This window comes from Paraliobacillus quinghaiensis (assembly GCF_003426025.1).
GTDB classification, from domain to species: Bacteria; Bacillota; Bacilli; order Bacillales; family Amphibacillaceae; genus Paraliobacillus_A; species Paraliobacillus_A quinghaiensis.
The window spans coordinates 1-57,671 of record NZ_QJSH01000016.1; the positions used below are offsets into that span (position 1 = coordinate 1).

The window sequence follows — 57,671 nt, forward strand, 5'->3', positions numbered from 1 at the left end:
CCCTCAAGATGAGACTTCTCATCATTTAGAGTAAGATCCCTCAGAGACGATGAGGTTGATAGGTTCGAGGTGGAAGCGTGGTGACACGTGTAGCTGACGAATACTAATAGATCGAGGACTTAACTATAATATTTATGTTGTCTTGTTGTACTTCTTATCTAGTTTTGAAGGTACAAACCTTCAAAAACTTGATTTAGTGACAATAGCGAAGAGGTCACACCTGTTCCCATGCCGAACACAGTAGTTAAGCTCTTCAGCGCCCATGGTAGTTGGGGCTTTGCCCCTGCGAGAGTAGGACGTCGCTAAGCAACTGCAAAACATCTATTACAATTATGTGATAGATGTTTTTTGTGTCTTATCATTTGATAACTATAGATTAGCTAAGGCAAGGAAGTTCGACTAAGATCGCCACGTCGTGTGGCAACGTCGAACTGACCTACATCCTGTAGGCCCCCAGCCGAACGAACACAGTACAGGGAAAGCTACGACAGTAAAACATCGCACGAAGAAAAAGTGTTGTTTGCTTTTTCGAGGAGTTAAGCTCTTCAGCGCCCATGGTAGTTGGGGCTTTGCCCCTGCGAGAGTAGGACGTCGCTAAGCAACTGTAAAACATCTATTACAATTATGTGATAGATGTTTTTTGTCTTATCACTTGATAACTAATAGTTAGCTAAGGCATGGAAGTTAGGCTAAGGTCGCCACGTCGCGTGGCAACGTCGAACTGACCTACATCCTGTAGGCCTCCAGCCGAACGAACACAGTACAGGGAAAGCTACGACAGTAAAACATCGCACGAAGAAAAAGTGTTGTTTGCTTTTTCGAGGAGTTAAGCTCTTCAGCGCCCATGGTAGGGATCTTTCCCCTGCGAGAGTAAAACGTAGCTAAGCAACAAAAAACATCTATCAGAATTATGTGATAGATGTTTTTTTGTTTTCTCAATTAATATAGTTTCCAACAAAACTCCAGACTTTACTCCAGTATAATTCTGGGTTAACTTTTTCAGCTTCACCATGTCCAGCACCTGGAATAATCAGTCTATCTTTTTCAACTTCCGCTGCATGGTATACTTCATCTAACATTTCAAAAGGAACAAAACTATCAGCTTCTCCGTGAATAAACAACATAGGAGTTGTACTTTTAGCGACCTGATTAATAGCAGATGCTTCATTCAAATCGTAACCTGCTCGTATCTTTGTTACAGTATTTGCTGCATTCATAACAGGAAACTTTGGCAAATTAAATAAGTCATCTAATTGATAAGTAAATACATCCATAACAGATGTATAGCCACAATCTTCAACAATTACTTTAACATTAGGTGGTAATATCTCACCTGATGTCATCATAACAGTTGCACCTCCCATAGAGATACCAAATAATACAATTTCAGCATCTGAATCTTTTTCTATAATAGAGTCAATCCAAAGAAGCATATCTTTACGATCATCCCAGCCCATTCCAATATAATCTCCTTCACTTTCACCATGTCCACGTAGGTCGGGTGCTAACACACTGTATCCTTGCTCATAAAAATTGCGAATCCAGCGGGTCATTTGTGTTTTATTAGAAGTATAACCGTGTGCAATAATTGCCCACTTCTGCTCAGAACTTTCGTTTTCGTATACATCTGCAATTAATGTTAAATTGTCTGAAGAGGTTATGCTTTTCTTTTCAGGTAAGTATATTTCGGAGAATTCAGCATCTAATAAATCATTTTTTTCTGTTACAGAAGCAGACACTGCTTCTGACTCAGCTAAGTGTGGATTATCTTGTAAGAAATCTTTCTCTTCATTTGGATTTAAAGCAAAGTTATAAAAGTAGTTACCTACTAAACCATAGGATATTACTAAAATTAGGATGATAGTAATTAAAATAAAATAACGTTTTTTCATTTGAAAGCTCCTTGTTCTTTGATAATGATTTTTTATGAGTAGCGATACATAACTAAATTATTGCAAATTTTTCACTCGAACACATTCTTTGCTTATATATTAATAATAGCATATTATTGTATTTGACATAATAGAATTGGGAGATGACATCATTGAAAGGTATATTCGAAAGAAAATCATCTGTGATTGCAATTGCGGTATTTTGTTCTGTGTTATGGGGAAGTGCATTCCCAGTACTTAAGGTAAGCTATGAGGAACTGCAAATGGCTCCGGATGATATTATTGCTAAGGTTGTATTTGCTGGCTTACGCTTTTTGCTTGCAGGTGTAATTGTTTTAGCATTCTTAATATTTATAAGTCCAAAAAAGATTTTAGTTACACGTAGGCAATTTATCGTTTTAATTATTCTTGCCGTTGTCCAAACGTCATTACAATACTTTTTCTTTTATAATGGATTAGCAAAAGTATCTGGCATGCAAGGAGCTATATTAGCATCAAGTGGAACTTTTTTTACTGTTATTCTAGCACATTACTTTTATAAAAATGATCGCCTAAATTTTAAAAAAACATTTGGACTCGTTGCAGGATTTAGTGGGATTGTAATAGCTAATTGGGGACAAGAACTTCAACTTAGTTTTGAGTTTACCGGAGAAGGATTTATGATTCTTTCTGGAATTACGAGCGCCATTGCAACAATTATGGCTAAAGAACTTGCAATTGGCATTCATCCATTTGCGGTAACTGGTTGGCAGTTAAGTATAGGGGCGACTATTATGCTAATTATAGGCATTCCCCAAATTAGTTCAAATGCTATTGTCTTCACGCCTTTTGGTTTGGGGTTATTGATTTATTCTGCCTTACTTTCAGCTATAGCTTTTGCCCTGTGGTATTCGTTACTTAAATATAATAACGCAGGCGTAATAAGTATGTATAAATTTATTGTTCCGGTTTCTGGTGCAGTATTATCATCTATCTTTATTGCTGGTGAAAACTTAAATCTATTTATTTTAGCTGCTATTGCTATGGTTGCTATAGGTATTATAGTGGTTAATTATAAAGGAAGAAAAGTGATTTTAACAGAGAAAATTAATGTGAGTAAGAAAATGAGTTAATAGAAAGATGTAAAAGTTGTAGGTCATTTCAAATAAGATATAAAGAAAACAGCTCGTCAATCAAGCTGTTTTCTTTGTCGTTTTAATGCAATTTTTTTCTTATACATTCTGGTTTCAGCTATCGTGAAAGTACGTTTAATATCATGTTTTCTATCTGTTTTAACTGCAAAACCAATTGATATACTTGGCTTTTCTGGTTTAATTTGAGATTTGCTACACATTTCGTTTATAAGCTTGATTTTTTTCTTTGCAACTTTGGCATCAGTGTTTGGTAAAATTATACCGAACTCATCGCCACCCCAACGTGAGACAATTCCTTTATCATGCACAACACTTTCAAGGATATTGGCAATTTCAATAAGTAATTCATCTCCGACATTGTGCCCAAGCGTATCATTTAATTCCTTCAGGTTATTTGCATCACAAATAATAATCGTTAATGGCAGTCGGCGCTTAATATTTAGCCTTCGTAATTCTTTTTCGAAATACCTTCTATTATATAGACCTGTTAAAGAGTCATGATAGCTTAAATAAGTTATTTCATCTTCTTTTTCTTGTATTTTCAAAAAACTCATACGCCAATTTTTAATAGATATGTACCATGACAAAATTAACACTATGAGGCTAATAAATACGCTAAATAGTAGAATAGAAGTTAATGTTTCCTCAAAAGCAATTTTCTTACTTGTATAGTTATGCATAATAGTAGTAAGTTCTTGTGTAGTTTGGCTTAATTCTAATTGTGTTTTTGTATAAGCCCATCCAGAAACAAGTTTAAATGCTTCATCTTGTTCACCATGACTAATCAGTTTAAATGTTTGCTCTTCAATAGCACTAATTTCTCCTAAGTGCATTTTAAGTTCGTTTGTTTTCGTTGTGACTTCCTTTAGGTTAATCAATTCCGATATATTATTAATAACATTATTTAAATGAGGTATTGTATCATTATAAGAGTCTTGCCATCGTAAGTCACCAGTGGCAGCAGCCATCCGTACGGCCATTTCTAATTCATTAGTATATAATAAAATTTTACCTGAGTTATTTTCAAGTACTAAGCTTTTGTTCTCAAAAAAATTTAACGTGCGAGAAGAATGGACCGTGCTCCAAACAAGGAGTAGCATAAGGAAAATAGTAACACCAACAGATATAATAAACCACTTATTAGATAAATTCTTTTTTACTACTGTGCTAGTGGTGTTTTTAATTCTAGTATTCATATTGCTTTTCAACTCCTTGCAACATCGTTTGATGTAATTACTGAAGTGTGTTTTTATAACGAAATATCACACTAGTTGGATTAATTTAACCAGCTATCGACAATATCCTTATTTTCTTTTACCCATTGCTCTGCAGCTGCTTCCGGGTTATTATCTTTCTCCGTCCACAACATGACCTTCTCCATATCATTTGCTGACCAATAGAATTGATCAAGAAAACGATAAACTTCAGGCTTATCTTGCTCTAAGCCTTTTCGAACTATTGTACTAATGTGTTCTTTTTCTCCATATATTCCTTTTGTATCTTTAAGATATTTTAAGTCCCAACGAGCAAATTTCCAATGTGGATTCCAACCTGTAACAACGATCCATCGCTTTTCTTCTATAGCATTTTTGAGTGTTTGTGTCATTGTAGAATCACTTCCACTAACAAGTACAAAATCATCTAGTCTGTATTCGTCAATTACCTGATTTGTTTTTGTCATGACACCTGCACCAGGATCAATTCCAATAATTTTTTTGTTTAATTCTTCCGTGTATTGATTTAATTCTTCAATCGATTCAATGGGTAAGTAATCGGGAACTGCAAGACCCATCACCGCGCCGTCCAAATTGGGACCAAGATTTTCTACATTTTCTTTATGTTCTTCATAGTATGCTTTATGTAAGGAGGGCATCCATGCTGCTACCATTGCATCCTGATCTCCAGATGCAACAGCTTCCCACATCGCAATTGTTGATACGGGTAGAAGTTCAGTTTGATACCCTAATCTGTCTTCAATGACTGTTTTCACTACATGAGCGCTAGCAACTTCAGAAGCCCATTCCACATATACAATTTTTACAATCTCATTCTCATGATTTGAATCATTTGAATTGTCATTCTGTGTATCATTCTCTAGTGAGCAAGCACTTAGAATTAAGAGTATAACTAAAGTAATCACTGAAATAGCTAATATGTAATTTGATGCTTTAAATGTTGAGTAATTTATAATGGTCTTCCCCCTAAATTCTGTGACTAAAGTCATAGATAGACTTTAATAGTATAGTAAAAGATAAACCTACTAGTCAAATGAAGAAGAGAGGTCTTAGATTGAGTTTTCTTTCTCATTTTGATGAAAAAGTTTTGAATTTTATGAGCTAAAGCTGTATTTAAGGATTATTCGATGGTATGTGCAGAAATACGAGGAACTCTTTGTTGTTTCTATATAAAATATCAGGAATTGCAATAGACAATCCCTGATATGTATTATCATTATTTCAATTTAGTTGATTTTTTCTTTTTTAGAGTCGCCATTTCAGTCTTTATATAAGTTAAGAACTCCTCCGCTTTTTTCTCAGGCGCTTTAGTGAGTAGGCTCACAGTAATGAATAAGAGAGTAGACACAAGGATTCCCCATATACCTGATGCAAGTCCAAGAGGCTTCGTTTGAGTAAACTCTAAAAAGATTACCATGATACCACTAACAATTACACTGATTAATACACCTAGTGCCGTACCTCTTTTCCAAAAGAATGCACCAATAATAGCAGGCACAGCTACAATTAATCCAGCAGAAGCAGAAACAGATAATACTGCAATTAAATCAAGCTGTAACTGAGCAAATAGATAAGCCAAAATCGCAATGACCGGAATTACAATTTTACCTACAATAAGCTGTTTTTGCTCATTAGATTCTTTTTTGATATTTCCATAAACATCCCTTGCAAACAAAGATGATAATGTAAGAAGAATGGAATCGATTGTTGAGACAGCTGCAGCCATAATACCAACCATTACAATTGCACCTAATACAGGTGGTACCAAATCAGAAGACAACAACTTTGGCGTTGCAAGGTCTGCATTTGCTAGGTCAGGAAACATAATCGATGCAGAAAATCCCCAAACTACTGATACGATCGTATAGATAAATCCAAAAACTAAGAATCCCATTAACATTTGTCTTAAACTTTTCAATGATGCTGGCATAAATAATCGCTGACTTACTTGTGGATTTGAAATGCTAAAGAAAAACCATGGAATCGTTAATCCTAGAAATGTTGTAAAGCTGAAGAACCCGGTTCCTGGAACTGTTAAAGATTTAGGTTGATTCGTCTCGAGAGAACCAAAAAATTCACCTAGTCCACCTAAACCATTAATGATGAAAATTACAACAAGTGTTGATGTTATCAACATAATAAGAGATTGTAACGAGTCAGTCCATGCAACAGATCTCATTCCTGCGATGTAAGAAAATACAATAGCAAGTACAGTTGCGATAATAACCCCAGTTGTAAAAGGGATAGCGTCATTAGTCACGCCTTGCAATAGATATCCAACACCAGCTAGTTGTACTGCGCTGTATGGAATTAGAAATAAACAGCTTGAAATTGCTACTACTGATGCTACTAATTTATTATTGTACCTATCTCCCAACATCTCGGAGGGTGTGACATAGCCATATTTCTTTCCTACTAACCAAAATCTTGGGCCAAAGAAAGCAACTAAAGATACACCCATAAAATAAATGATTTCAAAGCCAAGTGCTCCTACACCACCATTGTATGCTAAACCGGCCAAACCAACTAACATAAAAGCACTGTATGTAGTTGCACTATAACTTAATGCTGATACAAATCCATTTAACTTTCTGTCACCAAGAAAATAGCTTGCCATATTTGTTTGTTTGCCACTTCTTGATAAATAAGCAATAACTAATGCGATAATGACATATATCGCAATGATCCACCACACAATTTGTGTGCTCATATTTATTCTCCCCAATCCCTAGTTAAAAAATAATTAATGACAATAATGACGAGTGCAAGTAGAGACCAAAATAAAAAACTCCCATACCATGCTGCAACATTTGTAAGTAAAGTGTACGGTATAATATAGGCTAATAAAATAACAATAATAATAAACGATCCATACTTCAATTCTTTAGTTGTCAAAAGATCACCTCCATGTTTATTTTTTGTTAAGAATTAATTCATATACATAATGTCTTTGTCTGTATTCTTCTTTTGCGAAGAGCACAACTTTATTATACACAAAAACAATTACATGTAAAGACACCTGTGTATACAAAAAAGTTGATAGAAACATGTAAACGTGCAATTAAATAGTATCTATGTAGGCGGAATATATTTTTAACCAAAAAAACCGTTGTACAGTAGATACAACGGTAATGTAAAATATAAAATTGCTTTATAATTTGTCATAGAAGGTTGTCTCAAATTGAGAAACAGTGTTCTTTAGATTATTAAGTAATGGGTAATTCCCGTTCTTTAACAAAGTGCTCGGAATAGGTTTACATGCCTTAATAAAATAATATTCTTGATCAAGAATTAGTGACAATTGTAGCTGGTTCTGTAATCTTTTAGGTGTATTACCCATTGGAAACTGATTGGTTTTAAACTGTTTTTTTACTATTCTTATAGCTTTTTGTATTTCATTTGTATTTTTATTCCAGGTAATGCTCGGGATGATGTACGACAAACTAGAATTAATCAAGATGAAAAGAAGAAAAAGTACCGTAGCTGTTGTCATTGTAAGAAAAATACTAAGTATAAAAGTTGCACTAAATAGAAGTATCATAAGTTTTTTATTACATCTGAGAACTAGTGTGATTGCCCCCAAAATAGAAAACACGATCATGATCACGAATTGGACGTCACGTGTCCAAGCTTCAGTGAAAGTAAAGTAGGCTAGCAGACCTAGTGTTATTGAAATAGTGGAGAAGCTATATAGGAAATAGGGTACATAATTTCCTTTTAATCTACTTAAGGAAAACTGTTTTGTTGTAATTTCATGCCATTTCTTTATGTGATAATATTTATTAGTTTTAGACTTTTGCGATCGGTATTGAATGTTATCCGTTGAGTCTGCGATTGATTCAAGCAAAAAGAAAGAACCGAGTTTATCTTTCTCTCTAAATAGCCATCTTTTTATATAGAGTTCACTTTCACCAAGCTCAGTATGATTCTGCTTCCAAGTGAAGCGGAAGGTCTTCCCGTCATTTAACTCTGAAGGTACTTCTGTAATTACAATTAGTCCACGTTGATAAAGGGAAAAAAGACCAGAAATAATGTCCTCTTTAATAAGTTTTCCTTTATTATTCACGTAGCTTACAACAATTGGATCCGTTTTTTCTATTAATGTCAGAAGCTTTTCTCTGTCTTTAAGTTTTTGTCTGTTATTTGGATGAAAATATATAATACCGATTCCTGCGATTAATGTGACTACAATACCAATTACAATTAGTGGAATGATCTGGTTAAAATTATCCTCAACATTTTCATAACGCCATGCTAATGAGCTTTCTGAAACAAGTAGCTTTTTTTTCATGTCTTTGGCTTGATTAACTGCTTGATCGGTTAACAGGCTAGAAGGGAAAATTAATGCAAATTCATTTTTTTGTGATTTGGGAAGATTATCAAAACTATAACGGATAAAGGACTCTGTTGTTTGAATAAGTGGTTTGTTTCTAGAATGAACATAGAAATAAATGTCATCTTTCACTTGTTTTGAGGGAAGATATAGATTAATTGTTACATTATGAAGTTCTGTATTGTTTGTCTCCCCCAAAAAAGAGTGATGTAAATATGCTGTATCATTATATTTTGTTATTGCGCCTACTATATCATAACTATAAATTACATGCTGTGACTTATTGTTTGTTGAGAATTGAATGTAATATTGATCACGTAATCGTGTAAATTTCATCGGATCTAAGTTAGTAGTTTCTATATTTGCATTTTTAAGATTATAGGGTGCAACGTATGCTTTAAAGTTCTTCACTTTTGGATTTGTCGACCTTATTGTCCCTCGGTCAGTATCATTAACGCTATACTTGTAAAGTTCCTTTACGTGGATTGTTCCATCAGTGTCAATAAAAGCTTGAATATCTACTTGGTCAATATGAATAGTATTATCTGTGTTTGAGCAACTAATTAGAATAAATATGAGTGGTAATATAAAGAGAAAAATATCTATTTTCTTCAAATTCATCATCCCTTTTAGATTGATTCTAATGAAAATAAACTTGTCTAAATACATTTATCTATAAAAACTATGATGAGAATGTCTTGATCATGTGTAACAGTGCTTTAAAAGCTAATAAATTTTAAAATCATTGGTATACTAAATAAGAAAAATTTATAGGGAAGAGGTGTGAGAATGGGTAGGGATGAGCATCATCATCATAAAAATAATAAAGCAAAACTTCCACAAACACCTGAAAAACAAAAGGGTTCAGCAGGCATTGATATAGAAATGTCAAAAAATCCTAAAGTGCAATTAGGTGTTAATGAAGAAGAAAAGGAATAGTTAAGTGTAAATAAAAAGCGATTCCGCGGTAGTTAACGGAATCGCTTTTTGCATATAACTGTAACAAATAGAAAATAGAGTTTTTAGTTAAAAAACCGCCAAATTTTGGCCGTTTTTTTATAATTATTGATTGTTACGATTTTGTTTTTTGTTTGTTACATTGTCGGTTACATTCTCAACAGCATTAGCAGTCGCATCTACAGCATTCATAGCAGCATCTTCTGTTGTTTCTAGTGCACTGTGGACAGTATGGAATGCAGATCCTGCTGTATCTTTAATATTCTCTTTTGTCTTATTTCTTTTATTATTGTTTGTCATATGGTTTCCACCTCCTAAACAAGAGTAGGATATGGACAATAAAGCTATTTTATTCTTTGGAAATAGTTGAGATACCACTATTATTGTAAAATTTTTTTGGATAAAGAAATATTATATGGGAAAATTAATTGTAATCAGAATCTATAAAGGAGATATATAATGCATAAATTTATGTTTGTTTTTTTGCTATCCGCTTTATTTGTATTAGGAGGGTTTAGCTCAAGCTCAGGTGAGATTGTTAAAGAAATTGAAATAAATAATGGAGATAATTCAGTTGATTTGGTAACTTCGAACGAAAAATCCGATATGAAAATCATTGAGGGAGTAGATACTGTATTAAAGTCGGTTGGTGCTTTGCAATTTACAGTTAATAATTCACCTGAAGCAATAGAAAAGTTAAATAAACTTGGTGAAAAGTTAGATGATGATTGGGATATAATAGAAGAGAAGGTAGAGAAGCAATTTCCTAAGGATTATAAGAATATTGAGGATAGTTTATATCCATTAATTGATCAAGCTCAAAGTGATAAACCAAACATTGAAGAAATAAAGCAATTAATAAAAGATGTAAATGTGAAACTAAATAAATTTAAAGAAAAAATTAGTTCATAAATAATAATTGAGTGTATTGAATAAAAATCCATTATAAAAACAGCAGGTCATATTACCTGCTGTTTTTATAATGGATTTTTTAGGTGAAATTTTAACTAGCAACAAATCATCTTACTTTTTTGTTTGCTACATGTTTATTTTAAATTCGTTTTGTAGAAATAGCATTTCTGACTTTTTTAATAGATTCTTTTCCAAGTTCTTTTCTTGCCATTAAAACGTTCACATAAATTGCATCAATAACACAAAGTTGTGCAATCCTTGATGCAAGTGCTTCAGATCGGAAGTCTGTTTCTTCTGATAGGGTGTATAAAGGAGTGTCAACTCTTTCGCTTAGTGGAGATTTAGCAAAACTCGTAATTCCAATTGTTTTAACTCCATTTTCTTTTGTGATTTCCAAAATATCAAGAATATCTTTCGTTGTCCCAGTGTGTGAAATGAGTACAGCAACATCTTCATTTGTCATTTGAGAAGCGGACATCAATTGCATATGTGTATCAGACTGAACAAATACCGGGACACCTGTTCTAATCAATTTGTGATATGCATCTTGGGCTATAATATTGGAACCGCCACTACCAAAAAACTCTATTTTTCTAGCCTGTAGGATTGCTTCTACGGCAGATTTAAAATTATGTTCATCAATAACTTTTAATGTATCTTCGAGTGTCTTTATATTAGAATGAAACACTTTTTCAATGATGCTTTTTTCATCATCATTTTCCTGAATTTTTTCATGTATATCTTGCATAGGTGCAACAATTTCTGAGGCTAATACTATTTTCATTGCTTGATAACCTTTAAAACCTATTCGTTTACAAAAACGAAATACAGTGGAATCAGCAATACCGATATCATCAGCAACTTGGTTTATTGTACCATGAACAATATTCTGAGGTTTTTCTATAATGTAGTCAGCAATTTTTTTTTCTTTATCACTTAAAGTAGGATAGTGGGATTTTATCCGTAATAGGCAATGTTGTGTTTCTGTTGACGTCATAATGTCACCCCTCCAAATTATCTATGTCTTTTATTATAATGCTTAATTTTAAAAAAAGAAATAATTTTTAAAAAGTTAACGAAAAAATAAAAAAATATTTCATAAAAAGCTTGAAAGAAATAATATTTTTTTGTAAAATAAATTAAAGAAATAATATTCTTTCAGAGGGTGAAATAAATGAAAATTGCAATGGTAGGTTTAGGTAAAATGGGAATGAATCTAACGAGTAATCTGGTTGCTAACGGTCATGAGGTAGTAGCTTATGATATTTTTGAGGAATCTGTTAGTAAAGCAGTACAGAGAGGGGCAATACGTGGAAAGTCATTACAAGACATTGTGGCTAAGTTGGAAACTCCTAGGGTTGTTTGGATGATGGTACCAGCTGGAGATGTTACAGAAAAGTTAGTAACAGAGCTTAGTAGTTTATTAAATGCAAAGGACATATTGATTGATGGTGGTAACTCAAATTATAAGGACACAGTCCGACGAGCAAAACAATTAGAGGAACAGGGGATTCACTTTATAGATGTTGGAACAAGTGGTGGTATGGAAGGAGCAAGACAAGGTGCTTGTACTATGATTGGGGGAGATAAAGAGGCTTTTCAATATACTGAAAAAATTTTTTCTGACAGCTGCGTTGAAAACGGTTACTTATATACAGGTAGATCAGGTAGTGGTCACTTTTTAAAGATGGTTCATAATGGTATTGAATATGGTATGATGCAAGCTATTGGTGAAGGTTTTGATATTTTAGACAAGAGTGAATTTAATTATGATTATGCAGATGTAGCTCGTCTATGGAATAATGGATCTGTTATTCGCTCATGGTTAATGGAACTAATGGAGAGTGCATTTTCTGAAGACAGTAACCTAGACGATATTAAAGGTATTGTTCATTCGTCAGGAGAAGGAAAGTGGACAGTTGAAACAGCACTTGATTTACAAGTATCGGCACCGGTAATAGCTTTATCATTAATGATGAGAAACCGTTCATTAGAGTCTGATACATTTAGTGGGAAAGTAGTTGCGGCACTGAGGAATCAATTTGGAGGACACTCTGTTGAAACAAATGATATCTAGGGGTTATGGATTGTGTAAGGGACGATGTTAATTTTTGTAGCGATGACAGGTATTTTTAATTGATACTATCAAGCAGTAATGCTACCTTTAGTTGTTGCATTTACACTTGGTTTATTTATAACATAATTGTATAGTAATAAGAGAAGCGCTGTTTTTTGGCGCTTCTTGCTTTTTAAATGCTAAAATAGACAAATATGTAAAGTTTGGGAGGCATTGCGATGAAGAGGTATCTGTTAGGTGTAGATATAGGAACAACCAGTACAAAAGCTGTTTTATTTAATCGATCTGGAAAGATAGAGTGCCAGCACGCAGTTGAATACCCGTTACATACACCTGTTCCAGGGGCAGCCGAACAAGATCCAGATGAAATAGTAAAGGCTGTAAAAACATCAATTAGAGAAACTATAAAAAATAGTAAAATTAATAATGAAGAACTTATGTTTATTTCATTTAGTGCTGCGATGCATAGCTTGATTGCAGTGGATAAAGAAGCTAAACCTTTAACTAACAGTATTACATGGGCTGATCAACGTAGTGAGCCATGGGCTAAAAAATTAAAAGAAGGTAACGGCCATCAAATATATTTACGAACAGGCACACCAATTCACTCAATGTCTCCATTATCAAAAATAACTTGGCTGAAAAACGATCATACAGATCTTTTTAACAAAACGTATAAATTTATCTCGATCAAAGAATATGTTTTTAAGCATTTCTTCGGTGAATACATAGTTGATTACTCGATCGCTTCTGCAACAGGATTATTCAATTTAGAAAATTTGAAATGGGACCAGGGTGCTATAGAGGCTGCAGGGATAACAGAAAATCAGCTTTCTACTATTGTTCCAACAACACACAAGGTTCAAGGGTTAAATCAAGAATTGGCTGAGGAACTGGGAATTGAAATGGACGTCCCTTTTATTGTTGGAGCAAATGATGGTGTTCTATCCAACCTTGGGGTTAATGCAATTGAACCAGGGGTGGTTGCTCTTACAATTGGTACGAGTGGAGCAATTCGAACAGTTACTGATCAACCAGTAACTGATCCTAAAGGACGGATTTTCTGTTATGCCCTCACCGATAAACATTGGGTAATTGGCGGACCAGTTAATAATGGCGGAATGGTAATGCGCTGGCTTCGTGATGAAATGTGTCAGGATGAAGTGAAAGAAGCTAAACAGTTAGGTATTGATCCTTATGATGTGATGACAGAAAAAATGACTAAAATAGCGCCTGGTTCAGAAGGTCTACTTTTCCACCCTTACTTAGCTGGTGAACGCGCTCCGATATGGAATGCGAATGCAAGGGGATCATTTTTTGGGTTAGGAATGCATCACAAAAAAGAACACATGATGCGCGCGGTACTTGAGGGGATTAATTTAAACATATACACTGTCTTACTTGCATTAGAAGAGATTATTGGAATTCCAGAAAAGATACATGCGACTGGAGGGTTTGCCAAATCAGCAGTATGGAGGCAGATGCTTGCTGATGTCTTTAATCAAGAATTACAAATTCCAGAAAGTATCGAAAGCTCTTGTTTAGGGGCTGTTGTACTTGGTTTATATGCATTAGGAGAAGTCGAGGATTTAAGTGTAATATCGGAAATGGTTGGTACAACAGTCAGTAACAAACCTAATCAAGAACAAGTGAATGTTTACGCTGAGCTAATACCGATCTTCATTCGACTTAGTCGATTATTTGAGGAGGATTATGACACAATCGTTAGTTTACAACAAAAGTACAAATAGCCGAGGGAATAGGATTGATTAAAACCAAATATTTGTTTGTTATGCTTTTCCTTCTCTTTATGATTAATATATTTTTAGTCGTATTTTGCGGTTTCCCGGGCAATAAAATTATTATTTTTTATAAATGACATTAATAATATTAAATTTTACACATTATTTACACATTTAATAAAATTTAACATAATTTTTTATGTAAAATCCTTTTTTGGCAGCACTTATAGATTTCTCTAAGGTTACCTTAACGTTTTTTTCTCTTAAAACTATAGGTGTCTATCCAAATAGGATATGTTACAATTACTCTCAGTAGAAATTGAAAGGGGAATAATGAATAATGAATAAAAAGTGGTTTTTAAGTTTAGCTCTAATGTTTGCGGTAGTTCTACTAGCTGCATGTAATAATGGAGAAGAGTCAGTAGAGGAAAATAATGATGAACCAGAAACGCAGGAGGAAGAAACTGCTGGAGATAATGAAACAGCTACAGAAGGTGGAGAAAACACGGTACAACAACCCGAACTACCTGAACCTAACTTAGAAGGAATCCCTGAGGTTGTAGCACAGGTGAATGGAGAAGAAATAGGAAAAGAAGAATTTGAAAATGCATTTACTGGACAATTTCAGCAAATTGCAATGCAAGCGCAAATGTCTGGACAAGCATCAGATATTGATCAGGAACAATTAAAAACACAGATTGTAGAAAGTATGATAGGTCAAAAACTTCTTATTCAAGAAGCGGATAAACGTAACTTTAATGTATCAGACGACGAGATCAATAAAGTGATTGATGGAATAGTAGAACAAAATGGTATGGAATCACAAGATGCACTTATGGCTGCTTTAGAAGAGCAGGGTACAGATAAAGAAGAAGTACTATCTCAGGTTGAAAAACAAGTAAAAATCAATAAACTTATTGAAGATGAATCTGGTGATATTGCACCAACAGATGCAGAAGTACAAGAATATTACGATCAGCTTGTAGCACAGCAAGAGGAAATGGATTCGAACGCTGAAATTCCATCTTTTGATGAAGTGAAATCAACTATTGAGCAACAATTAGTAAGTCAGAAACAAAATAAAGTTGTTCAAACACTTGTAACAACACTTCGTGAAAACGCTGAAATAACAAACAATTTATAAAATAACAAAAACCAGGTCCAAATAATACTCGGACCTGGTTTTTCATTTTCTGCAAGCTTTATTCAGATTTATTTAAATTCATTTTTTAATTGTTTATAAAAGGAGAAGCACATTGCTATCATAATGATAGCAAATGGTAGTGCCGTTATAAGTGAGGCAGTTTGTAACCCCTGTAAACCACTACTTATTAATAATACAACAGCAATCCCTGCTTGAAGAAATCCCCATAAAATTTTTGTGAATTTACTTGGATTTAATCTACCTCCTGAGGTCATCATTGCTAATACAAAAGTTGCTGAGTCTGCTGAGGTAATTAAAAACGTAAAAATCAATGTAATAGCAATACCAATTAATATAGATCCTAGTGGAAATTGCTGTAATGTGACAAATAGTGCATTAGTTAGATCCTTTTGTACGGCATCCATAATTGGAGCCCCTTGTATAATTTCAAAATATATTGCTGAACCACCTAATACAGCCATCCATACCATCGCTACTAGTGCAGGTACAAATAGAACTCCTAATATGAACTCTCTTATTGTCCTTCCTTGAGAAACTCTAGCAATAAATGTACCAACAAACGGTGACCATGCAATCGCCCATGCCCAATAAAATAAAGTCCATTGGTTAATCCAATTGGTTTCATCTAATGGATTAATGTTAAAGCTCATTTGAAAGAAATTCTGTAAATAGCTTCCGACACCTGAAACAAATGTATCAATAATAAACTTACTAGGACCTGTAAGAAATGAAAATGCCATCAAAAGAAGTGCAACACTTAAATTCACCAAACTTAAAATCCGAATACCTCTATTAAGCCCTGTAAGAGAAGATATCAAGTAAAAAGTTAATAATATAAGCATTATTGCAATCTGTGATACTGTACCACCAGGGAAATTAAATAAAAATGATAACCCACCGTCGATCTGCAAAATTCCTAACCCAAGGGATGTAGCGACACCTGTTGCGGTTGCAATTACAGCTAAGGAATCGATAACTGTTTTCCAACCTTGTTTTTTTTTCATGCTTTCACTTTTAAAGAGTGGTTCTAATGTTTTACTAATCAGTGCATTTTCCTGCTTTCTAAATTTAAAATAGCCGATAATTAGCCCTATTACTGCAAAAACAGACCACTGATGAATGCCCCAGTGAAACATAGCATATTGGATCGCCTTATTAGCAGCTTGGTTGGTCTCAGGTGTAATTCCAGGTGGTGGCTCCATATAATGTGTTATTGGTTCTGAAACACCCCAAAAAACTAAACTTACACCAAATCCCGCACTAAACAACATTCCGATCCAATTAAAATAACTAAATCTGGGCTGGTCACTATCCTGTCCTAACTTAATTGTCCCATATCGACTAAAAGCTATAAATAAACAAAAACCAATGAAGAAGACGGTTGAGATTAAGTACACCCCTCCAAAATAGTTTGCTGTAAAATCGAAAAATATATTTGCATAGTGTGATAATTGGTCGGGCTTCAGTGAACCGTAAACAACGAAGACACCTACTAATATAGTAGAGATCCAAAATACCTTTGTTAACCCCATGCTCTCTTGTTTCTTCATAAAGCCACCTCTGTAAAAAATCTATATACCGAAAGTATATGAAAATAAATTGAATTAATAAATTATATATAGTTAATAATTTATTTCCTTTTAAAATTCATTTTAAACATGACATTATATAAATGTTTTAAAAAAATAAAAACGGATATAGTATTACATGAGCAAATATTATTTAATTAAGGAGGCTAACTATTTATTTCTTAGCAACCACTTTAAAAACTTTTAACATTCGCACTACAGACGGTGAGTTAGGTGAAGTAAAAGATATCTATTTTGATGAGAAATATTGGGCAGTACGCTATTTAGTAGTCGATACCATTAAATGGCTACCAGGTAAGAAAGTATTGTTATCACCAATTTCTTTTGATCATGTAGATTCTAAAAACAGTACAGTAAATATACTGGCATCAACAGATACTGTTAAAAATGCCCCAAACAAAAACGAGGATGAACCAGTCTCTAAACAAGATGAGGTGAATTTAGCTAATCATTATGGGTGGCCAAATTATTGGAGTACAGTAGGACCTTGGGGAGGCTTTGCTAATCCAAGCGTATTAGCCGTATCAAATAAAGCAGCAGAAATTCAAGATGCAACTGAAGCTGACCATATAGATGATCATCATTTAAGAAGTATTAATGAGATAAAAGGTGATTTTACTGGTTATAGTGTAGAAGGATTAGATGGAAAAATAGGACATGTATCTGATTTTGTTATTGATGACACAAAATGGGATATTAGTTATCTAGTTGTTGAAACTAGCCGCTTATTGGTTGGTAACTTTATATTAATAGCAAAAGATTGGGTCCAAGACATTGAATGGCATGATAAAAAAGTGTTTGTGGACATTACAGAAGAACAAGCGAAGGAAGCTGCTGACTTTGATACAGAAAAACCTATTACTAGGGATTATGAAGCAGAACTCTATTCAAAATTAGGAAAACCAAAGCATTGGGATTAATAATGCAGATTTTAAAAGACACGTCTTTAGAAAAGCGTGTCTTTTATTTGTTGTTTTTATGATTATCCTATTTTACACTTTTTAATTTTTTTGAAATATACTTAACGACAACAATATAGTGTTGTACGGATTATATAATACTATCTATTTGCAACAATAGATTTTCTTTTATATAACCAAGAACCTAGCAAGTATGAGACACTTCCCCACAGTAGTACTATGAGAATTCCAAACCAGAGCGATCTTGAAAAAATACTAGCTTCGTAAATCATTGTATCTCTCAATCCATCAACAAAATAGGTTAATGGTAATACATTTGACAGAGGTTGTATCCAACTTGGCATTGTTTCAATTGGGATAAACACACCACTTAAAAACATCATAATAAAGCTTCCGATGTTTGCAACCCCCATGTATGCTTCTGATGTTTTACTAAAAGAAGAGATTAGATAACCGAGCGCATTAAATGAAAGAGCACCAAATAAAAAGACAATACCCAGGCTTAGGAAATTAATATAAAGGTTAGCACCAAACACAAACACTCCTATTAGTGATAACAGAACAATCTGTATGATGCTAAACAGCAGTCGCATTGTCATATCACTTATCCCAAAAATACTCATTTTGGCTGGTGTCATTCGCAATCTTTTGATCAAACCTTTTCTACGCATTTCTACTAAGTCGACCATGCCAAATAATCCACCCTGTGCGATCGCTAGAGCAATCATACCGGTTAAAAGAAAATCGGTATAATTCAATTCAGAACTTCCAGAAGAAATTGTTTTAAATTCCAATTGATACATAGGGACTGTATTCGTTACAGATAGATTTACTTGTTGAACAAGTTTATCTAACATACCTGAAATGGCTTGAGTGGTCACACCTTGCTCGTTTTCTTTGTTTACTATTAGTAAAAGTGAAGTTTTTTCCACTGATCTAGGTAATATAATGGCGGCATCGACTTCTTGATCTTTTACCCATTTCTCTGCTTGCTCTCGATTCACTGCTTCTCCAGACTTTATATCTAGTAGTGCATTTTGATTAATTTGTGCTAAAAGAATTTCTGATGTTTGATTAGAACCCTCATTAACAAGTGCAATTTCTGCACTGAAATCCTCATTTGAACTGCCACTAAAAATAACCATAAAGATTACCATTAATATAACAGGGAAAAATATTCCCCAAAACCAAGCTTGTTTTTCACGCATGGTCAGTTTTAATTGTGCAAGGAACATTTGTTTAAATTGATTTAAGTTATTTTTCATCTTAATCTCTCCACTCCTTGCCAGTAAATGAGATAAAGACATCTTCCAAACTCATTTCGTCAATTGAAACCTGCTCCACACAATATTGTTTTTCTTTTGTAAACCGAAATAAGTTATAAAGAGTATCTTCTGTGTTTGTTGTCCATAGTTTTAATGTTTTTCCGATTTGTTCTGTACGTTCTACAGTTGAAAGTTTCTCAATGAATTGATTAGTGTGGTAAGCTGATTCTTCACCATTTAAGAATGATAGATGTACTTCCTTTTCTTTTGTTAATTTTTCAATAAGTGCAGGTGGTGTATCTAAAGTTACAATCTTACCTTGATCAATAATACAAACCCGATCACTTAATTTTTCTGCTTCTTCCATATAATGGGTTGTTAATATTGTAGTTTTCCCTAAGTTTTTCAACTGTAAAATAATGTCCCAAATGTTACGGCGTGCTTGTGGATCTAAGCCTGTGGTTGGTTCATCTAGAAAAATAATTTCAGGATCACTAATCATTGCAAGCCCGATAGCTAACCTTTGGCGCTGGCCACCTGATAATTTTTTTACGTGGTTATTTTGATGTTCAGTAAGATTGACTAATGCAAGTATTTCTTCTGTAGATTTTGCCTTATTGTAAAATGTTGCAAAAAGGTCTAAGTTTTCTTTCGGTGTCAGTAAATCGAACATTGCACCCGATTGTGGTTGGACTCCAATCTTCATCTTGATGGCATCTGCATCTTTATCCCATTTCAAGTTACCAAATTGTATTTCTCCTTGGTCTGGCTGCACTAAACCTTCAATCATTTCTAATGTAGTCGTTTTTCCTGCACCATTTGGCCCAATAATAGTGAAAATTTCCCCAGCTTTTACTGAGAAACTTATATCACGCACTGCATGAATGGTGCCAAATGACTTCTGTAAATGCTTTACTTCTAAAATCGCCATTAACTAACCTCGCCTTCCTAATAACTTCAACATTTTGATTTTAGCAGATTTCTCATGAAATATTTGGCGAATTTTAGAAACACAGACCTAAATAAAGATATTTTTATCCTTTTCGGCAAGAAGACTCCATCTGACTTGTGTTAGGGGCGAAGCCCAACAATTCAGGTGGAGATGAATTGCTGTCAGCCAATAGGCTGAAATCTTTTGTTTGATTATCATAATTATCCACTATTTAAAGAGCGAATGTTCGCTTTTTTTGTACCCAGTGATATAATTAGTCGTAGATGGGAAGTGTTTTGATATGATAACAAAATTAGACAGTAATAATCATTCAGTATTCTTACTCTACTACCACTTGGTTTTCGTGATTAAGTATCGTAGAAAAGTAGTAAACGATGAGATTTCAGACTACCTGAAAGAACATTTCATACGATTACTTGAGCCAAAAGGAATTACAGTAGAAGAATGGAACCATGATGTCGACCACGTTCATATATTGTTTCGTTCAGTTCCAAATATCGATTTGTCAAAATCTATTAACACTTACAAAAGTGTTAGTTCTCGTTTTGTAAAACGAGATTTCCCTCAGATAAAACAATACCTGTGGAAAGAGATGTTTTGGTCTCGAAGTTATTGTCTTTTGACAACGGGCGGTGCACCTATCGAGACAATTCGTAAATATATAGAGTCTCAAGGAAAATAATCCTAATTAACTCTCTGAGAAAGGTGGTGAACAAAATGACCAGGAAAAAGGCAGTTAAAGTATTGCGTAAACAAAAGAAAACCGAAAACATTCAACGGTTCACTCAAAAACAAAATATTGGACGAGCTAGCCTCACAGCAAAAGAATATCGTCTACTGCAACGCATGACTCATAGTTCAAAAGCATTGCGGAATGTTGGATTATATACAATAAAACAATGTTACTTAAACAACAATAGGATGGCGACGGTGAAGGAAGTGGATGCTGCAATGCAAGCGGATGTGAATTATTGGGGCATTCAATCAAACGCCGTTCAAGCTATTCGTAGAACGTTGTTTTCGGAAGCAAAGAGCTTTTTTAAAGCATTGGAACAATGGAAGAAAACTCCTGAAAAATTTACCGGTCGTCCTAAGTTTCCGAAGTATTCTGGCTCGACTGACAAACGGATTATTGAAATCTACCAAGTTCCGAAAATAGATAAAGATGGATTTTGGACGCTTCCCATGAACGTGGAATTCAGAAAGCGTTTTGGTTCTATCAAAATTCGAATGCCGAAGAACTTGTTAAACCGGAAAATCTCCTATATTGAAATCAAACCTAAGCAAAAAGGTCGGTTCTTTGAGGTGCATTACACGTATGAAGTGTATGTTGCTCAAATGAAAAAAAAATCTACGGCCACGATTAACGCTTTGGGTTGTGATTTAGGTGTAGACCGATTATTGAGTTGTGCAACGAATAAAGGCGACACATTCTTAATCGACGGCAAAAAACTCAAATCTATCAACCAATACTTTAATAAATCCATAAGCAATCTCCAACAGAAAAACATTGAAAACGGTATTTCTAAACGTATGATAACCAATAAAATAGCAGATCTTTGGAACAAACGTGAAGCTCAAATTAACGGATATTTTTCACAAGCCGTCGGTTTGTTGTTCAAAAAAGTGAAGGAATTGAATATCGATACTGTTGTTGTCGGTTATAACGCTGGTTGGAAACAAGCGTCCGATATGGGAAAAAAGAATAATCAACAGTTTGTCCAAATTCCATTTCAGAAACTCCTATCTGCCATTGAAAATAAATGTTTAAAAGAAGGCATTCTTTTCAAAAGACAAGAAGAAAGCTATACCTCAAAAGCTAGTTTCCTAGATAGAGACAGTGTGCCTATTTGGTCAAAAGAGGATAAAACTCACCACCGTTTCAGTGGTAAACGTGTAACGCGTGGTTTGTATCAAAGTCAAGCAGGGCATTGTATTCATGCCGACATCAACGGCGCATTGAATACGCTACAGAAATCAGAAGTTGTGGAATTTGATAAAAATCTCAAAGTGAAAGTGCCATTCTTATTGGCAGTGCAAAAACGTAAGGCTGTTGCCTCGTGCATAGCTTAGTGGGTGTGTCAACCATCCATGTGTATTCGTCACTTTTGTGCCGGAGCTTGTAGTACATAGTGCGTAAGACTATGACTTCGCCGTATTCATTCGGAGAACCTTAACTCATTGTAGGGAGGGTGCAAGTGGAAAAACGATAGTACGTCGCCAGTACCAACCAAAAACTTGCTTGGGCTGTCACCGTAAGGTGGCATGAATTCTAGAGCGTCAAACAGTCTAGTAATAGACGAGAAGACCTAGAGTTCTAACTCAAGCCCCCACTGAGAAGATTTACCTCAGTGGGGGTAGTTGACAATGAATGAAATAGTTATGCACTCTAGTCCAAACTTAAAACGTCCTTAATCATATAAAGTAATAAAGGAGGTATAATAAATGGTAAAAATCTTTATTGATCCTGGACATGGTGGAAACGATCCAGGAGCTACTGCTTATGGGTTAAACGAAAAAGATATTAATCTTAATATTGCATTGAAATTAGATAGATTATTGACGCAATCTTACAAAGAAGTATCTACACGTCTTGCACGAACGTCAGATACTACTGTTACCTTAGATGAAAGAACAAACATGGCAAATGCTTGGGGAGCAGATTACTATCTTTCCATTCACATTAATGCAGGAGGTGGAGTTGGGTTTGAAAGTTACATCTGGAATGGTAGCTTTTCAAATAAAAGGAAAACAGAAAGCTTACGCACTAACATACATGAAGAAATTGTTGAAAATGTTGGGTGGCGTGATCGTGGGAAAAAAGAAGCGAACTTTCATGTTCTAAGAGAATCAAGTATGCCTGCTGTGCTTACTGAGAATGGATTTATTGATAATAGAAATGAAGCCAATGAAATGCGAGAATCTAATTGGATAGAACACATTGCAGAGGCTCATGCTTCGGGTATAGCCAAAGCTTTCAATTTAGTGAGGAAAGCTGAAACAGAAGATCCACAGGAGACCAACACTTTCTATCGCGTCGTAACAGGTTCTTTTAAGTTAGAAAATAATGCAAGGCAACGAAGGTATGTATTAAGAGATCAGGGCTATAATAGTTTCATAGTCGAGTTTACACATGATGGAACGACATATCACCGGGTTGTAACAGGTTCATTTCAAAACAAGTCGAATGCAGAAGTCCGTCAAAAAGAACTAGAAAGAATAGGTTTTGAATCATTTCTTGCAACATTTACACTATAAATTAAAAGAGCAGTACCAATTAAAAATGGCGCTGCTCTTTTTTTGTTAATGAATATGTCGATATAAACCTATTACTTTTCCTAAGATAGATACGTTATCATAGCGTAATGGCTCCATTGTAGCATTTTCAGGTTGAAGGCGTATATGATCTTTCTCTTTAAAGAAACGTTTGACTGTTGCTTCTTCTTCATCAGTCATTGCAACAATAATTTCTCCATTTTGAGCTGTTTGTTGTTGTTTTACAATTACCATATCACCATCTAAGATACCAGCTTCTATCATACTTTCACCCTCAATGACTAAGACAAAAATAGATTGGTCATTAGCATCTCCATTGGTAATAGAATAAGGTAGAGGTACATATTCTTCAATGTTTTCTACAGCTGTAATCGGGATGCCAGCTGTAACTTTACCAATAACAGGTGCAAACGTTGCTTCTCCTTTAGGAATGCTAGTTTCATCCTCAGAATTTAACACTTCAATTGCTCTTGGTTTAGTTGGATCTCTTCTAATATACCCTTTTTTCTCAAGTTGAGAAAGATGACCATGTACAGTAGAGCTTGATGCTAACCCAACAGCTTGTCCTATCTCTCTAACAGAAGGTGGATACCCTTTAGCTTGTACTTGTGTTTTTATGTAATCTAAAATTGTTTCCTGTCGTTTAGAGATTTTTATCATAAATTGTGCACCTCCGTACATATTTTAATAATGCTAGTATAGCATGCATTACTAGAATAGACAAACATTAGTTCTTAAAAATGTTGACAAGAACAAAAGTTCTAGTATAATAAAAATAACAACGAACAGAAGTTCTGTGTTTGAGGAGGAGAACAAATTGTTTAGTGATATTACTAAAGTAGATATTTTTTATTTCATTTCATTTATTCTTACGTTAGTATTTATGTATATTGGATTAATCACAAGTTAAACAAAAGATGGAAGGTAATGAAGGATGCGAGCTATCATATACTGTCGTGTTAGTACAGAAAAAGAAGAACAGTCATCGTCTTTATATCGACAAAAGCAAGAGTTAATTGCTTTGGCAGAACGTGAATCTATGGAAGTTATTGATATAGTAGAGGAAAAACAAAGTGGCTATGAAATTGAACGTGAAGGAATACTTACAATATTAGAAAAATGTGCAAATGATGAAGTGGATTGTCTCCTTATTCAAGATGAAACTAGAATCGGTAGAGGGAATACTAAAATTGCTTTATTTCACCAGTTTTCTAAGTTGGGAGTTAAAATATATGCATTATCAAATCAAGGCGAACTACAATTATCTGAATCAGATTCAATGGTATTACAAATTGTAGGGATTGTGGAAGAATATCAAAGAAAGATTCACAATATAAAAATTAAGAGAGGGATGAAAAAGGCTATTGATAATGGTTTTGATCCCACTAGGAATCTTAGTAATCGTAATCATTCAGCTGGCCGAGAACGAATTGATTTCCCTATCGAAGAAGTTAAGAAATTAAGAGAAAATAAATTAACGTTTTCAGAAATTGCATCTACTTTACGTGGATTAGGTTACCAAGTATCAAAAGCTACTGTCCACCGCAGATACCAGGAATATGAATTACTTGAATCTGATGACGAATTTCGTATAAAATAGAAAGACAAGGATATTATATAAAAGATCCTTGTCTTTTTATTTTTAATGCAGTCTGTAAAGGAGAAAAATTATGCTATCTAAAGATAAATTAGATCGGATTAATGAACTCGCTAAAAAAGCCAAAATTGAGGAGCTAACTGAAACGGAAAAAAGGGAACAAGATGAACTTAGACAAGAGTATTTAAAAAATGTTCGAAAATCTTTTAAAAATCAGTTTAAAGGTATGAAGGTTGTTGATCCTAATGGAGAAGATGTTACACCACAAAAAGTAAAAGATCTTAAAGAAGAGAACAAAAACATTTAATAAACTTGGTTATAGTACTTGTTTATTATCCATTTTCATTATAGGATATTAAATGTACGTACATATTTTCATGAATTTAGAAGGGGGATACAAAGTATGTCAAATCAAACAGAACAACGCTCTATAAATACAATTCGAACGTTAGCTATCGATGCAATTGAAAATGCTAACTCTGGTCACCCTGGGTTACCAATGGGGGCGGCTCCAATGGCCTATACACTATGGACTGACTTTATGGAACACAACCCAAAAAACTCAAGCTGGTTTAATCGTGATAGATTTGTACTATCTGCAGGGCATGGTTCTATGCTGTTGTACTCATTGCTTCACTTATCAGGTTACAAGTTATCAATAGATGATTTAAAAGCATTTCGTCAATGGGGATCTATTACACCTGGACACCCTGAAGTGACACATACCGATGGAGTAGAAGCAACAACTGGACCATTAGGACAAGGTGTTGCAATGTCAGTAGGTATGGCAATGGCTGAGGCACATTTGGCCGCTAAATATAATAAAGATGGATTTAATGTTGTAGACCACTTTACTTATGCACTTGTAAGTGATGGCGATTTAATGGAAGGTATTTCTCATGAAACAGCTTCACTGGCTGGTCATTTAGGATTAGGTAAACTTATTGCATTATATGATTCTAATGATATTTCTTTAGATGGTGAATTAGACCAAGCATTCTCTGAAAATGTAGAAGATCGTTTCAAAGCCTATGGCTGGCAAGTGATAAGAGTAGAAGATGGTAATGATGTTTCAGCGCTTCGTAAAGCGATTAAAGAAGCACAAACAAATCTTGATCAACCAACATTAATTGAAGTGAAGACTGTAATCGGATATGGGTCACCTAACAAATCAGCTTCTTCAGCATCACATGGTGCTCCTTTAGGTGCTGACGAAATTAAATTAACGAAAGAATTCTATGGTTGGGATCATGAAGATTTCCATGTTCCTGAAGATGTATACCAAGATTTCGAGGAAAAAATTGTTAAACGAGGAAAAGAATCTGAAGAATCGTGGAATAAACTATTTGCAGAATATAAAGATGCTCACCCAGAACTTGCTGCTGAGTTTGAAACAGCTATGAAAGGTGAGTTACCAGCTGATTGGGATAAAGATCTTCCTGTGTATGAAGCAGGTGAAGATACACTCGCAACAAGAGCTTCTTCTGGTGAAGTATTAAATGGTGTAGCTAAAGCTGTACCAAACTTCTTTGGTGGAAGTGCTGACTTAGCTGGATCGAATAAAACAAAGATTAATGGCGAAGAAGATTTTTCAAGAAATAATTATGCAGGAAGAAATATATGGTTTGGTGTTCGTGAATTTGCTATGGCAGCTGCGCTAAACGGAATGGCGTTACATGGTGGTTTAAAAGTATTTGGCGGCACGTTCTTCGTATTTAGTGACTATTTACGTCCTGCTGTACGCCTATCTGCTATTCAAGAATTACCAGTAACATATGTATTGACTCATGACTCCATTGCAGTTGGAGAAGATGGTCCAACACATGAGCCAGTTGAACAATTAGCTGCATTCAGAGCTATGCCTAACCTATCAGTGTTGCGTCCTGGTGATGGTAATGAAGTTCAGGCTGCATGGAGACTTGCATTAGAATCTGAAAAAGTTCCAAGTATGCTTGTATTAACTAGACAGAACCTTCCGACTTTACCTGGTACGAAGGAAAATGCTTATGAAGGTGTGAAAAAAGGTGCTTATGTAGTAAGCCCAGCATCTAAAGAAACTGCAGATGCACTTCTACTTGCTTCTGGTTCAGAAGTTCAATTAGCAGTGAAAGCACAAGCTGCACTAAAAGAAAAAGGTTATGATGTAAGTGTTGTAAGTATGCCATCTTGGGATCGTTTCAACAAACAAGATAAAGCATATAAAGAACAAGTTATTCCTTCTACTGTTAAGAAACGTTTAGCAATCGAAATGGCATCTTCATTAGGTTGGGATCGTTACACAGGTGACGAAGGTGACATTCTAGCTATTGATACATTTGGTGCTTCTGCAAATGGTGATAAGATCATGCAAGAGTATGGCTTTACTGTTGAGAACGTAGTTAAAAGATTCGAACAAATGATAAAGGGATAATTTCCGATCTTCCTCACTTTGTTTTTACAAAGTGGGGATTTTTTTGCGTTTTTGACAAAAGAACATTTTTTTCGCTCCTTATTGTGACAAGTTATGCAACTGTATTTTTGTATACTAAATAACAAATAAGGAGGACAAACTTATGCAGAAATATTATGTATTTTTCTTAAATAAAGAAGTAGGCTATGATTTTTTTTACAAACCAGAAGTGCTCTGCAGGTTTTTTCAATCCTATCTATCCAACCAAACTAGAACTGATTTGTCATCGCAGTTCATGTACATAACTAGATTAGTTTCCGCTGATAAATTATTACGTTGCATAAATAAAAAAGGACCGAAAAATCGATATGTGCAAAATAATAGTGTCGTGTATTTTTTAAAGGAAAATGCATCTAACACGTTTGCAATAAATGATAGGTGGCTAGAGGTTAATTGTGAGTCATTAGAAGTGGCTAATACGATGCTATTTGAATGGCTTGAAAAATATGATCATTGCTGCTATATTATGGAACAAAATGGGCGAAATTACGGTTGGCTTTCCCCGATAAAAAAACAAGCCTTGCTTTCCTAGTTCAACTATTGTAATCTTTATTATTGTCTACTATACTATATGAGAGAGAACGTGAAGGAGGAAGGTTAGACATGGGCACGATTTGGGTTGTATTAATTGCTATTTTAGCTTTAATTGCTGGTGTTGCACTTGGATTTTTCATTGCTAGAAAATACATGATGAATTATTTGAAAAAGAACCCACCAATTAATGAACAAATGTTACGTACACTAATGATGCAGATGGGACAAAAACCATCTCAAAAGAAAATTAATCAAATGATGCGTTCAATGAATAATCAGAACCAAGTAAAATAAGTGCACGCAATGATTCTATCTGAATAGACATTGTATTTCATAAATCCCTTGCACCATTTGGTGACAAGGGATTTATATTTTTTATTACGGTATTATAATATAAAATAAAATTTTAAAAAGAAAAGGAAGTATACATGATGTTTTGGGCTATAGCAAGTACTGTTGTTGGTTTAATAATGGCAAGCCTAATGATTTTTATTCGAGCTCGCGCATCCAAACGACCGACAAATGGAGCAAGAATATTACTTCCACCTTTATTTATGAGTACAGGGGCTTTTATGTTTATTATTCCTATGTTTCGCGTTTCATTTCCCCAAGTGATAGAAGCATTAGTAATTGGTATAATATTTTCGGTATTTTTAATTAAATCTACTTCCTTTCAAATAGAAGGGAAGAACATCTATTTAAAACCATCAAAGTACTTTATTATTATTTTGGTGGGTTTATTAATTGCACGAATTATCTTAAAAGTAATGATAAGCTCAACTATCTCAGTGGGTGAGACAAGTGGTATGTTTTTTTTATTAGCATTCGGTATGATTGTGACATGGCGATTAGTAATGTTTTTTAACTATCAGAAATTGAAAAAAGAACTCTAGATCTTTGTTTTTCTGTCTAAAAAAGCTTAAATTTTTTAGATAAATTTAAATTATTTGTTAATTCGATCATATTTCAAAAAAACTGCTAATATATTTAAAAAGACTATGTTATAATTGCCAAGTAATGGCATGGTGGGTTAGGTAATGTAAAAGGGGGATACTTTTTGTGACGTTTGAAAATGAACTGGATAAAAAAAGCAACACCTGTACTACATTTTCTGTTGATAAACAACCTAGTGATTTCACATTGTCATTTTTACCTGCGAATATTCTGGGTTGGATTGAAAAAGAGGGATTTGACTTTTATACGGTTTGTGATGATCAGGGTAAGATTGTCTATGTATCAGAATCAGTCGAAAGAATCCTGAATTATCAGCAAGAGGACTTAATTGGTACTCATGTATTTAAATACTTATCTTCAAAAACCAATTCATACAAACACAGCCTTGACTCCCAAATTTATGATGTAAAAAAAATTACTTTTAGTGTTCAGGATGCATTAGAGCGATATCTTTGGGTGGCTTCAACAATAACACCTTTATTTATACGCGAAACACAATCGAATTTATATATTGCACTATCTAAAGACGTTACAGACCAAAAAGAAGCAGAAGAGATTTTGGTTAGATCTGAAAAAATGTCTGTAGCTGGGCAATTAGCAGCAGGAGTTGCACATGAAATACGAAATCCACTTACCTCTTTAAAAGGTTTTGTGCAACTGTTACAAGCAGGGATTGATGGTAAAGATGAATATTATAAAATAATGATTGATGAAATTGATAAGATTAACTCAATTACTTCTGAACTATTATTTATTGCCAAACCAATGACAGATGATCGTAAAGAAGAAATTATTTCTTGTATGTTACAAGACGTTATTATTTTATTAAATACACAAGCAAAAATATATAATATTACGTTAAATTTAGAAGTAGAATCGGATCAGACCATTTACTGTAATAGAACACAAATGAAGCAAGTTTTTATTAATTTAATTAAAAATGCTATCGAAGAGATGGATAAAGGTGGGGTAATTTCGGTTTGTGTCACTTCAGATCAAAACTATTGTTATATTGAAATAATAGACCAAGGTCCGGGTATCTCATCACATATAATACATAAATTAAAAGAACCATTCTTTACTACAAAAAAAGAAGGAACCGGTTTAGGTTTGATGATTTCAAATAAAATTATTGAGAATCACAATGGCAAAATTGATATTAAATCAAATCAAGACATAGGTAGCACATTTTGTATTTGTTTACCATTAAGTAAAAAAGAGACTAACTAATAGTCTGGTACAGCCAAGAGCAATCAATGGATTGATTGTTCTTGGCTGTACTATTTTATTTATCCAGCATTGTTTTAGGTCTTAAAGGGAACTTTTCTTTATAGATCGTGGCTAGCGTTCTTTTTCTGTCTACTATGATTTTGGTTTTTAACTTTCTTTGAGCCGCTTAAAGGTTTGTTTGGTTTCTCGGATTTTTTGTCTGCCATTTAATTCGCCTCCTTTATATTTAAAGTATGTTGATGAGTAGATTTTATCCAAAACAGTACATAGGATTGCTGGTGGATTATACTAAATTTAACTGAATATTTTTAAAATATTTTACTTATTTGCGAATTTACATTAAAATATATAAATACATAGGTATTTTGCACTTTTATACGGAAGCGAAGAGCAAGATGTGTAATTTTTATTAGGGGGTAAAATGTATGACAGAAAAGAATCATACGATTGACGCGCAACAAAACTTTAATTTGAACGGGAAAACATACAACTATTATCAATTAAAGACACTAGAAGAAGCGGGCATTGGAGAGATTGCACGTCTACCTTTTTCTATTCGTGTATTATTAGAATCGTTACTACGACAATATGATGGACGAGTTATTAAAGATGAACATATTGCCGGCCTTGCTAACTGGGGGAAGGTTGAAAAAACGGATGTACCTTTTAAGCCTTCACGTGTTATTTTGCAAGACTTCACTGGTGTTCCTGCTGTAGTTGACTTAGCATCACTTCGTAAAGCGATGGTTGATCTAGGTGGATCGCCTGATAAAATCAATCCTGAAGTCCCTGTTGATTTAGTTATTGATCACTCTGTACAAGTTGATCAATTTGGCACAAATCAAGCTTTATTAGCAAATATGGGATTAGAGTTTGAACGAAATGCTGAACGCTATGAATTTTTAAATTGGGCACAAAAAGCTTTTGAAAACTACCGAGTAGTGCCTCCAGCGACAGGTATTGTTCACCAAGTAAATCTAGAATATATTGCTAATGTAGTTCACTCAATTGAAAACGAAAACGGTGAATATGATGCATTTCCAGATACATTAGTTGGAACTGATTCACACACAACAATGATTAACGGTCTAGGTGTTCTAGGTTGGGGTGTTGGTGGTATCGAAGCTGAAGCTGGTATGCTAGGACAACCTTCTTATTTACCTGCACCAGAAGTTATTGGTGTTAAATTTACTGGAAGTTATCCAAATGGAACAACCGCAACTGACTTAGCGCTTAAAGTGACACAAGTATTACGTGAGAAAAAAGTGGTTGGAAAGTTTGTTGAATACTTTGGTCCTGGTTTACAAGATATGCCTCTTGCTGATCGTGCTACAATTTCTAATATGGCTCCTGAATATGGGGCAACTTGTGGTTTCTTCCCAGTTGACCAAGAAGCATTAAATTACTTACATTTAACTGGTAGAAGTAAAGAACATATTGCACTAGTTGAAAAATATTGCAAAGAAAATAATTTATGGTACTCTCCAGATCAAGCTGATCCAGAGTTTACTGATTTAGTTGAAATTAACTTATCGGAGTTAGAACCGAATTTATCTGGTCCTAAACGTCCACAAGATTTAATTCCTTTATCAGATATGAAAAAAGTATTTCATGAAACGATTTCCAATCCAGCAGGAAACCAAGGATTTGGATTAGATAAAACTGAATTTAATAAAGAAGCTGTAGTAGAACATCCTAATGGTGAAACATCAAAAATGAAAACTGGGTCTGTTGCGATTGCTGCAATTACTTCTTGTACAAATACATCGAACCCTTATGTTATGTTGGGTGCGGGTCTGCTTGCTAAAAAAGCAGTTGAAAAAGGATTGGAAGTACCAAGTTATGTGAAAACTTCTTTAGCTCCAGGTTCTAAAGTAGTTACGAGATATCTTGAAGATGCAGGTCTAATGCCTTATCTAAACAAACTTGGTTTTAATTTAGTAGGTTACGGCTGTACTACTTGTATTGGTAACTCGGGTCCATTAGCGCCTGAGGTTGAACAAGCTATTACTAATACAGATTTAACAGTTTCATCGGTGCTATCTGGTAACCGTAACTTTGAAGGACGTATTCATCCGTTAGTTAAAGCAAATTACTTAGCATCACCACCGTTAGTAGTTGCTTATGCTTTAGCTGGAACAGTTGATATCGATATTAAAGACGAACCACTTGGTGAAGATGAAGAAGGAAATCCTATTTACTTCGCTGATTTATGGCCTACGATGGAAGAAGTTCGTTCTGAAGTTGCAAAAGTTGTCACTCCAGAAATCTTCAAAAAAGAATATGAAGATATTTTTGAATCAAATGAACAATGGAATGCAATTGAAACTACAGATGAGCCGATTTATGAATGGAATGAGGACTCTACTTATATTCAAAATCCACCATTTTTCGAAGGATTATCTAAAGATGCAGATACAGTAAAACCGCTTGATGGATTACGTGTTATCGGTAAATTTGCTGATTCTGTAACAACTGATCACATATCACCGGCTGGTGCAATCGCAAAAGATATGCCAGCAGGTAAATACTTGCAAGAAAAAGGTGTTTCACCTAGAAACTTTAACTCATATGGTTCAAGACGTGGTAATCACCAAGTGATGATGCGTGGAACATTTGGAAATATTCGAATCAAAAATATGCTTGCTCCCGGTACAGAAGGTGGCTATACGACTTACTGGCCGACTGAGGAAGTAATGCCAATTTATGATGCTGCAATGAAATATCAGGAAGACAATACTGGATTATTAATTATTGCTGGAAATGATTATGGAATGGGAAGTTCTCGTGATTGGGCAGCAAAAGGTACGAATTTACTTGGCATCAAGACTGTTATTGCAGAAAGTTATGAAAGGATTCATCGCAGTAATTTAGTGATGATGGGCGTATTGCCACTTCAATTTAAAGAAGAGGATAGTGCAGAGTCACTTGGGTTAACTGGAACAGAAACATTTAAAATTCAAATTGATGAAGCGGTGAACCCTAATGAACTTGTTCATGTTACCGCAACAAAAGAAGATGGAAGCTCAGTGCAATTTGATGTGATAGCCCGCTTTGATAGTGAAGTGGAGATTGATTATTACCGCCATGGTGGTATATTACAAAAAGTATTACGTGATAAATTAAAATAATACCGCTTTTTAAAACAACTAGCTCTTATGCTAGTTGTTTTTTTTTAGTAAAGGAACTTGCGCTTTTGTTTTGACAATTACTAAATCGTTAGTATGAATTATCAGAATAATGGGAAAGATTTTACTAATAAAAGAAACGGAGTGATACAGGTGACGCGTAGTAATAACATATCCTTTCAGGAATTAGTTGCAGAGAATAAGAGAGAAATTATGGAAAACAAAGAAATTATGGATAAAATCACGGATCGAATAGAAGAAAAAATTCATGCCACAATAAACAACAACGTCTCTTCCTGAAAATTTTGGCTCGTATGAAACATATCGATAGAGCCAAACTAATGTTGAAGTATTAGAAAGGGGCTATTTGAATGAGTAATCCAAAACGTAATTATACTGAACAATTTAGACCAGATCACCTTGGAACACAACCTCGAAAGGCTAGAGCCAATAAAGGAAAACAAATGGCAACCAAAACAAATGAACAACCCGATATTATTCAAACAAAAGGTGAATAGGAGGAAAAACTATGGGAAATAAAAAGATGCCACAACCTAATCCGGACAACCGTGCGGATAATGTAGAGAAATTACAAGAAATGGTGCAAAATACAATTCAAAACATTGAAGAAGCTCATGATACAATGCAATTCGCAAGTGAAGAGGAAAAAGAAAATATTAAAGCAAAAAATGCAAGAAGAGAAGAGTCTTTAGAAGCAATGCGTTCAGAAATTAAAGATGAATACAAACAAGCTCACGAATAGGCTCATTTCGTAAATATCGTTGCTTATAAAAATGCGGATTTGATATAAAATCCGCATTAACTAGTAATGTAACTTATCCGCTACGTCAGAAAATGGATTCCCTTTCCACGGGCTCAGTCTCAGCTACTTGGAGGAAAGAAGCCTCCGAATGAATCTTCGACTTATGGGACTGCGATTACTCGCCCCATCGAAAACATTAGCTGTTCCCATTGGAGTGTCATCCATTTACTGACTTCGCTAGTTCTCTGCCACTAAGATAGTTTGTAATGCATTATTGTATTTTACACTATCTAGCGGATCAAATTAAATTTACGACACTCCTGCAGGAACAGCACGAGCTGAAGATCCACTAGGAAGCGTTCTTTGCTTCCTAGTTAGCTGAAGCCGTGCCTGCGGAAAGGGAGTCAATTTCATTTGAGAAGCGGTAACTTACGTCCCTCATTACTGACTTAACGGACTAGGTTCTTAATGTGGATTATATACAAATTGTGTCATAAGCAACAATCTTTTTAAAAAAAGCTCAGTTAAGCTAACTGGGCTTTTTTAATGTTTGAGCTTTTTAGATTCTTTTAGGTTTGTTAGGTTGTACTTAAGGTTTTGATTATTATTTTTAAATGCATGTCAGTCAACATATAATATTAAATATGATAAAATGAAATGATTGGTGAAGGGAGCGGTTTTTTGAGAAATCAAAGTGCGATAGACAGAGTTGACGAGAAAGAGATTATCAAATGGGATTCGTTAAAAAAGAATCCTACACTTACTGAAATTGAGATATTACGTTTTTTAGACCATATAGAAACTCAGGAACATTCTTATTCGGAACAGGCTACTTCAATCCTTTACTGCATGTTAGTTTTTCATCGATTAAAGCGGCACACACAAGAGGACTATTTGGTAGAAACTTTATTAGACAAGGCAGCATCATACGATGAGACAGTAACAATTTATCAGTCTATACAGTCTGTTAAAGCTTACTTTTATTTTTATACCCAATTTAAAAAATTAAGTCTTGAAACATGGTCTATTCGAGAGACTGATTTCGATCCAGCCAAACTAAAAAAAGTAAAGAGTTGGCTTGAGCAATTAGAAATTTTACAAAAAGAAACAGTTCAAAAACAAAATAAGCCTGAATATCCTCAACTTGAGAATTACTATCGAGATATAAAAGAAACAATTGTTGACTTTACTGGAACTTTAGAGGATACAATTGATTTATTAGAAGCAAAACGAACAGGAGTACCAGTAAAGGAATTGAATGAATCGGTAAAAAAATTGATATATTTACAAGAAGCATTTCATCACTCTTTACCAGAATTCTTGCAATTAAGCAATGTTAAAAAGCCCTTAGATAAATTAGATGAAATGATTGGCTTAAATGATGTTAAACGATACATTAGTCAATATTATCATTATTTAAAATATCAAAAAGAGCGAAAACAAATGGGTTTTCAAATGACGGATGAGCCAGAACTGCACATGGTTATCACGGGAAACCCTGGTACCGGAAAGACAACCATAGCTCGATTACTCGCAGAAATTTATTATGAGTTAGGTTTATTAGATACAAAAGAAGTAACTGAAGTAAATCGATCACACCTCGTTGGATCATATGTAGGACAAAGTGAAGAAAATACAATGTCATATATTAAACAATCTCTAGGTGGTATTCTATTTATTGATGAGGCCTATAGTTTGAAACGCCAAGAACAAAGTGGTAGTGATTATGGACAAGCTGTAATTGATACACTTGTTTCGGCAATGACTGGCAAAGAGTATGCGAATAAATTTGCAGTAATTCTAGCTGGGTACCCAGAGGAAATGCGACAATTCTTAAGATCTAATCCTGGTTTGCGTAGTCGTTTTCCAGAGCAAAATTTTATTACACTACCGGATTTTAAAATGAACGAATTAATCCAAATTGCTGAAAATACAGCATTAAATAATGATTACTTTTTTACTGAAGAAGCACTTAATCGTTTTAGTGGTGTTATTGACCGAGCCAAGGTGGACGATACCTTCGGAAATGCCCGAACTGTTCGTGACTTGGTGTTAAAAGCTATTTTTAAAAAAGGTGCAGCAGAAACAATTGATACTAATGAAAACTGGTTAGATCATATGCGTATTGATGCTTCAGACTTAGATATTATGGATGATACAACGGATGATGAAGAACCGATGCGACAACTTGATAATCTAATTGGTTTATCTAATATTAAAGAAGAAGTAAAAAAATTATCTTCATTTGTAAAAATACAACAAGAACGAAAGAAAAAAGGGTATCCATCAGTACCAATTCAATTGCATGCTGTATTTTCAGGTAATCCGGGGACAGGAAAGACAACGGTAGCAAAGATTTACTCCCAATTATTAAAAGAGTGTGGCTTATTAAAACGAGGTCATTTCGTCCTTGCCTCACGTAGTGACCTAGTAGCTGGTTATGTTGGGCAAACAGCGATAAAAACGAAACATAAGATTAGGGAAGCACTTGGTGGAGTGCTATTTATTGATGAGGCATATGCCTTATTCCGTGGGGAAAATGATTTTGGTAAAGAGGCAATTGATACCCTAGTAGATGAAATGACAAAGCATAATGAAAATTTAGTTGTGATCTTAGCAGGATACCAGAATGAGATGGAACGTTTTATTGACAGTAATCCTGGACTTGCTTCACGCTTTAAGAAGTATTTTCATTTCCTTGATTATAATCCAACTGAGTTATTGGATATTACGTTATATCATGTTTCGCGCTACCAATACCAACTCGAGCAACAAGCAGAAAATTATTTATTAAAACAATACCAAGCCAATAATACAAAGGGAAACGGTCGCTTTGTTGTTAATCTAGTTGATGAGGCGATTCAATTTCAAGCACTACGAATAGAAGAGATACGTAATAGTAATGACTTTTTAATATTAAAACAGGAAGATTTTGAGAAGGCATGGCAAACAGTCAAGGGGGATAATTGATTATGAAGGTGAAAACTCCAATTCAAGTACGTTATCAAGAAACAGATCAGATGGGTGTTGTCTATCATGCTAACTATTTAGTGTGGTTTGAAATAGGTAGAACAGCATTTATCGAAAATCTAGGATTTAATTACCATGACATGGAAAAGAGTGGAATTGTTTCTCCAGTAGTTGATGCACATATGTATTTTAAACAGCCCATTCGCTATGGACAACCCGCATATGTAGAAACTTGGGTAGAGGAATATGATGGCTTACGCACGACTTATGGATACCAGGTAATTGATGAAGATGGGAATGTTGCAGTTTCCGGAACGACGAAACATGTAATTGTAAAAAAAGAAAATTTCAGGCCAGTATCATTACGCAAGAAATTCCCAGACTGGCACCAAGCATATCAAAAAGCATTAGGAGTAGAATAAAATGGCTTTTGGTGTGAAAAGAAAAGAGCTCAAGGAATGGAAATCTAAAGTGGAGAATGGTGAAATTACTTTCCTAACACATTATTGGATTGATGACAGATTCCCAGGATGTAATACTGTGACCAAGGTTGGTTGCAGTGATTTAGATAAATTAACAGCATGGGGAGAACAATATGGTTTATTAAGTAAGTGGATTCATCGCGATCCTAGGTTCCCACATTTTGATTTATTTGGTTCAAGACAAAAAGAAATTTTAACAAAAGAAAAACAATGGGATCAGATTGAACGTTTTCATATATAAAAAGAATCGCTAACCAACAATCTGATGGTTAGCGATTCTTTTTGTGCTTTTCAGGTACAGGATCAAATCCGCCTGAATGAAACGGTTGACACTTTAATATGCGTTTTATTGTGAGATAGCCACCTTTGACAGCTCCAAAACGTTGAATAGCTTCCATACCATAATGAGAACAAGTGGGGTAGAAGCGACAACTAGGTGGCTTAATAGGACTAATAAATTTTTGGTAGAGACGGATAATTCCTAGAAAAAGATATTTCATTATAATCCCTTCTTAGTGCTCAGTATTCTTGTTATACGTAACAGATGCAATAGCATCATGTAAGTGAATTGATTCCTCATTTCGACAAGCAACATAGAAAGCTTTTACAAAAGAGTATTCATATAGATCGGCAGCAACTAAACGAACCATATCTTCCACAAATCTTGGGTTTTCATAGGCTTGTTCTGTTACCATTTTCTCATCAGTTCGCTTTAATACCGGATGAATCCGTGCACTTGCATTACTTTCGGCAGCTTCTAGAAGGGCATACTTCCAGTCTATCTCATTCTCATCGAAATTATCTGTTATATCAATTTCCATAGATATCTTCCCACGTTGATTATGCGCACTATATTCACTTATTTCCTTCGAGCAAGGGCATAGTGTTGTGACTGATCCAGTCAATCCAACACGGATATTAAAACCAGATTCCTTCGTATAGTCTACATAGATACTTGCATCTGCATGATTCAAACCTGCTATTTCAGAAAAAGGTCCTTTTCGCTCAAAAAACCATGGAAAGTGAACTTCAATAGAAGCATCATTGCTCTTTAAACGTAAGGCGAGCTCTTGTGTATATTGCTTTAAGTCTGTTAATGTGACATTTAATTTCCCATCTTGATAATAAGCATGTAGCTGTTCAGTAAAACGACTCATATTTGTACCTTTACTATCTTTTTTGATAGTGGATGAAAAGTTAAATGTTCCAATTGTAGTTTGCGATGTTGGATTCATTGTGCTGGTAACTTGAATTGGATGCTTTACATTGGAAATTCCAACAGCATCTAAGTCAAATAGATAATCATTTTTAGAATTTTGAAGATCAGCCATTTGTTCTTTTTCAGTAGGTTTTGATTTTGGTCCTGGTATAACAGAACCAAACAATTTATGTCGCTCTAATTTATTTGGTAATACTTTTTTATCATCTTTGTTTGATTCCATGGTGAAGACCCCTTTCAGCCTTTATTAACTATTTTTGAGTATACTGGACTAAAAACTATTATTCAATTTTTTTGCCCTGATCATAGTTGAATTCCTATTCATCATTAGTATAAAAATAGATCTACATTTCGTTGAGAAATATAGATCATATTATTACATCCATTTAATTTTAGGTTCTGTTTTATTTATTATTCGTTTGATATTTGCTCGGTGACGGTAAAAAATGAATATGGTTAGTATGCTCGTCAATATTAGTAATCCTTGATCTTGTAGAAAAATGGATGCAACAACTGCCACCAATCCTGTAGTCATCGAAGACAAAGATACATATTTACTTACATAAAGCATGACAATAAATGATAACAAAATAATACCAAATAATAATGGACTAAGCCCTAATAATAACCCTCCGGAAGTTGCGACCGCTTTTCCACCTCTAAATTTCGCGAAAATTGGATACATATGTCCAACGACTGCAAATGTTCCAATAATTAAAGGATTGACTTCTGAAATGTTCAACAGAGCTGGTAACAGGGTTGCGAGTGTTCCTTTTAATATATCTGCAAGTGTTACAATGATCCCGGCCTTTTTACCTAAAACACGGAACGTATTTGTTCCACCCAGGTTACCACTTCCATGATCTCTTATATCAGTGTTGTAACCGACTTTTCCTACTATCAGACCAGATGGTATAGAGCCAATTATATAAGCTAATAGAATTAAAAATGCATAAGTCATAATAAATACTCCTTTTCTATCTAAATACAGTATCGTTATTTTAACATGAATTCATGCATCAATGTACAACTATTTTCGACAGTATATCTTTTGTGATGAAGAATTACTAGGTTTATAATTATGATTTATTGGGTATTAACTGTATAACATTAGGGAGGTAGAGGTATGATTGAATTTGATCATGTTAGTAAGACATATAAAGATGGTACAAAGGCTGTTAAGGACTTTTCCCTTCAAATTAATGAAGGGGAATTATTTACGTTAATAGGACCAAGTGGCTGTGGAAAGACAACAACAATGAAGATGATTAATCGTCTAGTGAAACCAACAGATGGCACAATAAAAATAGCGGATAAAAAGATTTCCGACTATGATATGCATCAATTACGTTGGAATATTGGGTATGTATTGCAACAGATTGCATTATTTCCACACATGACCATAGAAGAAAATATTTCAATCGTACCTGAAATGAAGAAGTGGAAAAAAGACGAGATAAAAGAGAGGATTAAAGTATTACTAGATATGGTAGGGTTAGATCCTAAACAGTTCATGAATAGAATGCCACATGAACTATCCGGTGGCCAACAGCAACGAATTGGTGTAGTTCGTGCACTAGCTGCAGACCCAGATATCATTTTAATGGATGAGCCTTTTAGTGCGTTGGATCCAATTAGTCGTGAGCAGCTACAAAAAGATATACAAGCATTACAGAAGAAAATTCAAAAAACCATTGTTTTTGTAACACATGATATGGATGAAGCCTTAGCTATTTCGGATCGAATTTGTTTAATGAAGGAAGGGGAAATTATTCAGGTAGGTACTCCAAAACAACTAATTTTACATCCGGAAAATGAATTTGCTCGCACATTTATAGGAGATAAGCGTTCGCCTTGGCAAGAATCTGTTGAAACCTTATTAGTACATAATGAATCAAGAACGAATGATAGAGAAGGTGTTGAGAAGGAAGCTATAACAATTGCTCACGACCAAGCAGTTGTTGAAGCGGTTAAACTATTTGAGGATAACAATACGGAATTACTTCGAGTTGTGAAAGGTGAACAAACAATAGGCGAAATAAGTTATCGGGATATACTTCGTTTTCTCAGGAAACACATTAAACTAGAGAACGGAGTGATGAAATAATGGAAACTTTTTTAAATGTTTGGCAAGACAGACAAGGTATGGTTTTTGAGAAAATATTGGAACATTTACAACTTTCTGTTATATCGTTATTGATAGCAATTGTGATAGCAGTTCCTTTAGGATTGATATTGACTCGCTACCAAAAAATTGCAGAATCAATTATAGGTGTTACAGCAGTGCTACAAACAATTCCTAGTTTAGCGATTCTAGCCTTTCTTATCCCTTTCTTAGGTATAGGGACAGCACCTGCTATTGTTGCATTGATCATTTATGGACTACTTCCAATTTTGCGTAATACCTACACAGGAGTAAAAGAAGTAGATCCAGCATTAATTGAAGCAGCGACAGGAATGGGTATGAATTCATATAAACGATTAGTTAAGATTGAATTACCAATCGCAGTTCCTGTTATTATGGCGGGTGTTCGAACGTCGATGGTATTAATTGTAGGGACAACAACAATAGCTGCCTTAATTGGTGCAGGAGGCTTAGGGGAGTTAATCCTACTAGGTATCGACCGAGGTGGAGATATTAACCTAATTATATTAGGTGCGATTCCTGCAGCACTTTTAGCAATTATACTAGATTTCATATTGCGTTTATTTGAAAAAACATCAAAGAAAGCAGCATTTACATCTATTATTGTCATGTTAGTGGCAGCGATTGGTATTGTAACTATTCCATGGCTTATCAGTCAAGAGAGACAACCTGATCTGGTTATTGGAGGTAAGTTAAACGCAGAACCAACTATCTTAATAAATATGTACGAATTGTTAATTGAAGATCAAACTGATTTAGAAGTCGAGCTAGAACCAGGCTTAGGGAAAACTACATTTGTTTTTAGTGCATTGAAAAATAGAAGTATTGATATTTACCCAGAATTTACTGGTACTGCTATTGTTACACACCTAGGAGAACAAGCAGTTAGTAATGATGCAGCTGAAGTTTATCAACAAGCAAAGGAAGGAATGCTAGAGGAGTATAACATGGCCTTGCTTGAACCAATGGCATTTAACAATACGTACACTTTATCGACAACCCAATCCTTTGCAGAAGAAAATAATTTAACTACGATTGGTGATTTACAGGCAATAGCATCTGATATGACTGCAGGTTTTACGCTTGAATTTAATGATCGTGAAGATGGATACGTTGGTATTCAAGATCTTTATGGCATCGAATTTGGTGAAGTGAAAACAATGGAACCCGGGATTAGACAAGAGGCAATAAAAAGTGGCGATGTAGATATAATTGATGCCTACTCAACTTCAGCATATATGGTAGAATTGGATTTAACAGCATTAGAAGATACAGAAAATTTATTCCCACCATATCAGGGAGCGCCATTAATGCGCAAAGAAACATTAGAAAAGTACCCTGAATTGGGACAAATATTAACGCAACTTTCAGGGAAGATAACGGATGAAGAAATGAGAGAAATGAATTATAAAGTAGATTATGAAGATCAATCTCCTGAAACAGTTGCCAGAGAATATTTAGTTGAACAAAATCTGTTAGAGGAATAGGAGTGTGACAAATGGATTATCAACAGCCCAAAAGAGAGACAATTAAAGAAATATTAGACACTGCAAAAACAATTGCGGTGGTAGGTTTATCGGACAAACCAGATAGAACATCCTATCAAGTATCAAAAGTAATGCAAGCACAAGGTTATCGCATAATACCGGTTAATCCAACAATTGACGAAGCACTCGGTGAAAAAGCTTATTCAACATTAGAAGATGTCCCTGATTCGATTGATATTATTAATGTTTTTCGCCGATCTGTTTTCTTAAAGGATGTTGCAGAACAAGCTGTTAAAACTGACGCTAAAGTTTTTTGGGCACAACAAGGTATATTTGATCAAGATGTCTATGAAGAGTTAACAAATAAAGGATTTTCGGTTATTATGGATATGTGCATTAAAGTTGCTCATGCTGTAACTAAGAATTAAAAGTATTAAAAAAATCTCTGTTTCGACAGAGATTTTTTGTCGCTTTTACATATGAATAAACATAGATTATAATTTACTAAAATCCATAGTTGATTTAATGTTATACTAGAAAGTAGGGTTTACAAGAACAAACGCTTGTTCTAATATATAAAAAGAGACTAATTTTGCTTATTTAGTATCCAATAAGATTGGTTACAGACAGGGTTCGAGAAAGGGGCTTAATTATTGTGAGTAAACAAACTACCTCTTATTCAGATGATTCTATTCAAGTGCTGGAAGGGCTGGAAGCTGTTCGAAAGCGACCAGGAATGTACATTGGTAGCACTGATTCAAGAGGGTTACACCATCTCGTTTTTGAAATAGTAGATAACGCTGTAGATGAGGCGCTAGCGGGTTTTGGTGAAAAGATAATAGTTACAATACATAAAGATAATAGTATTTCTGTAATAGATGAAGGTAGAGGGATGCCGACTGGTATGCACCGAACTGGGAGACCGACACCTGAAGTTATTCTTACTGTTTTACACGCGGGTGGTAAATTCGGTCAAAGTGGATATAAAACAGCCGGCGGACTTCATGGTGTAGGTGCATCAGTAGTAAATGCGCTATCAGAACAATTATCCGTTACTATTCATAGGGATGGTTTCATCTATAAGCAAACGTTCCATAATGGTGGAATACCAAGTTCATCACTGGAAAAACAAGGAAAAACAAAGAAGACTGGTACAATCATTCACTTTAAACCGGATCCTACCATATTCTCTACAACTACTTATCAGCATGAATTATTAGCAGAGCGCTTACGAGAATCCGCCTTTTTGTTAAAAGGATTGGAAATTATCTTAAAAGATGAGCGTGAAGAAATAGAAGAGTCTTATTGTTATCCGGATGGATTGAAATCATTTGTAAGTTATTTGAATGAAGAGAAAGATGTGTTACACCCCGTTGTTTCGTTTGAGGGTGAAAATCATGAGATTGAAGTAGACTTTGCATTTCAATTTAATGATGGATATGCAGAAAATGTCTTATCCTTTGTTAATAACGTTCGAACAAAAGACGGTGGAACACATGAGTCAGGTGCTCGTACAGCAATCACACGAGTATTTAATGAATATGCAAGAAAAACTAATATGTTAAAAGAAAAAGATAAAAACTTGGAAGGTAACGATATTCGTGAGGGGTTCACAGCAATAGTTTCTGTTCGTATTCCGGAAGCTAAATTGCAATTTGAAGGCCAAACGAAAGGGAAGTTAGGGACATCTGAAGCCAGATCTGCAGTAGATGCAATTGTTTCAGAAAATCTTGCTTACTTTTTAGAGGAAAATCCTGACAATGCTGGAATGTTACTTAAAAAAGCTGTGCGAGCAAAAGAAGCTCGTGAAGCAGCACGTAAGGCGCGAGAAGAAGCAAGAACAGGTAAGAAAAAGAAGCGAAAAGATGCTTTGCTTAGTGGGAAATTAACACCAGCACAGTCTCGGAATGCCGAAAAGAATGAGTTATACCTTGTTGAGGGTGACTCAGCAGGTGGTTCAGCAAAACAAGGAAGAGATCGTAAGTTCCAAGCTGTCTTGCCACTTCGAGGAAAAGTTATTAACACTGAGAAGGCAAAGTTAGCTGATGTTTTAAAAAATGAAGAAATCTCGACCATCATTCACACAATAGGTGCTGGAGTTGGTGGCGATTTTAATATAGACGATGTCCAATACAATAAAATTGTTATTATGACTGACGCTGATACAGATGGTGCACATATTCAAGTATTATTACTTACTTTCTTTTATCGTTATATGCGACCATTAATTGAATCAGGAAAGGTGTATATTGCTCTGCCACCACTTTATAAGATTTCAAAGGGCAAAGGAAAAAAAGAATCCATTCGTTATGCTTGGAATGACGAAGAAATGAAAAAAGCAACAAAAGAGTTAAAAACGGGTTATCTTTTACAAAGGTATAAAGGTTTGGGTGAGATGAACGCAGACCAACTATGGGAAACAACGATGAATCCAGAGACAAGAACGTTAATTCGCGTTACTATAGATGATTTAGCTCGAGCGGAACGCCGTGTGACAACACTAATGGGAGATAAAGTTTCTCCTAGACGAAAATGGATTGAATCCAATGTTGCCTTTGGTTTAGAAGAAGATGCCAATATAATGGACAATGAAAATATTCATTCGTAAGAGGGGGAAGACTTTTTGGCTTCAGCAGAGAAATTTCTTGATTTACCATTAGAAGATGTTATCGGCGATCGTTTTGGCCGGTACAGTAAATATATTATTCAAGACCGTGCATTGCCAGATGCAAGAGATGGATTAAAACCAGTTCAACGTAGAATTTTATTTGCGATGCATGAAGAAAAAAATACATTTGATAAAGCATTCCGTAAGTCAGCAAAAACGGTTGGTACGGTAATTGGTAACTATCATCCACATGGTGATAGTTCCGTTTATGAAGCTATGGTTCGGCTAAGTCAAACTTGGAAAGTACGTAATGTTTTAGTAGAAATGCATGGAAACAACGGTAGTGTAGATGGTGATCCACCTGCAGCAATGCGTTATACGGAAGCGCGACTTTCTAGTATTAGCTCTGAATTACTACGTGACATTGACAAAGAAACAGTAGATTATATTCCAAACTTTGATGACACGATTGATGAACCGGTTGTTTTACCAGCGCGTTTTCCTAACCTGTTAGTTAACGGTTCGACAGGGATATCTGCAGGTTATGCAACAGATATGCCACCACATAATTTGGATGAAGTTATTGATGCAGTTATTAAGAAGATTGATAAACCTGCAGTTAGTATTGAGGAACTGATGCAAATAATGAAAGGCCCTGACTTTCCAACTGGTGGAATTATACAGGGGAAAGAAGGCTTAAAACAAGCATATGAAACAGGAAAAGGGAAAATCGTCGTTCGTGGTAAAGCAAAAGTAGAACCTTTACGCGGAAACAAAGAAATGATTGTTATTGATGAAATACCTTATGAAGTAAATAAAGCGGTATTAGTGAAAAGAATGGACGAATTACGCATTGACCGCAAAGTTGAAGGAATTGCAGAAGTTCGTGATGAAACAGATCGGACAGGCATGCGTATTGTAATCGAGTTAAAGAAAGATGCAGATAGTTCCGGTGTCCTGCATTATTTATATAAAAATACTGATCTACAAATTACGTATCACTTTAATATGGTGGCGATTAAGGACAAGACACCTACACTGTTAAATCTGACTGGATTATTAGATGCCTATATTTCTCATCAAAAAGAGGTTGTAACAAGACAATCTCAATTTGATTTAAGAAAAGCACAAGAACGTTCGCATATCGTAGAAGGTTTAATTAAAGCGATATCTATTTTGGATGAGTTAATTGCTACAATTCGTGCATCAAAAGATAAACAAGATGCAAAAAGGCAGATTCAAGCTGCTTTTGGGTTTACAGATCCACAAGCAGAAGCAATCGTGAATTTACAATTGTATCGTTTAACGAATACAGATATCACTTCTTTGCAACAAGAAGCGGAAGAACTACAAAAGAAGATTGATTATTTACAAGAAGTTTTAGGGAATGAACAAAAACTTTTTTCAGTAATTAAAAATGATCTAAAACAAATCAAAAAGAAGTATACAACACCACGTATGACAAAAATTGAAAACCAAATAGAGGAGTTAAAGATTAACCTTGAAGTAATGGTAGCAAGTGAAGATGTTCTTGTGTCTGTTACAAGAGATGGTTATCTAAAACGTACAAGTCTTCGGTCATATGCAGCTTCCAATGGGGAAGATTTTGCAATGAAAGAAGAGGATCATTTAGTTGGTTTACTAGAGGTCAATACAACGGATACGGTATTACTCTTCACAAATAGGGGGCGTTATATCTTTGCGCCAGTTCACACACTCCCGGACATTAGATGGAAAGATCTTGGACAACACGCCTCTAACCTTGTCTCACTTGATAAAGGGGAAACAATAACTCGTGTGTTCCCTATACGTTCATTTGATGAAGAGCGTTATTTAGTCTTCTTCACAAAGAATGGTATGATCAAACGTAGTGAACTTAAATTATATGAAGCACAGCGTTATTCAAAAGCTTTAGTTGCGGTGAATCTAAAAGGTGACGATGAAGTTGTTAATGTTGTAATGACAACTGGTGATTCTGAAGTGTTTATAGCAACGAACAGGGGCTATGGACTTTGGTATCATGAGTCAGAAGTTACACCTGTTGGACAACGAGCAGCAGGTGTAAAAGCGATTCAATTAAAACCTGAAGAATATGTTGTTAATGGTATTGTGTTTAACCAATTAGATCTTGCGGTAAATCTGTTGATTCTCACACAGCGTGGAGCAGCTAAACGAATGACACTACAAGATTTTGAAATATCATCACGAGCAAAACGTGGACAGATTATGTTGCGCGAATTAAAGAAAAAACCACATCGTATTGTTGGTTTTGTTAAAGCAGAACCCGAAGATACTGTTTCATTTATGACTGACACTGGTTCACAGCACCAATTAAACCCTATGGAACTTAGTAAAAGCGATCGCTATAGTAATGGTTCCTTTGTGATTGATACAGACATAGATGGAGAAGTAGTGGATGTATGGAAACAAGCAAATTATCGTAAAGTATTTGAAGATAATGATGCAAGTGAATCATAATAATCTTTATGTAAACAAAGTAGCACAATTAAAATTGTGCTGCTTTGTTTTCTTTTTTGAACAGTCTCTATTTAAGCAATTTGTTATTAATTCAAGATAAATCATGGTATGCTTTTGTTAGTATGAAGATAAAGGGGTTTTGTTTTTATGGATAAACGATTATTCCGAGATGCGATGGGGAAATTTGCAACTGGTATTACAGTTGTGACCGCAGATCATCAAAATGATATAAAAGGAATCACGGTTAATGCATTTATGTCACTTTCGCTAGATCCTACATTAGTTGCAATATCAATTGATCAGAAGGCAGCTATGTATACAATCTTACAAGAGGTAGATACATTTGGTATTAGTGTATTAGCAGAAGATCAAAAAGAACAATCAATGGTTTTTGCAAATCAAAAATCAGCTGACAGTGCAATTAAATTTGATCAATTAGCTGAGACACCCGTATTAAATGGTGCATTAGTGCAATTAGCTTGTGAGAAAGAATCTTTTGTTCAAGCAGGAGATCATATGATTTTTATTGCTAAAGTAAATGACATTAAATTAACAGAAGGGCAACCTTTAGTTTATTTTAATGGTGCTTATCAACATCTAGATAAGTAACCATGTATAAGCATATTTACACCTTCGTATACTAACGATTACGGAGGTGTTAGCTATGAAAAAGAATCTTCAATCACAACAGGAGATAAATGATATAACTGTATTAAATGAAGAAGAAGAAGGTATGAATGAAACAATTCAATTGCTAAACGATACGTATATGCAAGGCACTATTGATCAAATAGAGAGCTAAGACCAATACAATAGGATTAATCAAAGACCAAATCAGTAAATTGATTTGGTCTTTTGTGTTTATAGGGACTGGAAAATAAATTAATTAATGCTGTTTTATGAACGATTGTTGTTTATGACACAATTTATATAAACTACGTCGTAAAAAGAATTTTCGGATCCGCTCCTCAAGCGAAATCGGCTCCCTTTCCGCAGGCACGGCTTCAGCTAACTCGAAGGCAAAAAGCGCCTTCGAGTGGATCTTCAGCTCGTGCTGTTCCTGCAGGAGTGTCACCGATTTCGCTTGATACGCTAGTGTTGTTCACAAATTAAGAAGAATTTAAAATGCTTTATTTAATTAAAATGCAAGATAGTGGTAATAGAGAGTGCAAGGTATATGAAAAAAGATGCGCTATCTAGCGAAGGAATCAAAGGCTTTTCACTCCTACGGGAACAGCGCGAGCCGAAAATCCATTTTTAGAAGTGCACTTCCTTCTAAAAATTAGTTGAGGCCGTGCCCGTGGAAAGGGAAAGCCTTTGATTCCGTAGTGGGTTAGTAATTTGTTACTAATTATTGCGGAGTTTATCTCGAGTCTGAATATTAAGAGTAACAATGTTTATTAAAAGACCTTAATTAAAAATATAAAAGATTAAAGTGATTGTTGGATATTTATGTTAAAATAAGGGCGTTAAGTTACTGTAGTTCAAAATTAGTGGAGGTGGCACATGAAGAAAGTTCTTTTTAATGCATCTGTGTTACTATTATCTCTAAGCCTTTTAATGTTGTATATGCATTTAGCATACAGTAGCGATACTGCTGTTCCATTAGGTATTCAAGTTGATGAACTAGATGACGGTATACTTGAAGTAGAAAAATATAATTGGAATGGAACGCTTACTGATCAAATTACATTATTGAAAGAAGATATGGGAGAAACTGTTATTACTCAATTTTTGCTGTTATCAATTGAAATGAAACAGACATTTGCTTCGATTTTACTTCTTATTTTGGGATTATTTTTATTTGTCTTCATTAGCTTTGTATCAAAGAAGCTTCATATTTCAAATAACCCATTGAACATTCCAAGTAAAATACATTCAGGGCTCATTATTTTGTTACTTGTTGTATATATTGCTGTTCTAACCAAAGTCCTATTACAATATTATGATTTAATTAAAGAGACCGAGAATCTTATGAATTTATTGTAAAGAAAAATAAAAATAGAGATACAAATTCCGATAGGATGTACCTCTATTATTTTTTTCGCAATAAGTTAACTTTTGTATATTTTTGATGGAACTGAAAGCATAATATCTGTTGGTAACTGATCAAAACCTCGCGCAATTGTTTTTGCTTCATGACTATCCGATCCAGTAACAAACGGTATGGAAAGCTGATTGGCTTTTTTGATTACCGATTGATTCGGATAGATGCTCTTGCAATGTGTTTTGTAAAGTCCAGCTGTGTTTAAATCAAGCATATATCCTTTTTCTTTTATTAATTTTAAGATTTCGTCGATTTCGCTATCAAAGGTCTTATTTGTTGGATACAAGTTTGCAAATTTTTCAATCAATGTCAAATGGCCAATACGTGTAGGTTTGTGTTTTCCTAAGTCATGCTTTATTGCTGATTTAACTGTCTGGTAATACGTTTCATAAACAAATTCAATTGATCCAAATAACGAAATGATCCGTTCGAATTCTTCTGTACTATAATCAATGCATACATACGTATTATCTGGTGCTTTTAACATATGAACAGAAAGTATTGCATCATCTATTTGATCACCGTATTGATTTAAGAATTCCTCCGTGTCCTGATGATACCCTTCAATAAAATCAACCTCGAATCCTATTAATATGCTAATTTGATCACGATATTTTTCTTTTAATCGATTACCTTCTTTAATATAATCTTCAACATCCTCCCATTTCATTGCACTATCTGAGGCAGGGGTTGGATCAATAAAATTCCTTGGTAATGGTGCATGTTCTGTGAAAGATAGATACTGTAAGTTATTTTCTATGGCTTCTTTAACATACGATTCCATCTTATCTAATGAGCCATGTGGACAAAAATTAGTATGTACATGAAAGTCTCCAGTAGGTTGCATCTTCATCCCTCCCTTTCTTAATTCTATCTTAAATAGTATAGTTAGAAAAGAAAAGTTTTTTATTGACGATCATAGGATTACCATGATATTGTGTAACTAATCAAACACTTTACTGAAGTAAAGCGGTAACGTAATAAAGAATAAAGGTGTGTGTTGACATGTTTTTACCTGCAGGAAGTCAAGATGAAATTGGCAATAAGTTAGATAATCGTGCGAAAGCTTATGAGATATTTCGAGAAGTTGTAAGATCCCGTAACTATAAGGCGATTTCAACTCCAGTTGTGGAATATGCTAATACATTTATAAATGAACATGTTGGAATGAAATTGCATGCAATGTTGAAATGGTTCAATCGTGAAGGAGAAATTGAAGTGCTTCGAGCTGACTGGACGACTGCAATAGCTCGTGCATTAGTTAATCAACATCCAGGACAATTAAAATGGTCGTATCAAGGATCTGTCTTTCGTAATGATAAAGATGGGACAGAAAGCAGACAGGCTGGAATTGAAATTATTCGAACAGAACCATTTTTAGGAGAAAGTGAAAGTTTATTTACTGCAGTAACGTACTTAAATGAATTAGGAATAGAAGATTATCTAATAGAACTAGGGCATACTGGTATCTTTGAAGAATTAACAGCGCCATTAAATTTAGAAAGAACGGAAGAAGAACAACTAAGACAAGCAATGCATGATAAACGACGGGATGTAGTTGAAGAAATTGCAACAGCTAAAGGACATCCTATTGTAGCTAAACGTCTAACACAGGTCATTGATGCCTATGGTACGCTAGATGAAATTGAAAAATATCAAACACTTTGGGCAGATAATCCTCGATTAAAAGCGATCTTAGATCATTTAGGACAATTAGTTAATGTATTACAAGGATTGGGTATACAAGAAGTATTAGTTGATTTAGGTCGTGTTAAAAATTTACCATACTATTGCGGGACTATGTTCAGAGGTTATTTAAAACAAAATGGTGCAACCTGCTTTTCAGGTGGACGTTATGATAAGCTCTATGAACAATTTAATGAAAAGATATCTGCTGTGGGATTAGCGTTTGATGTGGATGTGTTGGCAAATCAGTTGGATACAGTTGATAAAAAAGAGACCGTTTGTATCATAGCATCAGTAGAAACACATGTTTTTGCTGAAAGATTACGAACTTCTTATCCAGACAGTATTGTTGATATTCAATACACACTACCAGAACAACACGACTATGACAAAATTGTAAAGATAGTAATTGACAATAATAATGAATTTAGGGTGATTGAAGAATGAAACCATGCATTGCATTAACTAAAGGCAGGTTAGAAAAGCAGTTTCTTGAATTTTTTAAGTCTCTAAATTATGACATTGAACCACTTGTAAATAAGGGAAGAAAATTACGGGTTGAAACAGATGAATTTCAATTTATTTTTGCTAAAGGACCAGATGTGACAACGTATGTTGAGCATGGTATTGCTGATTTAGGTATCGTAGGTGGCGATATTTTAGCTGAATTTCAACCAGATGTATATGATTTATTACCATTACCATTTGGGCAATGTCGTATGGCGGTTGCTACTGAAAAAGGAAAAGTGTGGCCAGAGCAAAAGAAAAAAATTGCAAGTAAATATACTGGCATTACAAAAGAACATTTTCGTAATAAGGGAGAATCTATTGATATTATAAAGCTAGAGGGTTCTGTTGAATTAGCACCAATTTTAGGGCTGGCTGATGGTATTGTTGATATAGTTGAGACAGGCACAACGTTGAAAGAGAACGGCTTAGTTATTCAAGAGGAATTCTTTTCATTTAGTGCACGTTGTATTGCCAATCGATCTTCCTTAAAAATAAAGCGGGCTGAGCTAGCACCGATTATTCAATCCTTTCAAAAGAAGGAGGAGCTAATATGATTCCTATTTATCAATCAAAGAATTTTCAAGAGAATTTTTTAAATATAAAAAAAGAAAACCAAGTTGATGAGAAAGTATATCAGGTTGCGAAAGAAGTAATTGCAGATATCCGGGTAAATGGGGATGTTGCACTTGAGAAATATGTTGCAAAGTTCGATCGATCAGTACCTAAAAATTGGGAAGTGACGACTGAGGAGAGAGAAAGTGCTTGGAATCAAGTGGATCCAAACACAATTGATGCATTAAAAAGAGCCGGGGCTAACATTAAAGCATTTCATAAAAAACAACTGCAATCGTCTAAATTCATGCAAGTAGATAGCGATATTGTTTCCGGCCAATTATTTCGTGCTATTGAGCGAGTTGGAATATACGTGCCAGGTGGAACTGCATGTTATCCATCATCAGTATTAATGAATGCAATTCCCGCAGTTTTAGCAGGAGTAGATGAAGTGATTATGGTAACACCTGCTCGTGATGGAGAAGAAATAGCGCCAATTTTATCTGTTGCTGCTGATATTGCAGGTGTAGATAGAATATTTAAAATCGGAGGCATTCAAGCAATTGCTGCATTAACATATGGAACAGAATCAGTCCCAACAGTAGATAAAATTGTTGGACCAGGAAACGCTTATGTAGCAGCAGCTAAATCACTTGTTTTTGGTGACGTTGGAATCGATATGATCGCTGGTCCTTCTGAAGTTGCCATTATTGCAGATGATACAGCAAACCCAGTTTATGTTGCTGCTGATTTAATTGCACAGTCAGAGCATGATAAGAATGCTCGATCGTTTTTATTCTCTACTTCTAAGTCACTTATTGAAGCTACAAATAAAGAAGTTGAAAAACAATGTGCTGTATTACCTAGACAAGAAATAGCAGGAGCTTCGTTACAAGAAAAGAGCGCACTAGTTTACGTTTCAGATATAGAAGAAGCTTTTCGGTTAGCTAACAAGCTAGCACCAGAGCATTTAGAAATTCAATTAGATAACCCGCTGGACTATTTAGGTAAAATTAAAAATGCTGGTTCCGTATTTTTAGGTCATTATACGCCCGAATCATTAGGGGATTATTATGCCGGACCAAATCATGTTTTACCTACATCAGGAACAGCTAGATTTTCATCAGGTTTGTCTGTTGATGATTTCATTAAAAAAACAACCTTCTTATATTATTCAGAGAATGCATTACAACAGGCATCAGATGATGTCATGACTATTGCAAAAGAAGAGTTCTTAGATGGTCATGCCAGAGCTGTTGAAAAAAGATTGAAGAAAAATTAAAAAGTGAGGTGCTTTTGATGCGCACAGCTAGTAAACAAAGAAAAACAAATGAAACAGCAATCGATGTTGCTTGTAATTTAGATAATAATAAGGTAGTAGAGGTCACTACAGGCGTTGGTTTTTTTGATCACATGTTGGAGTTATTTGCCAGACATGGTCGGATTGGATTAACTGTAAAAGCTAAAGGTGATCTACATATCGATAGTCATCACACTGTAGAAGATGTGGGGATTGTCTTAGGCCAAGTAATTAAGGAAGCATTAGGGGATAAAAAGCAAATTAACCGCTATGGTACAGCTTACGTACCAATGGATGAAACGCTTGGTTTTGTATCACTTGATATAAGTGGTAGACCATTCTTAGTGTTAGATGCAACTTTTGAAAATCAAAAGCTCGGCAATTTTGATACAGAGTTAGTTAGAGAATTTCTACAAGCCTTTGCTTTTCAAGCTGGTATAACACTACATGCGCGAGTCTTGTACGGTATTAATACACATCATAAAGTAGAAGCTATTTTTAAAGCATTGGGTAGAGCTTTAGCAGAAGCAATTAAAATTAATCCTGAAATTGAAGGTGTAAATTCCACAAAGGGGCTAATCGAATGATAGCAATCGTTGATTATGGAATGGGGAATATTGCGAGTGTCAAAACGGCACTTAACAATTTAGGGTATGACGTTATCATTACCGATGACTCGAAAAAACTTGAAGCTGCATCACATATTATTCTACCTGGTGTTGGTTCATTCCAAGCTGCTGTAGAAGAAATAGAAAAAAGAGGATTAAAAGAAGTACTACAATCCTTAGCGAAAGATAAACCGTTCTTAGGAATCTGTTTAGGAATGCAATTACTGTTTACAGAAGGTTATGAGAACGGAACAACAAAAGGACTGGATTTAATCCCGGGAACAGTAGAAAAAATAGAGACGCCTTATCTATTACCGCATATTGGATGGAACGCTTTGGATATCACACCCGACGAACCGAATTTTGTTGATTTTCAAGATCAGCATGTTTATTTTGTCCATACATTTGCGGCAAACACAGATGATAAATATATTGTCGCAACGGCAGAATATGGACCAAACGTAACGGCAATTGTTAGAAGTGGACTTATATACGGGATTCAATTTCATCCAGAAAAAAGTGGCGAAGTTGGTTTAGCAATCTTAAAGGCATTTTTACAGGAGGTAGCATAATGAAGATCTTACCAGCAATTGATTTGATAGATGGAAAATGTGTACGGTTATATCAAGGTGATTTTAATAAAACAACACAAGTTGGAAGTGATCCAGTCACACAACTAAAGACGTTTCTTGCAAATGGTGCAGAGATTGTTCACATTGTTGACTTAGATGGTGCACGTGATGGTTCAGCACGACAATATCAGTTAATTAGTAAATTATGCGAAATATCAACAGTACCAATTCAAATCGGTGGCGGAATTAGAAACATGGAAACAGTGGAAAAGTTAATTGAAGCTGGTGCAGATCGTTTAGTACTTGGTACGGCAGCAATTGAGGATCAGGATTTTCTTAAAGCGGCTTTAGCTAAATATGCAGAACACATTGTTGTTGGAATTGATGCAAAGGATGAAAAAGTTGCGATTCATGGATGGGAAACAGTATCCGAATTAGATTACGTTACTTTTGCGAAACAAATGGAGCAATTAGGAGTCCAAACGATTGTATTTACTGATATCTCAAAAGATGGAACCATGATGGGTCCTAATCTTGATGCTTTAGAGAAGTTACTAGCCAATGTTTCTTGTAAAATAGTTGCGTCAGGTGGGATTAGTAGCGATAAAGATATCGAAGCATTAGCTGCAATTGGCATTGAGGAGGCAATTGTAGGTAAGGCGATCTATCAGGGCACGGTAACGTTGAAAGGAGAACCGTCTGTATGATCGTGAAACGCATTATTCCATGTTTAGATGTCAAAGAGGGAAGAGTTGTAAAAGGAACGAATTTTGTTTCATTACGTGAATTAGGCGATCCTGTTGCAATGGCAGCTAGTTATTCAAAAGCTGGTGCAGATGAGATTATTTTCCTTGATATATCTGCTACTAATGAAGGACGCAATACAATGGTTGATATTGTTCGAGAAACAGCTAGAAATGTATTTGTACCATTTACTGTTGGGGGTGGCGTCCGAACAATTGAAGATGTCACGCGTTTATTGCAGGCTGGAGCGGATAAAGTAGGTATGAATTCTGCAGCAGTTAACGATCCAAACCTAATCACGAGTTCTTCTAATCGATTTGGAGCACAATGTATTGTCGTAGCAATTGATGCCAAACGTTTTGATGATGGTTGGCATGTAATGACACATGGTGGTAGTAAGGATAGTGGATTAGACGCTGTTGAATGGGCAAAAGAGGTTGAAAAACGAGGTGCAGGTGAGATATTGCTAACGAGTGTTGATACGGATGGCGTTAAAAATGGATTTGATCTGAACTTAACAAAAGCAATTGTTGATGTTGTTCGGATACCAGTTATTGCATCTGGCGGTGTTGGCCATCCTGATCATTTTCCGGAAGTATTTCAAAAAACAGATGTATCTGCTGGTTTAGCAGCCTCAATTTTTCATGAAAATACTTTCTCAATTAAAGAAGTGAAAGATAGCTGCAAATCACAAGGAGTGAATATACGTGAAGCCTGATTTTTCTAAGGGATTAGTACCTGCAATTGTAACAGACAACCAAACAAAAGATGTGTTAATGCTAGCTTATATGAATGAGGAATCGTATCAAAAAACAATAGAAACAAAAGAGACATGGTTCTACTCTCGATCTAGAGAGGAACTTTGGCATAAAGGCGCTACATCGGGAAATACACAATCAGTTGTTTCAATTGATCTTGATTGTGATCAAGACACGCTTTTAATTCGTGTTGAGCCAAAAGGACCCGCCTGCCATACGGGTAAAACGAGTTGCTTTTTCACCCCTATATTAGAAGCGAATTCAACTCAAACAGAAGAGATAGATGCATCAATTATTGATAAAGTAATGGCTGAAGTGGAAGAACGGAAAGAAATGCGCGTAGCTAATTCTTATACCAATTATTTATTTGACAAAGGCATTGATAAAATAGCAAAAAAAGTGATTGAAGAAGCTGGAGAAGTAGTGATAGCTGCAAAAAATCAAGATAAACAAGAGATTATCTTGGAAGTAAGTGATTTACTCTACCATACATTTGTTTTAATGAGTGATCAATCTGTCTCATTAGATGATGTTAAACAGGAATTAGAGAATCGTTTTCTTAAAAAAGGGAATAGTAAAGGTGATCGTCCAGAAATTGAGAAGTGGTAAAACACTTTTCAGTTTCTTTTTTTATAGTAGTATAAGTTTTACCCTGATGTACCAATAATTAAGGCTTTTTCGTAAACACTGTTGTTTGTAAATATTCGAACTTGAGGTAAACTCCGTCGCAACTAGTAACTTAAGTTACTAGTACTGACCCGCTTCTCAAATGAAATTAGCTCCCTTTCCGCAGGCACGGCTTCAGCTAACTCGGAGGCAAATAACGCCTCCGAGTGGATCTTCACCTCGTGCTGTTCCTGCAGGAGTGTCGCTAATTTCATTTGATCCGCTAGATAGTCTGAAAATTTGATATCGCATTACAGACCATTTTAGCAGCTAAAAAGCTTATTGATTGTCAGATATAAATCAGGATTAGCTCTTCTAACTAGCATAGGAATCAAAGGCTTTTCACTCCTACGGGAACAGCGCGAGCCGAAGATCCACTTGGTAAAGTGGTCTTCTTTACCAAGTTAGCTGAGGCCGTGCCCGTGGAAAGGGAAAGCCTTTGATTCCGGTAGCGGGATAACGAGTAATTACGACGGAGTTTATAGAAATTGTGTCATAAACTACGATCTTTTAGAAAAAGTGTTTAAAAAGGACCGGGCGTGTTTGCCCAGTTTTTCTATCGGGAATCATTTAGGTAATGAAATTATTACTCGAGTATAATAAATAAAATTAAACTCAAAATATATATAAATTATACATGCTAAACCTTTTACATCTACTGTAGGCATGTGTTATGATCTTATAACATGTTATTCCGATAAAAATAATGGGGGTTTATAAAATGAAAAAGATATT

The 57,671-nt window shown here is 34.9% G+C and carries 58 protein-coding genes and 2 rRNA genes (1 of these 60 running past the window's edge); 43 read left to right on the plus strand and 17 right to left on the minus strand.

The window, feature by feature from the left end; all coding sequences use genetic code 11:
* Both D2K40_RS11125 and rrf read left to right on the plus strand, forming a co-directional pair.
* Positions 1–127 (plus strand): 23S ribosomal RNA (locus D2K40_RS11125); the annotation flags it as partial.
* 65 nt (positions 128–192) lie between these two features.
* Positions 193–308, plus strand: a 5S ribosomal RNA gene (gene rrf, locus D2K40_RS11130).
* A gap of 627 nt (positions 309–935) precedes the next feature.
* Here rrf and D2K40_RS11135 read toward each other — a convergent pair.
* Positions 936–1,892 (minus strand): alpha/beta hydrolase, encoded by a 957-nt coding sequence (locus D2K40_RS11135; protein ID WP_117155947.1) that lies wholly within the window; start codon positions 1,890–1,892, stop codon positions 936–938.
* A 143-nt stretch (positions 1,893–2,035) separates the two neighbouring features.
* Here D2K40_RS11135 and D2K40_RS11140 point away from each other — a divergent pair, with 143 nt between their 5' ends.
* Positions 2,036–3,004 carry a DMT family transporter gene (locus D2K40_RS11140; protein WP_229666736.1) on the plus strand — a complete coding sequence of 323 codons (969 nt, stop codon included), beginning with the start codon at positions 2,036–2,038 and terminating at the stop codon, positions 3,002–3,004.
* Positions 3,005–3,060: 56 nt separating this feature from the next.
* On the opposite strand, the gene D2K40_RS11145 is transcribed toward D2K40_RS11140, so the two are convergent.
* From D2K40_RS11145 to D2K40_RS11165, 5 genes are all read right to left on the minus strand, one after another.
* Positions 3,061–4,221, minus strand: a complete 1,161-nt coding sequence (locus D2K40_RS11145; RefSeq protein ID WP_117155951.1) for a GGDEF domain-containing protein — start codon at positions 4,219–4,221, stop codon at positions 3,061–3,063.
* A gap of 80 nt (positions 4,222–4,301) precedes the next feature.
* A complete protein-coding gene (locus D2K40_RS11150; protein ID WP_117155953.1) occupies positions 4,302–5,249 on the minus strand; it encodes a glycine betaine ABC transporter substrate-binding protein in 948 nt (315 codons plus the stop codon).
* A gap of 227 nt (positions 5,250–5,476) precedes the next feature.
* Positions 5,477–6,970: a sodium:solute symporter family protein gene (locus D2K40_RS11155; protein ID WP_117155955.1), complete on the minus strand. Its 1,494-nt coding sequence runs from the start codon at positions 6,968–6,970 to the stop codon at positions 5,477–5,479.
* A 2-nt stretch (positions 6,971–6,972) separates the two neighbouring features.
* Positions 6,973–7,155 (minus strand): hypothetical protein, encoded by a 183-nt coding sequence (locus D2K40_RS11160; RefSeq protein ID WP_117155957.1) that lies wholly within the window; start codon positions 7,153–7,155, stop codon positions 6,973–6,975.
* Between the two features lie 256 nt (positions 7,156–7,411).
* A complete protein-coding gene (locus tag D2K40_RS11165) occupies positions 7,412–9,208 on the minus strand; it encodes a DUF2207 domain-containing protein (RefSeq protein WP_162879197.1) in 1,797 nt (598 codons plus the stop codon).
* A gap of 174 nt (positions 9,209–9,382) precedes the next feature.
* Here D2K40_RS11165 and D2K40_RS11170 point away from each other — a divergent pair, with 174 nt between their 5' ends.
* A complete protein-coding gene (locus tag D2K40_RS11170; protein ID WP_117155961.1) occupies positions 9,383–9,532 on the plus strand; it encodes a YfhD family protein in 150 nt (49 codons plus the stop codon).
* 123 nt (positions 9,533–9,655) lie between these two features.
* Here D2K40_RS11170 and D2K40_RS11175 read toward each other — a convergent pair whose 3' ends face one another.
* On the minus strand, positions 9,656–9,850 hold the full coding sequence (locus tag D2K40_RS11175) for a hypothetical protein (protein WP_117155963.1): 195 nt from the start codon (positions 9,848–9,850) through the stop codon (positions 9,656–9,658).
* Between the two features lie 159 nt (positions 9,851–10,009).
* On the opposite strand from D2K40_RS11175, the gene D2K40_RS11180 reads away from it, so the two are divergent.
* The gene (locus D2K40_RS11180) at positions 10,010–10,462 is read left to right on the plus strand and encodes a hypothetical protein (protein ID WP_117155965.1); all 453 of its coding nucleotides are present in this window, start codon (positions 10,010–10,012) and stop codon (positions 10,460–10,462) included.
* A gap of 139 nt (positions 10,463–10,601) precedes the next feature.
* Here D2K40_RS11180 and D2K40_RS11185 read toward each other — a convergent pair whose 3' ends face one another.
* Positions 10,602–11,459, minus strand: coding sequence for a MurR/RpiR family transcriptional regulator (locus tag D2K40_RS11185; RefSeq protein ID WP_117155967.1), 858 nt, complete (start codon positions 11,457–11,459; stop codon positions 10,602–10,604).
* 177 nt (positions 11,460–11,636) lie between these two features.
* On the opposite strand from D2K40_RS11185, the gene gnd reads away from it, so the two are divergent.
* From gnd to D2K40_RS11200, 3 genes are all read left to right on the plus strand, one after another.
* Positions 11,637–12,539 carry a phosphogluconate dehydrogenase (NAD(+)-dependent, decarboxylating) gene (gnd, locus tag D2K40_RS11190; protein ID WP_117155970.1) on the plus strand — a complete coding sequence of 301 codons (903 nt, stop codon included), beginning with the start codon at positions 11,637–11,639 and terminating at the stop codon, positions 12,537–12,539.
* Positions 12,540–12,751: 212 nt separating this feature from the next.
* The gene (gene gntK, locus D2K40_RS11195) at positions 12,752–14,290 is read left to right on the plus strand and encodes a gluconokinase (protein WP_188618823.1); all 1,539 of its coding nucleotides are present in this window, start codon (positions 12,752–12,754) and stop codon (positions 14,288–14,290) included.
* A 331-nt stretch (positions 14,291–14,621) separates the two neighbouring features.
* Positions 14,622–15,425 (plus strand): SurA N-terminal domain-containing protein, encoded by an 804-nt coding sequence (locus D2K40_RS11200; protein ID WP_117155974.1) that lies wholly within the window; start codon positions 14,622–14,624, stop codon positions 15,423–15,425.
* Positions 15,426–15,493: 68 nt separating this feature from the next.
* Here the strand turns inward: D2K40_RS11200 and D2K40_RS11205 are convergent, their stop codons facing one another.
* Positions 15,494–16,996 carry a BCCT family transporter gene (locus tag D2K40_RS11205; protein WP_117155976.1) on the minus strand — a complete coding sequence of 501 codons (1,503 nt, stop codon included), beginning with the start codon at positions 16,994–16,996 and terminating at the stop codon, positions 15,494–15,496.
* 191 nt (positions 16,997–17,187) lie between these two features.
* Between D2K40_RS11205 and D2K40_RS11210 the strand changes: the two genes are divergently transcribed.
* Entirely contained in the window at positions 17,188–17,955 is a 768-nt protein-coding gene (locus tag D2K40_RS11210; protein WP_117155978.1) for a PRC-barrel domain-containing protein, read from the plus strand.
* A 140-nt stretch (positions 17,956–18,095) separates the two neighbouring features.
* Here the strand turns inward: D2K40_RS11210 and D2K40_RS11215 are convergent, their stop codons facing one another.
* Positions 18,096–19,220 carry an ABC transporter permease gene (locus tag D2K40_RS11215; protein WP_229666737.1) on the minus strand — a complete coding sequence of 375 codons (1,125 nt, stop codon included), beginning with the start codon at positions 19,218–19,220 and terminating at the stop codon, positions 18,096–18,098.
* A 1-nt stretch (position 19,221) separates the two neighbouring features.
* Positions 19,222–20,151 carry an ABC transporter ATP-binding protein gene (locus D2K40_RS11220; protein ID WP_117155980.1) on the minus strand — a complete coding sequence of 310 codons (930 nt, stop codon included), beginning with the start codon at positions 20,149–20,151 and terminating at the stop codon, positions 19,222–19,224.
* Between the two features lie 301 nt (positions 20,152–20,452).
* Between D2K40_RS11220 and tnpA the strand changes: the two genes are divergently transcribed.
* The 3 genes from tnpA to D2K40_RS11235 all read left to right on the plus strand — a co-directional run bounded on the left by tnpA (position 20,453) and on the right by D2K40_RS11235 (position 23,430).
* Positions 20,453–20,854, plus strand: a complete 402-nt coding sequence (gene tnpA, locus D2K40_RS11225; RefSeq protein WP_117155983.1) for an IS200/IS605 family transposase — start codon at positions 20,453–20,455, stop codon at positions 20,852–20,854.
* A 35-nt stretch (positions 20,855–20,889) separates the two neighbouring features.
* Positions 20,890–22,245, plus strand: a complete 1,356-nt coding sequence (locus D2K40_RS11230; protein ID WP_117155984.1) for an RNA-guided endonuclease TnpB family protein — start codon at positions 20,890–20,892, stop codon at positions 22,243–22,245.
* Between the two features lie 372 nt (positions 22,246–22,617).
* A complete protein-coding gene (locus tag D2K40_RS11235; protein WP_117155986.1) occupies positions 22,618–23,430 on the plus strand; it encodes an N-acetylmuramoyl-L-alanine amidase in 813 nt (270 codons plus the stop codon).
* A gap of 45 nt (positions 23,431–23,475) precedes the next feature.
* On the opposite strand, the gene lexA is transcribed toward D2K40_RS11235, so the two are convergent.
* Positions 23,476–24,108, minus strand: a complete 633-nt coding sequence (gene lexA, locus D2K40_RS11240) for a transcriptional repressor LexA (RefSeq protein WP_117155988.1) — start codon at positions 24,106–24,108, stop codon at positions 23,476–23,478.
* A 274-nt stretch (positions 24,109–24,382) separates the two neighbouring features.
* On the opposite strand from lexA, the gene D2K40_RS11245 reads away from it, so the two are divergent.
* From D2K40_RS11245 to D2K40_RS11275, 7 genes are all read left to right on the plus strand, one after another.
* Positions 24,383–25,048, plus strand: coding sequence for a YneB family resolvase-like protein (locus D2K40_RS11245; RefSeq protein ID WP_117155990.1), 666 nt, complete (start codon positions 24,383–24,385; stop codon positions 25,046–25,048).
* Between the two features lie 70 nt (positions 25,049–25,118).
* Positions 25,119–25,352 carry a DUF896 domain-containing protein gene (locus tag D2K40_RS11250; protein ID WP_117155992.1) on the plus strand — a complete coding sequence of 78 codons (234 nt, stop codon included), beginning with the start codon at positions 25,119–25,121 and terminating at the stop codon, positions 25,350–25,352.
* Positions 25,353–25,448: 96 nt separating this feature from the next.
* On the plus strand, positions 25,449–27,455 hold the full coding sequence (gene tkt / locus D2K40_RS11255; RefSeq protein ID WP_117155994.1) for a transketolase: 2,007 nt from the start codon (positions 25,449–25,451) through the stop codon (positions 27,453–27,455).
* A gap of 142 nt (positions 27,456–27,597) precedes the next feature.
* Positions 27,598–28,026, plus strand: coding sequence for a sporulation inhibitor of replication protein SirA (gene sirA, locus D2K40_RS11260; protein WP_117155996.1), 429 nt, complete (start codon positions 27,598–27,600; stop codon positions 28,024–28,026).
* A gap of 71 nt (positions 28,027–28,097) precedes the next feature.
* Positions 28,098–28,322 (plus strand): YneF family protein, encoded by a 225-nt coding sequence (locus D2K40_RS11265; RefSeq protein ID WP_117155998.1) that lies wholly within the window; start codon positions 28,098–28,100, stop codon positions 28,320–28,322.
* Positions 28,323–28,459: 137 nt separating this feature from the next.
* A complete protein-coding gene (locus D2K40_RS11270; RefSeq protein ID WP_117156000.1) occupies positions 28,460–28,921 on the plus strand; it encodes a CcdC family protein in 462 nt (153 codons plus the stop codon).
* A 166-nt stretch (positions 28,922–29,087) separates the two neighbouring features.
* On the plus strand, positions 29,088–30,212 hold the full coding sequence (locus D2K40_RS11275; RefSeq protein WP_229666739.1) for an ATP-binding protein: 1,125 nt from the start codon (positions 29,088–29,090) through the stop codon (positions 30,210–30,212).
* 98 nt (positions 30,213–30,310) lie between these two features.
* On the opposite strand, the gene D2K40_RS11280 is transcribed toward D2K40_RS11275, so the two are convergent.
* On the minus strand, positions 30,311–30,418 hold the full coding sequence (locus D2K40_RS11280; RefSeq protein WP_117156004.1) for a small acid-soluble spore protein P: 108 nt from the start codon (positions 30,416–30,418) through the stop codon (positions 30,311–30,313).
* Between the two features lie 219 nt (positions 30,419–30,637).
* Between D2K40_RS11280 and acnA the strand changes: the two genes are divergently transcribed.
* The 7 genes from acnA to D2K40_RS11315 all read left to right on the plus strand — a co-directional run bounded on the left by acnA (position 30,638) and on the right by D2K40_RS11315 (position 37,796).
* Positions 30,638–33,343, plus strand: coding sequence for an aconitate hydratase AcnA (gene acnA, locus D2K40_RS11285; RefSeq protein WP_117156006.1), 2,706 nt, complete (start codon positions 30,638–30,640; stop codon positions 33,341–33,343).
* 150 nt (positions 33,344–33,493) lie between these two features.
* A complete protein-coding gene (locus tag D2K40_RS11290; RefSeq protein WP_229666741.1) occupies positions 33,494–33,640 on the plus strand; it encodes an FbpB family small basic protein in 147 nt (48 codons plus the stop codon).
* Positions 33,641–33,711: 71 nt separating this feature from the next.
* On the plus strand, positions 33,712–33,858 hold the full coding sequence (locus D2K40_RS11295; RefSeq protein ID WP_117156010.1) for an acid-soluble spore protein N: 147 nt from the start codon (positions 33,712–33,714) through the stop codon (positions 33,856–33,858).
* A 26-nt stretch (positions 33,859–33,884) separates the two neighbouring features.
* On the plus strand, positions 33,885–34,103 hold the full coding sequence (tlp, locus tag D2K40_RS11300; RefSeq protein ID WP_117156063.1) for a small acid-soluble spore protein Tlp: 219 nt from the start codon (positions 33,885–33,887) through the stop codon (positions 34,101–34,103).
* Between the two features lie 681 nt (positions 34,104–34,784).
* Positions 34,785–37,073, plus strand: a complete 2,289-nt coding sequence (locus D2K40_RS11305; RefSeq protein ID WP_229666743.1) for an AAA family ATPase — start codon at positions 34,785–34,787, stop codon at positions 37,071–37,073.
* Positions 37,073–37,495 carry an acyl-CoA thioesterase gene (locus D2K40_RS11310; RefSeq protein WP_117156065.1) on the plus strand — a complete coding sequence of 141 codons (423 nt, stop codon included), beginning with the start codon at positions 37,073–37,075 and terminating at the stop codon, positions 37,493–37,495. The genes D2K40_RS11305 and D2K40_RS11310 overlap by 1 nt, the downstream gene beginning before the upstream one ends.
* Before the next feature lies 1 nt (position 37,496).
* Positions 37,497–37,796, plus strand: a complete 300-nt coding sequence (locus tag D2K40_RS11315) for a hypothetical protein (RefSeq protein ID WP_117156014.1) — start codon at positions 37,497–37,499, stop codon at positions 37,794–37,796.
* A 28-nt stretch (positions 37,797–37,824) separates the two neighbouring features.
* Here the strand turns inward: D2K40_RS11315 and yidD are convergent, their stop codons facing one another.
* From yidD to plsY, 3 genes are all read right to left on the minus strand, one after another.
* Positions 37,825–38,055, minus strand: coding sequence for a membrane protein insertion efficiency factor YidD (gene yidD / locus D2K40_RS11320; protein WP_117156016.1), 231 nt, complete (start codon positions 38,053–38,055; stop codon positions 37,825–37,827).
* 12 nt (positions 38,056–38,067) lie between these two features.
* Positions 38,068–38,997 carry a GTP cyclohydrolase FolE2 gene (gene folE2 / locus D2K40_RS11325; protein WP_117156018.1) on the minus strand — a complete coding sequence of 310 codons (930 nt, stop codon included), beginning with the start codon at positions 38,995–38,997 and terminating at the stop codon, positions 38,068–38,070.
* Positions 38,998–39,150: 153 nt separating this feature from the next.
* Positions 39,151–39,735, minus strand: coding sequence for a glycerol-3-phosphate 1-O-acyltransferase PlsY (gene plsY / locus D2K40_RS11330; RefSeq protein WP_117156020.1), 585 nt, complete (start codon positions 39,733–39,735; stop codon positions 39,151–39,153).
* A 165-nt stretch (positions 39,736–39,900) separates the two neighbouring features.
* Between plsY and D2K40_RS11335 the strand changes: the two genes are divergently transcribed.
* From D2K40_RS11335 to D2K40_RS11365, 8 genes are all read left to right on the plus strand, one after another.
* Complete coding sequence (locus D2K40_RS11335; RefSeq protein WP_117156022.1) at positions 39,901–40,881, plus strand: ABC transporter ATP-binding protein; 981 nt, start codon at positions 39,901–39,903, stop codon at positions 40,879–40,881.
* Entirely contained in the window at positions 40,881–42,407 is a 1,527-nt protein-coding gene (locus tag D2K40_RS11340; protein WP_117156024.1) for an ABC transporter permease/substrate-binding protein, read from the plus strand. The genes D2K40_RS11335 and D2K40_RS11340 overlap by 1 nt, the downstream gene beginning before the upstream one ends.
* A gap of 11 nt (positions 42,408–42,418) precedes the next feature.
* Positions 42,419–42,835 (plus strand): CoA-binding protein, encoded by a 417-nt coding sequence (locus D2K40_RS11345; protein ID WP_117156026.1) that lies wholly within the window; start codon positions 42,419–42,421, stop codon positions 42,833–42,835.
* 227 nt (positions 42,836–43,062) lie between these two features.
* On the plus strand, positions 43,063–45,015 hold the full coding sequence (gene parE / locus D2K40_RS11350) for a DNA topoisomerase IV subunit B (RefSeq protein ID WP_117156028.1): 1,953 nt from the start codon (positions 43,063–43,065) through the stop codon (positions 45,013–45,015).
* Positions 45,016–45,030: 15 nt separating this feature from the next.
* Positions 45,031–47,493 carry a DNA topoisomerase IV subunit A gene (gene parC / locus D2K40_RS11355; RefSeq protein ID WP_117156030.1) on the plus strand — a complete coding sequence of 821 codons (2,463 nt, stop codon included), beginning with the start codon at positions 45,031–45,033 and terminating at the stop codon, positions 47,491–47,493.
* 147 nt (positions 47,494–47,640) lie between these two features.
* Positions 47,641–48,102: a flavin reductase family protein gene (locus D2K40_RS11360; RefSeq protein ID WP_117156032.1), complete on the plus strand. Its 462-nt coding sequence runs from the start codon at positions 47,641–47,643 to the stop codon at positions 48,100–48,102.
* Positions 48,103–48,157: 55 nt separating this feature from the next.
* The gene (locus tag D2K40_RS16420; protein WP_162879198.1) at positions 48,158–48,295 is read left to right on the plus strand and encodes a hypothetical protein; all 138 of its coding nucleotides are present in this window, start codon (positions 48,158–48,160) and stop codon (positions 48,293–48,295) included.
* Between the two features lie 704 nt (positions 48,296–48,999).
* Complete coding sequence (locus D2K40_RS11365; RefSeq protein ID WP_117156034.1) at positions 49,000–49,482, plus strand: hypothetical protein; 483 nt, start codon at positions 49,000–49,002, stop codon at positions 49,480–49,482.
* Between the two features lie 65 nt (positions 49,483–49,547).
* Here the strand turns inward: D2K40_RS11365 and hisJ are convergent, their stop codons facing one another.
* Positions 49,548–50,387 carry a histidinol-phosphatase HisJ gene (gene hisJ, locus D2K40_RS11370; protein WP_117156036.1) on the minus strand — a complete coding sequence of 280 codons (840 nt, stop codon included), beginning with the start codon at positions 50,385–50,387 and terminating at the stop codon, positions 49,548–49,550.
* A gap of 158 nt (positions 50,388–50,545) precedes the next feature.
* On the opposite strand from hisJ, the gene D2K40_RS11375 reads away from it, so the two are divergent.
* The 9 genes from D2K40_RS11375 to D2K40_RS11415 all read left to right on the plus strand — a co-directional run.
* Positions 50,546–51,673 carry an ATP phosphoribosyltransferase regulatory subunit gene (locus D2K40_RS11375; protein ID WP_117156038.1) on the plus strand — a complete coding sequence of 376 codons (1,128 nt, stop codon included), beginning with the start codon at positions 50,546–50,548 and terminating at the stop codon, positions 51,671–51,673.
* A complete protein-coding gene (gene hisG / locus D2K40_RS11380; RefSeq protein ID WP_117156040.1) occupies positions 51,670–52,290 on the plus strand; it encodes an ATP phosphoribosyltransferase in 621 nt (206 codons plus the stop codon). The genes D2K40_RS11375 and hisG overlap by 4 nt, the downstream gene beginning before the upstream one ends.
* Complete coding sequence (gene hisD / locus D2K40_RS11385; RefSeq protein ID WP_117156042.1) at positions 52,287–53,570, plus strand: histidinol dehydrogenase; 1,284 nt, start codon at positions 52,287–52,289, stop codon at positions 53,568–53,570. The genes hisG and hisD overlap by 4 nt, the downstream gene beginning before the upstream one ends.
* Before the next feature lie 17 nt (positions 53,571–53,587).
* The gene (gene hisB, locus D2K40_RS11390) at positions 53,588–54,175 is read left to right on the plus strand and encodes an imidazoleglycerol-phosphate dehydratase HisB (protein WP_117156045.1); all 588 of its coding nucleotides are present in this window, start codon (positions 53,588–53,590) and stop codon (positions 54,173–54,175) included.
* Positions 54,172–54,768 carry an imidazole glycerol phosphate synthase subunit HisH gene (gene hisH, locus D2K40_RS11395; protein WP_117156047.1) on the plus strand — a complete coding sequence of 199 codons (597 nt, stop codon included), beginning with the start codon at positions 54,172–54,174 and terminating at the stop codon, positions 54,766–54,768. The genes hisB and hisH overlap by 4 nt, the downstream gene beginning before the upstream one ends.
* Positions 54,768–55,475: a 1-(5-phosphoribosyl)-5-[(5-phosphoribosylamino)methylideneamino]imidazole-4-carboxamide isomerase gene (gene hisA / locus D2K40_RS11400; protein WP_117156049.1), complete on the plus strand. Its 708-nt coding sequence runs from the start codon at positions 54,768–54,770 to the stop codon at positions 55,473–55,475. The genes hisH and hisA overlap by 1 nt, the downstream gene beginning before the upstream one ends.
* A complete protein-coding gene (gene hisF, locus D2K40_RS11405; RefSeq protein ID WP_117156051.1) occupies positions 55,472–56,230 on the plus strand; it encodes an imidazole glycerol phosphate synthase subunit HisF in 759 nt (252 codons plus the stop codon). Before hisA ends, hisF begins: the two co-directional genes overlap by 4 nt.
* Positions 56,231–56,288: 58 nt before the next feature.
* Positions 56,289–56,879 carry a bifunctional phosphoribosyl-AMP cyclohydrolase/phosphoribosyl-ATP diphosphatase HisIE gene (gene hisIE / locus D2K40_RS11410; RefSeq protein ID WP_373285577.1) on the plus strand — a complete coding sequence of 197 codons (591 nt, stop codon included), beginning with the start codon at positions 56,289–56,291 and terminating at the stop codon, positions 56,877–56,879.
* 778 nt (positions 56,880–57,657) lie between these two features.
* Positions 57,658–57,671, plus strand: partial view of an amino acid ABC transporter substrate-binding protein gene (locus D2K40_RS11415; RefSeq protein WP_117156055.1) — the start only. 760 nt of this gene lie beyond the right edge of the window; only the first 14 of its 774 coding nucleotides appear in the window; the start codon lies at positions 57,658–57,660; its stop codon lies off the right edge, out of view.

Excerpts from the sequence above, each read along its gene's own strand:
- D2K40_RS11135 (WP_117155947.1), bottom strand. The coding sequence starts at position 1,892 with ATGAAAAAACGTTATTTTATTTTAATTACTATCATCCTAATTTTAGTA.
- D2K40_RS11140 (WP_229666736.1), top strand. The coding sequence starts at position 2,036 with ATGACATCATTGAAAGGTATATTCGAAAGAAAATCATCTGTGATTGCA.
- D2K40_RS11145 (WP_117155951.1), bottom strand. The coding sequence starts at position 4,221 with ATGAATACTAGAATTAAAAACACCACTAGCACAGTAGTAAAAAAGAAT.
- D2K40_RS11150 (WP_117155953.1), bottom strand. The coding sequence starts at position 5,249 with ATGACTTTAGTCACAGAATTTAGGGGGAAGACCATTATAAATTACTCA.
- D2K40_RS11155 (WP_117155955.1), bottom strand. The coding sequence starts at position 6,970 with ATGAGCACACAAATTGTGTGGTGGATCATTGCGATATATGTCATTATC.
- D2K40_RS11170 (WP_117155961.1), top strand. The coding sequence starts at position 9,383 with ATGGGTAGGGATGAGCATCATCATCATAAAAATAATAAAGCAAAACTT.
- D2K40_RS11175 (WP_117155963.1), bottom strand. The coding sequence starts at position 9,850 with ATGACAAACAATAATAAAAGAAATAAGACAAAAGAGAATATTAAAGAT.
- D2K40_RS11180 (WP_117155965.1), top strand. The coding sequence starts at position 10,010 with ATGCATAAATTTATGTTTGTTTTTTTGCTATCCGCTTTATTTGTATTA.
- D2K40_RS11185 (WP_117155967.1), bottom strand. The coding sequence starts at position 11,459 with ATGACGTCAACAGAAACACAACATTGCCTATTACGGATAAAATCCCAC.
- gnd (WP_117155970.1), top strand. The coding sequence starts at position 11,637 with ATGAAAATTGCAATGGTAGGTTTAGGTAAAATGGGAATGAATCTAACG.
- D2K40_RS11200 (WP_117155974.1), top strand. The coding sequence starts at position 14,622 with ATGAATAAAAAGTGGTTTTTAAGTTTAGCTCTAATGTTTGCGGTAGTT.
- D2K40_RS11205 (WP_117155976.1), bottom strand. The coding sequence starts at position 16,996 with ATGAAGAAACAAGAGAGCATGGGGTTAACAAAGGTATTTTGGATCTCT.
- D2K40_RS11215 (WP_229666737.1), bottom strand. The coding sequence starts at position 19,220 with ATGAAAAATAACTTAAATCAATTTAAACAAATGTTCCTTGCACAATTA.
- D2K40_RS11220 (WP_117155980.1), bottom strand. The coding sequence starts at position 20,151 with ATGGCGATTTTAGAAGTAAAGCATTTACAGAAGTCATTTGGCACCATT.
- tnpA (WP_117155983.1), top strand. The coding sequence starts at position 20,453 with ATGATAACAAAATTAGACAGTAATAATCATTCAGTATTCTTACTCTAC.
- D2K40_RS11230 (WP_117155984.1), top strand. The coding sequence starts at position 20,890 with ATGACCAGGAAAAAGGCAGTTAAAGTATTGCGTAAACAAAAGAAAACC.
- D2K40_RS11235 (WP_117155986.1), top strand. The coding sequence starts at position 22,618 with ATGGTAAAAATCTTTATTGATCCTGGACATGGTGGAAACGATCCAGGA.
- lexA (WP_117155988.1), bottom strand. The coding sequence starts at position 24,108 with ATGATAAAAATCTCTAAACGACAGGAAACAATTTTAGATTACATAAAA.
- D2K40_RS11245 (WP_117155990.1), top strand. The coding sequence starts at position 24,383 with ATGCGAGCTATCATATACTGTCGTGTTAGTACAGAAAAAGAAGAACAG.
- D2K40_RS11250 (WP_117155992.1), top strand. The coding sequence starts at position 25,119 with ATGCTATCTAAAGATAAATTAGATCGGATTAATGAACTCGCTAAAAAA.
- tkt (WP_117155994.1), top strand. The coding sequence starts at position 25,449 with ATGTCAAATCAAACAGAACAACGCTCTATAAATACAATTCGAACGTTA.
- sirA (WP_117155996.1), top strand. The coding sequence starts at position 27,598 with ATGCAGAAATATTATGTATTTTTCTTAAATAAAGAAGTAGGCTATGAT.
- D2K40_RS11265 (WP_117155998.1), top strand. The coding sequence starts at position 28,098 with ATGGGCACGATTTGGGTTGTATTAATTGCTATTTTAGCTTTAATTGCT.
- D2K40_RS11270 (WP_117156000.1), top strand. The coding sequence starts at position 28,460 with ATGTTTTGGGCTATAGCAAGTACTGTTGTTGGTTTAATAATGGCAAGC.
- D2K40_RS11280 (WP_117156004.1), bottom strand. The coding sequence starts at position 30,418 with ATGGCAGACAAAAAATCCGAGAAACCAAACAAACCTTTAAGCGGCTCA.
- acnA (WP_117156006.1), top strand. The coding sequence starts at position 30,638 with ATGACAGAAAAGAATCATACGATTGACGCGCAACAAAACTTTAATTTG.
- D2K40_RS11295 (WP_117156010.1), top strand. The coding sequence starts at position 33,712 with ATGAGTAATCCAAAACGTAATTATACTGAACAATTTAGACCAGATCAC.
- tlp (WP_117156063.1), top strand. The coding sequence starts at position 33,885 with ATGCCACAACCTAATCCGGACAACCGTGCGGATAATGTAGAGAAATTA.
- D2K40_RS11315 (WP_117156014.1), top strand. The coding sequence starts at position 37,497 with ATGGCTTTTGGTGTGAAAAGAAAAGAGCTCAAGGAATGGAAATCTAAA.
- yidD (WP_117156016.1), bottom strand. The coding sequence starts at position 38,055 with ATGAAATATCTTTTTCTAGGAATTATCCGTCTCTACCAAAAATTTATT.
- folE2 (WP_117156018.1), bottom strand. The coding sequence starts at position 38,997 with ATGGAATCAAACAAAGATGATAAAAAAGTATTACCAAATAAATTAGAG.
- plsY (WP_117156020.1), bottom strand. The coding sequence starts at position 39,735 with ATGACTTATGCATTTTTAATTCTATTAGCTTATATAATTGGCTCTATA.
- D2K40_RS11335 (WP_117156022.1), top strand. The coding sequence starts at position 39,901 with ATGATTGAATTTGATCATGTTAGTAAGACATATAAAGATGGTACAAAG.
- D2K40_RS11340 (WP_117156024.1), top strand. The coding sequence starts at position 40,881 with ATGGAAACTTTTTTAAATGTTTGGCAAGACAGACAAGGTATGGTTTTT.
- D2K40_RS11345 (WP_117156026.1), top strand. The coding sequence starts at position 42,419 with ATGGATTATCAACAGCCCAAAAGAGAGACAATTAAAGAAATATTAGAC.
- D2K40_RS11360 (WP_117156032.1), top strand. The coding sequence starts at position 47,641 with ATGGATAAACGATTATTCCGAGATGCGATGGGGAAATTTGCAACTGGT.
- D2K40_RS16420 (WP_162879198.1), top strand. The coding sequence starts at position 48,158 with ATGAAAAAGAATCTTCAATCACAACAGGAGATAAATGATATAACTGTA.
- D2K40_RS11365 (WP_117156034.1), top strand. The coding sequence starts at position 49,000 with ATGAAGAAAGTTCTTTTTAATGCATCTGTGTTACTATTATCTCTAAGC.
- hisJ (WP_117156036.1), bottom strand. The coding sequence starts at position 50,387 with ATGCAACCTACTGGAGACTTTCATGTACATACTAATTTTTGTCCACAT.
- D2K40_RS11375 (WP_117156038.1), top strand. The coding sequence starts at position 50,546 with ATGTTTTTACCTGCAGGAAGTCAAGATGAAATTGGCAATAAGTTAGAT.
- hisG (WP_117156040.1), top strand. The coding sequence starts at position 51,670 with ATGAAACCATGCATTGCATTAACTAAAGGCAGGTTAGAAAAGCAGTTT.
- hisD (WP_117156042.1), top strand. The coding sequence starts at position 52,287 with ATGATTCCTATTTATCAATCAAAGAATTTTCAAGAGAATTTTTTAAAT.
- hisB (WP_117156045.1), top strand. The coding sequence starts at position 53,588 with ATGCGCACAGCTAGTAAACAAAGAAAAACAAATGAAACAGCAATCGAT.
- hisH (WP_117156047.1), top strand. The coding sequence starts at position 54,172 with ATGATAGCAATCGTTGATTATGGAATGGGGAATATTGCGAGTGTCAAA.
- hisA (WP_117156049.1), top strand. The coding sequence starts at position 54,768 with ATGAAGATCTTACCAGCAATTGATTTGATAGATGGAAAATGTGTACGG.
- hisF (WP_117156051.1), top strand. The coding sequence starts at position 55,472 with ATGATCGTGAAACGCATTATTCCATGTTTAGATGTCAAAGAGGGAAGA.
- hisIE (WP_373285577.1), top strand. The coding sequence starts at position 56,289 with ATGCTAGCTTATATGAATGAGGAATCGTATCAAAAAACAATAGAAACA.